This is a genomic window from Sporolactobacillus inulinus, from assembly GCF_006539285.1.
In the GTDB taxonomy this organism is placed as follows: domain Bacteria; phylum Bacillota; class Bacilli; order Bacillales; family Sporolactobacillaceae; genus Sporolactobacillus; species Sporolactobacillus inulinus.
Genome location: NZ_BJMS01000009.1, coordinates 1 through 57,671, shown reverse-complemented (window position 1 = coordinate 57,671; position 57,671 = coordinate 1). Strand labels below are relative to the sequence as shown.

Below are 57,671 nucleotides of genomic sequence, written 5' to 3'. Positions count from 1 at the left end.
CATCGTCACTATGGCACTTTATGGGATAGCAAGCCATATTCCAAAAGGAACACAGGCTTCTCTCCCGCCGTTAGTCCAGATCACTCTGAACTACCCTGGCTTATGACTTCGCCAGGCACGAACACTACGGTCATCACAGACCGTGCGAGCATGGACTTTCCTCTATATTCACAAGGAATACAGCGATTACCCGAACATAAATAATGTCACAAGTAGATATTATAATCTCATTTTACTAAAGAAGCAACCCATATTTAACATATTTTTTTATTCACCAAGGCGATTCCCGAAAACATGTTTTTCGAGATTAGACAACCGCTTCAGAATATCATAATTCGTGAGGCCTTGGTTTTCCAATGGTTTCGAAGCTCTTTGTTCCTCCCCTTCCGTGACTTGATTTTTTAATCGTTTATTTTCTTCGCGCAAACGCTTAATTTCTGCATTGAATACGTCGTAATCGCTAATGATGATGTCAAGGAATTGGTCAACTTCATCTTGTTGGTAGCCATGAAACCCTGATTTGAATTCTTTGTGAAGAATATCGTTTTTGGTTAATCGAATCGTTTTTTGCTCCGCCATGCTGGTCCACTCCAAACTAATGATCTCTCGTCTTATTTTTTCAAATTTAATCTATGGTGTCAATGTTCGATTCAGTACTGTTTTCCTGTCAGCTCGGTATTTACGTGCGTTTGAGTGTTTGGGTTTCAAAGGATCGTGATGCATGCAAAGGTTTGTCACTGCGTCCAGTAATTCGGGTTTTGCTGCTGCAGATCCTCGGCAGCAAAGTCCAGATCGTAACGATTAATGATTTGGATGGGATAATCATGATTTCGCTTCTTACTTTTGGCCGCAGCTAAATAATACCTAGGTGTGCCTGGGGCTTCCTCATCATAAACAATCAGCATCGCTTCGGTCTTAGCGACAAGAAAATCATTTTTTAGGCGGAGCTGTGCGGGATTCTCGTAGGGGCGGTTGCTGATCACCCCTGTATAATCCGCCTGAGCAAGCACTTCGGCGTAAAGCTCTTGCTGCCACTCCTTATAATGCTCGTCTTGATTTAAAAAGGGCACAAGAACGGCTAAGTGCACATTCAGCTTCTCTTCGTCTCTTAATTCGATACAGACGCTTCCAGCCCACAGTTCAACACCCGTTTGTCCACTGATGACAAACCATTGGACACCTTGATCAGCAAATTCGCGCATGCTTTTCTTTAATGCGTAACGAATAACGGAGATCCCTTGATGATCTGCTGAGTATATACCGAGTTCATGTGCTTTGTAGCCGGTGACAAGGATCGCTTTTCCCTCTTCAGTCAAATCATTTCCCCCCTGTTTTTTAGATAACGCGAGAAAGTAGGCAAATTGTCGAATTGGTGCTGATTGATTAGGCAGAACATGACGAGTTATGGCGATTCCAGGCAATATCTGCGCTTGCCCGGGCAATAGTTGTATTTCTTCAAGAAAATTTCTTCGTTCTTTTCAGCTTTAATCGATTGAGCCGTTTCAAGTAGGCCGCCTCTTTAAGTGGGTACATCTTTTCGTCATTCCGCTGATGACCGAGCTGAGTCATCGCCGACATTGTATACTGAATTGCCCGTGAATAATCATGAAAGCGATGTTCCAATAGTTTGGCTGCCTCAATGGAAACCAATCCGCTCTCATCCCCTCCTGCAGCAATAACCGATTCAAAAAGCTTCAGAGACTGCTGATAGTCCCCCTTTCGCTTTAAACATGCTGCAAGCCGCGCCTTTGCTGGTAGCTGGAAAGCTGAATCCTTTCGAATGAGTGCTTCCCAAATGGTCTGGGCATGCGTGTGATCGCCAATCTGTTCAAACCAACGTGCTATTTCATAGTTTTCTTCTAGGTCAGTCTCTGCCTTACCAAGTATTTTATTTGAGAGGTGGATGTAAAGACTGACCAAAGTGAGCACATCTTCCCGATTATGCTCAATGATTCCCTTAACTAAGCCCGCCTCAGGATGCTTAAGAAACTGGAAGTAAAGAAAGGGAGCCAATTTCCCCGGCACATCTTTTTCTCTGCCCATGGATAAGAGGTTCGACTCGATGGATTGAAGCCGTACCGACTCCAAGCGATTCTTCCAAAGACGGCGGGACGCATGCAGAAGATCAAAATGACCAAATGCCGGCAGTTTCGGCACTTGATCGCGAACAAATTGATGGCGTGTTTTTACTCTTGGCCAGTCAAACGCCTTGCCGTTAAACGTCACCAAATGCTTTAAAGATGTGCAGTCCTTTAAAAAGGAATCATAGAATGCGGCCTCGTGACCTGGTCCTGGTAAAAAATATTGTTTTAATTCAAGAAAGCGATCCGTCAATCGGGCGAGACCGATTAAAAAAATCATTTGCCCGGAGCCTGAACCTAATCCAGTGGTTTCGGTATCAAAAAAAAGCAGATCTTCTGCATGTAATCCTTTAGCTGATAATGGATGTGCCGCGCCAAACGTTTGCCACGAAGCAACGGTTTGCCATAGGTCGTCTAATGCGTACGGGCCGATTCGTGTTGCTAAGGGCAAGCGTTCGGAATGAACAAGGACGTATTGATCCTCAAAAGTTCGTAAATCAGCGTCAAGTGCTACAGCCGCACGTCGGATCGCTTGGTTTTGTCGCTTGTCATCGAGTGTCTGATCCAGTTGTTGCGGATTCGGCGATGATTCCTTGGCTCCTCGGTTCTGCTCATGCAGCTGTTTCCGATAGAGTTTTAATTTTTGTGCGAGTGACACGTTGATCGTTCCTTTAGCAATCGGATTAATGCTTGTTTTGCCGCTCTGCCCTCATTAACAAAACCGATGCAAGAAGGACAACCGGATTCACAAGGGCAGTTTTGCGCCATATCGCTTGCTTTCTCAAGCAGTCTTGGCATTAGCTGATACAGATTTTCACTTAATCCGACACCGCCGGGGTATTTATCATAGATAAATACAGAGGGTTTCTCATTATGCGGTGCTTTAATCTTCGGTACAACCGAGAGATCATTTTGGTCACATAACACGAAAAGCGGTGCCGCATGGCGAAGCAAATGGCTCAGACCGACCAAAGCCCCTTGAAACACATTCTTGCCGAATTGATCCAAATAGATCGGATCAAAACTAATCCATGCAGCATTGGTGTGCATTTCCAGCTCCGGAAGATGTATCTTTCCCCATCCGATATTTTCATAGGTTTCAAAACGAATTTTTTTAAAAATAGTTGGCAAGGCACGTACGGAGACATCGCCATAGCCCTTTTCAATGTGTGCATTGTCAAAGACTGCATGTTTGTCCATCGCCAATACATCGAGCTGGACGGCAAGATCCGAATCCGTATAGTAGTTGACATTCACTTTTCGCACGTAGGCCTTCCGTTCAATCAAATCCAGGTCATCCACGTGATACTGAGCGCCTTGATGGATGTAAATTGCGTCTTCATAAAGCATGGTCATGGCACCGAAGCGGTCTTCTTCACCAATCACTTTCGCATGGCCTTGATCGGTGATGTCAATAATAGCAAACGAATCTTGAGCAGCTGATCTTAAGTTGACATTATTTGCCGGGAACCCGTCGCTCATCCAATACCACTTGCCACGTTGGTAATGCAGCAAATCTTCATCGGTTAAGTAGTCACAAAGCTCATCCACGTGTTCGCTTCCGAACCGTTCGCCCTTTTTGAAAGGAAGCTCATAAGCGGCACACTTAATATGTTCCATCAGAATCATAATGTTATCCGGATTAATTCGCACGCTCTCTGGTTTTCGTGAGAAGAAATAGTCTGTATGATTTGCCATGTACTGGTCAAGCGGATTCGATGAGGTAACCATGATAATTACCGCGTCTTCCGATCTTCTGCCGGCTCTTCCTGCTTGTTGCCAAACACTTGCCATATTTCCAGGATATCCGGTGAGAATACAAACTTGAAGCTGACCGATATCAACACCAAGTTCCAATGCATTGGTAGTAACCACGCCCATAATCTCACCTTGACGCAGTCCTTTTTCAATGGCCCTGCGTTCAAGAGGCAAATAGCCGCCTCGATATGCTCGGATTGGCGCACGATCTTGTCTGCCACTGTTTATTTTTTGGAGGTGACTGACAAGAAGTTCAACCTTTAATCGGCTTTTTGCAAAGACAATCGTCTGTATTTTATTCTTTAAAAAGTCACCTGCAAGACGAACCACGGAATGTGTTTCATCCTCGCGCACATTAAGCTGCTTATTGGTAACCGGAGGATTGTAGATTAAGAAGTGTTTCTTTACGCTTGGTGCCCCATTGCGGTCAATAAGAAACATTTTGCGTCCGGTCAGCGCTTCGGCATGTTCTCTCGGGTTTGCAATCGTCGCAGACGTACAAATAAATTGAGGATTGCTGCCGTAATAGCGGCAAATACGCTTCAGTCTGCGTATGACATTGGCTACATGACTGCCAAATACACCGCGATACGTGTGAAGCTCATCAATCACAACAAAGCGCAGGTTTTCAAATAAAGAGACCCATTTTGTGTGATGCGGTAAAATAGAGGCATGCAGCATATCCGGGTTGGTCATCACAATTTGACCGGCTTGGCGGATCTTTTGCCGGATCGATCCGGCAGTATCGCCATCATAAGTATGACTCTTGATTGGCAGTCCGACCGCATCAATGAGGTCAGCCATCTCATTCTTTTGATCCTGAGCCAATGCTTTTGTCGGAAAGAAATAAAGCGCTCGGCTCTCCGGATGCGCAATCATGGTCTGGAGAACCGGAAGATTATAGCACAAGGTCTTTCCAGAGGCGGTCGGCGTGACAAGGACGAGATCTGAACCCATCATTGCAGAGTTATAGGCTTCCGCTTGATGGGTATAGAGCGAATTGATCCCGCGCCGACGCAAAGCATCTTTAAGATGCTCGTCCAAAGAGTCTGGAAACGGTGCGGTATGTGCTTCTCGCCCCGGTATCGTTTGCCAATGCGCCGTATTCTGATCGTTTTTCAATCGATGAAGAAGTTCCTCTATGGTTTGTTTTCCGATCAATTGGGTCACCTCTAAATCTTAATGATGCTTTGACGTTCTTTTGTTCACTATTATAGCATAACGAATAAATGTTCGCTATTTTTGATTCACTGTCCTCGATGCCGGTTTGTTTATGAAATATGCGCTTAAAAATGAAAACGTTCCGCACTGCTTCGTCTCGGTGCGGAACGATACTCACTGGATCGTGTTCGATTTGTTAAACCCGTACATAGTCTCATGGAAGCGGTCGATGACTGGACAAAGCAGATTTTACGCATTTTACTTCCGGTGCCCAGATCCTGTCACTCAACTTCTTTCAGCATAGCGATAAATTGCTCGACTTTTGTCCAATAGAAGTCTGGTTTCGCCGGAAATTCACTAGACTGTGCCATTTCCAGCCATTGTACGGCAGCGGTATGAATGCCTGCGGCTTTACCGGCCAATGTATCACCGTTCGCATCGCCAATATAGATGGATTCTTCCGGCTGCGCGTCAAATTTTTTGAGCGTCCGGTTGATGCCTTCAGGGTCCGGCTTGGGAACAGCGACGTCGTCTCCGGTAATAATGCTGTCGAACTTACCGCCAAAACCGAGTTTCTTCTCGGAAATGAGATAAGACCTTCTTGCTTTTCCTGTAATTAAACCAATTTTGATGTTGCGTTCCCGCAACAGATGCAACAGTTTGAAAATTTCCGGATTCTTTTCCACATAAGCGTCATGTTGCTTCTCGTAGATAACGAAGTAGAATTCAACGGCTTCGGCAACGTCTGCCTGGTTGGTGAGATTCATCGAAATCATCTTTTCTTCCGGCGGGCCAAACATCGCAATGACTTCGTCTGTCGTTACAGTTCTGCTGTCAAATCTTTTGAAAACTTTTTTCATTGCATGGACGGTAAGCGGAAGTGTATTTGCCAGCGTTCCGTCAAAATCAAAAAGTACATTGTGCAGTCGCATGAAATCATGCCTCCAAGTTCAAGTTTGCAAAACATCTAACTAAGACTAGTATCCTATCAAACAGAAACATTTGTCAAAGTGTTTTGAAGTCGGCTGCCAAATAAGTCAACGATTAACAAAGGACTGAACGTCACGTGACAAATGCGCTAATGCATCACGATCAATTGAAAAGCCTATGCCGGGACGATCCTTTGGAACGGAAATGACGCCATGATCGACTGTAATTGTTGGCGAAATAAGATCGCACTTCCAGTAGTGATCCGAGCCATAAAAATCGCCGGGTAATGTAAAACCGGGGAGTGTTGCAAGTGCCAGATTATGCGCTTTTGCAATGCCAAACTCAATCATTCCGCCGCACCAAAGCGGAATCGAATGTTGGAGGCAAAGCTTATGAATACGCGCAGCCTGAGCCCATCCGCCAACGCGGCCCATTTTTAAAGCAACAACTTTTGCGCTTTGGAGCATAACGGCGCTTGCAGCCGCAGCGTAGGAGCTAATGCTCTCATCTAGACAGATCGGTGTTGCCAGTTTTTTTTGCAGTACTGCGTGTTCCGAGAGATCATTATAGGCTAGGGGTTGTTCGATCATCATTAGTCGGTAGCGATCCAGTTCGCGAAGATGGTCTTTATCCCGGATTGTGTAGGCTGAATTTGCATCAGCCATGATGGGAAGATCAGGAAATGCTGCACGGATTCCTTCTAACAACGGTCGGTCATTTTTCCGTGATATCTTTATTTTATAACGCTTATAGCCTTTTTTCAGCAACTGCTCGATTTGACGGACCGCCTGTTCCGGTGTGGCTGCGGTAATGACTGCGCCAGCGTCTACCTCTGCTTTGCCCCCGCCAAATAGTTCCCCAAGATAAGTATTCGTTTGTTTTGCATAGAGATCCCAAACCGCTTGGCCGAGCCCTGATTTAGCCATCCGGTTGCCGCGCACTCCAGACCATATTTGCTCTAATTCTTCTGGATGTTTTATCGGAACATGGAGCAGAATTGGGATTAGGAACTCTCGCAACACGTAGCGGCAGGTTTGAATCGTTTCTTCAGAATACCAGGGGGATGAAAAAGGATCGGCTTCGCCGTAGCCGATCCGGCCGTCAGTGTCCATGACCTCCAAAATCAATGCTTCACGCGTCGACACCTGTTGCAAATGCGTGGTGAAGGGCATCTTCAGCGGCGAAGCGATGAGGCGCATCGTTACCGAACGAAGCTTCATGCTCTTCCCTCCTCGGCCGATGCAGAAAATCGGTGAATAAACGAAACCAATGCGCTTTTAAACGGTTCCGGTTTCTCTAAATGAACCGCATGTCCGGCATTCGGGACCACGCACCATTCTGCAAGCGGCAATGCCTGCTCCATTTCAGAAGCAATGGTACAAAATTTGCGATCACGGGCTCCGGTGATCAAAAGAGTCGGTACATGCAATGTTGCCAACTGAGTCCACCAAGACGGCTGAGCTCCGGTTCCCATACCAATTAAACTGCCGGCCAGTCCATGTTCGCTATTGGCCAATCTCTGATCGCGTAACGATGATCGCACGGTCTTAGGCAAATCTTTTTGCGAGGCGAACAACGGAATGTTTTCCCAATCGTTAACAAAAGACAAAAGGCCATAATTTCTGATCCGCGCTGCAAGATGAGCATCTCGATCACGTCTTCTCTGTCGCTCCGTCTCCGTTTTCAAACCTGGCGAGGCGCTCTCAAGGGTCAATGTTCGGACACGTTCTGCAAACATACATGAAAAACTAAGCGCAAGCCTTCCACCCATTGAATAGCCGACGAGATGTATCGCATCAAGCTTCAGAACGTCAAGCAGCGCCGCAAGATCTTTTGCTGCTTCGGTGATCGCGTATCTGTTTGGACGTTCAGGGCATTCGGTCAACCCATGCCCGATAATATCGACGGCGATCAGCCGGATCTTTTGCTCTGCTGCCTCTTTTTCAAGAAAACGCCATGTCGTTGAACTTCCTGTAAACCCATGAAGCAAAAGTACCGGTGTTCCGAAGCCGGTTTGTTCATAATGATAGTCAACGCCGCGCAATTTAATCTTCAACGGAATTTACCTCCTTAAAGCGTTTAACTAGGCGTGACCGCAGTTCTTGGTGTTTCCGCACATTATCGCGACGCTTTGTCGGCACCTCGATGATTGTTATTCCCTCTTCTTTTATCGCTTTACTAAATGCTGCGTCAAACATCGGCCAATCAACGACCTTTGTATAGCGAGCACCATAAAGCATTGCTGCATGAGAAAAGTCGAGACCGTGGGGCGTTCCGAACAGTGATTCAAAATAAGTTTCTTCGGATGCTTGCGGTAAAAATGAGAAAATGCCGCCGCCGTCATTATTAACCAATACAATGGTTAGGTTGGCCTGGTTCTGTTTTGCCGCGAGTAATCCATTCATACTATGGAAAAAGCTAAGATCGCCAAGTGCAAGAATCGCTCTCCCTTTTGACAAAGCGACACCGACTGCCGTTGACACGACCCCGTCGATCCCGTTCGCTCCTCGATTCGCAAACACATGAGCCGCTTTTGAACTAGTGAACATAAAAGTATCAAGTTCGCGAATCGGCATGCTATTTCCGACAACGAGATCGGCTTGTTCCGGTAACTGTTCGCACAGTTTCAAAAACAGCTTTTCTTCACTAAGCATGGAATCATCACGAATCGATTGCAAGGTTGATCGAGTCAACGCGTTAATCTTCTGCCACGACGCTGCCCAGGCAGCATTTACATTTTGATTGATTTGAGACAGCATGTGCTCACAAAAGTACTGCTCATCACAATAAACCATATGTGTTGCTTTGCAGGCAGGATCTCTCCAGTCCGCTCCTGCATCAATAACCAGATTGGCACATTCCTGCTCTTCCATCCACTGTTTAACGCTTTTACTTACTGGCGGTGCGCCAAAACGGATGATTAAATCCGGCTTCAAGCATGAAACAATTTCGTGACAGCGCAAAAACAAATCATAATTCTCAATGACTAATTTTTGCTCATGCGTACCGCGGCGAAGCTGTGATAACGGATCCGCGAGAATGGGAAAGCCAGAGTGACGGGCTAATGCAAGGATACTCGAACGCCCCTCCCCTGCCAACGCGCCGCAAATAATGATCCCGCGCTGGGCAGCGTTAATCCGGGCGGCAAGTTCTTGAAGCTGGTTTACAGTTAGAGACAGCTTGCCTTGAGTAACCGATGGTGCGGCCGTGACGCCATGCGCATTATTATTGACTTGATGAAGCAATAGATTAGGGACAAGCGGTTCGCGAAGCGGAACATTAATATGTACCGGTCCTTGTGGCGTGCGAATTGCACATGCAACAGCACGACTGGCCATGGCTTGGTTGTAATGGAGCAGACTTAAATCATGTTCCGAAAACTCAAGCTGAAAGAATTGCTTAACATGTCTGCCGTACATGTCCGTTTGATCTATCGTTTGAGGCGCAGCAACTTGCTGCAATTCATAGGGACGATCCGCAGTGATTACAACTAACGGTACACGGGCCAAAGAAGCTTCAATAATTGCCGGATAATAATTTGCGGCTGCAGTTCCGGAGGTGCAGACTAAGGCAGTAGGTTTACCGGAGGCCTTAGCAAGACCAAGTGCCAAAAATGCAGCGGAACGCTCATCGATATCCAAATGAGTAGTAAAATCCGGATGCGCTTCAAAAAGCATGGAAAGCGGTGTTGAACGTGAACCTGGGCTGATGACAACGTGACGCACCTTGTGTTCATAAAGAGTCTGAATGAATGATGACAAATAATTTGTGAGCAAGTCTTGATGATTCATAGTGTCCCCCTAATCAATGCATGCTGCATCGGTTGAAACTTAACGTCCGTTTCTTGATATTCCTGAATTGGATCTGAATCGGTCAGAACGCCGCATCCGGCAAACAATACAGCTTCATTGCCGCGAAGCAGCGCAGCACGTATACCGACATCAAATTCACCGTGATCGCCAGCATCAACCCAACCGATCGGAGAAGCGTAAAAACCGCGGTCCATTGCTTCATGCGTACGAATCCAAGCCATAGCATCTTTTTTTGGCAATCCGCCAAGGGCTGGAGTTGGATGCAGTCGAGCGACCAGATCAATCAACGATGTTGCTGATTTGCATCGTCCTTTAACCGGTGTATACAAATGTTGGATATTCTTGTTTTTCATTAGGACCGGTTGCTTGGGGATGGACAAGCTTGTACACAACGTATTTAAAGCGGCACGTACCGATTCAACCACATACTGATGCTCCTTAAAATTTTTGCCGTCATTTAACAGCCACTTACCCAGCAGATCGTCCTCGTGTTGCGTTTTTCCACGTGCAGCTGAGCCGGCCAGACAAGCCGATTCAATCGAACGCCCGTTTTTTTTGATCAGTCGTTCCGGCGTTGCCCCGATAAATGCTGCCGAACCCTTTTCCAGGCAAAAAATACAGGTTCCCTTCTGCTCCTCGCTCAAGACACGCAACAATGCATGACTAGAAAGCTGCCTTTGAAAGATTAAGCTTCGTGCGCGTGCCAATACTATTTTTTTCATCGGTGTCTCTTGCATCGTTTGCACCGCCTTAGCAACCAACCGACACCATGTATCTTGATCGAGATCCTTCTGATCCAGAAGCTGCTGATCGTGCGTGTCCGTCGCTGCATGGAACCCATTATCAAATAGTTCATTAGGCTGAGCCTCCAAAGCGCCCACCCGTTCAGCAGCGTCATCATTCGGTCTGCACAAAATGGTGTGTGTGAAATAGCAGTGACCGCGGTGAACGGTCAACAAAAACTCTGGAAGGATAAAATAAGCAGAGCCGAATTCCTGCCACATCGCTGAGCGTTCCTTCTTTGAATCAAAAGCAAATCCGCCTAAAAAAACCGCTCCTGTACCCGCAACATGCTGCGCCCCCACCGTATAGGCGTTACGAAAAAGGCGCGCTTGTGCTTGTCTAACCTGCACAGCGGCATCTTCACTTTGGGTCGCGATCATGGCGGTGATCCCGGCGCCAACCAGCTGCAATTCTCCCGATGAGTCGCTCCAGTAACAACGCTGACCGCTATATGATCTTCCCGTACGTTGATAGAAATCAAGCGGTAGAATCCGATTCAGTTCTTCTATTTTACTAACCACACAAGACTGATGCGATCGACGTGCATGATCAATCGCTGCATGGACTGTTTCTGATAAAGATGTAACATTTCCAATCAAATAAATCACCTGTTATCGTTTACAATGTGAACATATTATGTCTTTTTAAAGATAACTCTTCTCATTTAGATCTGTCAATTTGCAGGTTTTCGGTGACTGCTTAATCCTAAATCTTGTCCTTAATTAATATAATCCATGAGACGGTGATCATGGAAAGGATTAAGAGGCTATGTTCTACAGAAGAAGGCACGCGCCACATCCAATCGTATACTGCACTGCACTCTATATTCTCATCAGCCTGCTTTTATTTATAATCACAAAACGCAGCGTCCATCTTGTCGTTCTTTGGAACGTATTTTTGGCCAATCTCCCTTTGCTTCTTGTTTTCTTTATGTGTCTTGAAGACCAGCGGCGCGACACCTTTCGGACCGGATTGCTCGGCGTTCTCTGGCTGATTTTTTTCCCGAATGCACCCTATTTGATCACTGATTTTATTCATTTACAGCACATTACTTTTTACACAAACGAAACGCCAAACCTCTATACGACCAATTTTTGGTCATGGTTGGGACTGTTTCAAATTGGCGCTGCGGTTTTTATCGGTCTCTTTTCCGGTATGCTGTCGCTTTGGATCATTCATCACCGTTTTCTAAAACGACTCATTTCGCCAATTGCTGAATTCGCGTTGCTCATGATCTTTATCTCAAGCGGTGCTGCCGTCTATATTGGACGCTTCTTGAGGCTTAACTCTTGGGATCTCTTTTACCCGGCACATTTTATCACACAAATTACCGGACATATCAACTCATTTTCGATTGCCTTTTCGTTGATGTCTGCTGCTGCTGTTGGTATTGAATATTGCTTTTTCTCAGTACTGCTCATGACAGCGGCAAAAATCAGCCGTCTGCATCGATAAAGTATTGCCACGATTGGCAAGCGTTCAGTGAATTGATCAGTAAAATCAAATTAACGGACGAAACATTTATGGAATTGTATTTACGCGCGATTCGATGGCAACATTCCTTAAAAGAATAAAAGGATCTCGTTGACAACTTACGAAGCGAATTGATCTCGGTACATTGTGAAATAACGCCCTTTTTTCTCAAAAAGCTGTTAAGGATACGTTAGGTTCCTATTTAGAAACGCTTGAGCAAATCGAAGAGCGCGATTCCTGACCCCTTCCTTCGCGTTAACGCTCGGGTGTTTTACATGCTTGACTACCGTATGTGCGGGTCCGCGCTTGCCGTGATGCACACAGCCCATTTTTCATTTATTGATCCGTACTATAGGATTCGATGAGCGGATAGCCAAGCATAGCCATTTCCAAACAATGTCGCCGCTGCGGTTGAAAATAATCTTCGCCAAGAATATCACTGATTTTCTCCAATCGATTGTATAAGGTTTGTCGATGAATGAACAGGCGCTTGGCCGTCTCCCCTTTTGAACCCATACATTTGAAATACATTGCTAACGTGTCAATAAGATGGAGATGATGTTTGTTTTCATAAGCAATCAGATCACCCAGCTGATCCTGAACGAAATCGCTGAGGATCGGATAGGGTACCGCATGGAGCAGTTGATACACGCCGATACTCGCATAGTAATGATTCTGTTTCATTGCCGGAACCGTTTGTGAAAGTTCGATCACTTGAAACGCTTCTTTAAAACTGATCCATGCATCAAGAAGCATTGTTCTAGATTTGCCAAAGCCAATATGAAAATGGAAATGAGGCCATGCTTGATTGATGTATTTATTCAAACCGTCGATTAATCCCTGGATTTTCTGGTACAGACTCGATTCCGAATCTTTTCCAATTCGTGCTTTGGCACACAGTAAATAGATTTGATTGTTTTTCATCATCAATACATGATGCATTCGATCCCGTTTTAAAAGCGAACGAATCAGTACTAAAATATCTTGATTACGCGATTCCATGCGCTCGGGCCCCGCTTCAATAACATTATGTTCAAATTCAATGATTCCGCCAACAAAAATATACTTTTCACCATTTGGCGACGGCAGTCCCATACGCATTTGCGCCTGTTCCTCACTGTCAATGCTGCGATTGAGAATATCCTGAATCAACTCATTCTGATTGCTGAGAATTTTCTCTTCAAGAAACTGTGTGCGAAGCAAAACCGTCGCGACAGCCTTAGATGTATAGTCCACTAATAATTTCATATATTCCGTAGGATGTGCTTGGTGCAAAAGCATGCCGACATAGGAAAACACCTGACCGAAACAAACGACCGGCTGAATGAGAACGTAGCGATGCTCATCCATTTTCCACAGTTCCGTTTCCTGGATCTGATCAAAGTGCTTCATCTGTTGATCACAAAATGTATTGATCTCTTCACGCGTCTCCTCGGGCAAAGGCGGAAAATATGTGTTGGCTTCTAAGCGGGACAAATACAAAATCTGATGTTCGGAATAGCTTTGCAGCAAACGCAGAATGGCTGGGATATCTGTACTCTGCAAGATGAGCTGCTGCTGCTGCTGAGAGAATTGCTCTATTTTTTTCAGCAGTCCGAAATGTTGGTTAATGATGTGTGCATGAATGTCTTGGGTGATTTCTTCAAAACGAACCGGCTGGCGGAACAGAATCAACGGAAAATCATACGAATCGCACAGATCAATAATTTGATCAGGTATTTCATCCACGGTCGTACCGAATTCAATGCATAATCCTGCAGTTTGGTGCTCAATGATCTGTCGCATGTACTCGATCCCCGATTTTGCGGATCGCTTCAACCAAAGTCCGGTTGTCAGAATTAGGTCATGTTTGCTGACATAAGGAGCCGCATGAATGATTTCTAGAATATGTACCCAGCGTACCTCACGATAAATCCCTTGTGCACCGGCAAGTACAATGGCACGTTGAAAAAGTGGACGGTTAAGTACATCACGAACACAAAACGGTATTTCATCCATGTATGAATACCTCCTAAAAGTGCCTATAAGCGGCTGCGTGCTGTCATATTATCTAACACGTACATCAAATGTCAAGTAAATTGCCAAAACTGTAGACAAAACGTACGATGAAAAACTGTTTCATTGTTTGTAAGATTCTAATTAAAGGATAACACATACTGAATCGATTCAAGCAGACGAAAAGCAAGAAATCGACGTATCTGTTATTCAATGATTCTATCAAAAAATAACTGGGAGGGCTCTAATCAATGATTATCGGTATTCCAAAAGAATTGAAGAACAACGAACGTCGTGTGGCGATCACCCCTGCAGGAACCTATCACTTGGTGCAAGAAGGCAATAATGTCTATGTAGAAACAAATGCAGGCGCAGGTGCAGGATTTTCCGATCAACAGTATGAAGAAGCGGGTGCAGTGATTACCTCGGCTGAAAAAGCATGGTCTGCCGATATGGTGATTAAGGTTAAGGAACCGGAACCGGAAGAATACCACTTCTTCCATGAAGGACTGATTCTGTTCACCTACCTGCATCTTGCCCCAGCTGTTGGCGCTGAGCTGACTAAGGCACTCGTCTCAAGCAAAGTCGTTTCAATCGCTTATGAAACGGTTCAGCGTGCAGACCGAGTACTCCCGTTACTTCAGCCGATGAGTGAAGTGGCCGGAAGAATGGCAGTTCAGATTGGTGCACAATATCTTGAAAAGTTCAGTGACGAAGCAGGAAAAGGAATTCTTCTTGGCGGCGTCCCAGGTGTCTCTCGCGGTAAAGTGGCAGTAATTGGCGGCGGTATTGTCGGGACAAACGCTGCGAAAATCGCAGTGGGTCTCGGTGCCGATGTGACCATCCTTGATATCAGTGCAGACCGTTTGCGTGAACTTGACGACATCTTCGGCAATTCGTTGAATACCTTGATGTCAAATCCATACAACATTGCAGAAGCGGTTAAAGAAGCGGATCTTGTTGTCGGATGTGTTCTGATTCCGGGCGCGAAAGCACCGAAACTAGTGACAGAAGAAATGGTTGCAACGATGAAAGAAAACTCGGTAATTGTCGATGTTGCAATCGACCAAGGCGGTGTTGTTGAGACATCGGATCACAGTACAACCCATGATGATCCGACCTATGTAAAACACGGTGTCATTCATTACGCGGTTGCCAATATGCCGGGCGCCGTGCCGAATACATCAACCTTAGCTCTGACGAACGTAACGATTCCTTATGCAGCAAAAATCGCGAGCAAAGGTTATATCCAAGCGTGTCTTGAAGATGAAGCCTTACTAAAAGGTTTGAACACGTTGGACGGCTACGTCACCTTCAAAGCGGTCGCTGATGCACATGGATTTGAGTACAAGTGTGCGAAAGATCTGCTGCAGGCAGCTAAGGTGTGATCGTCCAAGTAAGAATGATGTCATTTAATTAACTAGGAAACAGCGGCTCTTCATATTCATATCAACACCCTGCTCGTAATGAAGCAGGGTGCTTTTTTTCTGTAAATGAATTGCGGCATGAATTTTTTTATCGCACGAGAAACCCGGATTCATCCTCACGGAAATATGTTCTTACGTTTAGTTTACATAATCTTTTTTATGTTATAATTGTGGAGAAGCGTATTTTTTCAACCAACCCCTCTTATTGTTCTCGAACGTCGAGGTTCTTTTTTCCAGCCAATGCCCTCTTCAACAATAAGATGGCCATTGGGACATCTTATTCATCAATGAATGATTCATCAATGAATGATTAAACAAAAAAATGTACCGGCAATCCATTTACCGGTACACAGACGATCCTTATTCTTCTATTTAATATGCATTTGGCACTTACTTGCCGGTAACTACCTTGTCAATGCAAATTGTGACTCATAGAGCCGGCTATAGACGCCGCCACTCTTGATCAGTTGTTCATGAGTCCCCTGCTCGCTAATTCCATTTTCGGTCACAACGACAATTCGATCTGCATGCTTTATCGTGGCTAGACGATGGGCGATGATCAGCGTTGTACGCCCTTGCGATAATTCCTCAAGTGCTTGTTGGATTGCCGCCTCAGTCTCTGTGTCAAGTGCCGATGTTGCTTCATCCAGAATGAGAATCGACGGATCTTTCAAGAACATTCGTGCAATGGATAAACGCTGTTTCTGTCCCCCGGACAGCTTGACACCACGTTCGCCGACTACTGTATCCAATCCATCCGGCATGTTTGCGACGGTTTCTTCAAGTCGAGCGAGACGTATGACATGCCAAATGTCTTCGTCGCTCGCATCCAGTTTTCCATAAGCAACATTCTCGCGAAGTGTCCCTGAGAAGAGAAAAACATCTTGCTGCACCAAGCCAATATGATGACGCAATGAAGAAAGTTTGAAGTCACGGATATCGATCCCATCAATTAAGATCCGACCTTCATTAACCTCATAAAAGCGTGGCAGCAAACTGCACAACGTCGTTTTTCCCGCTCCGGTTGGTCCGACAAAAGCAACGGTCTCTCCTGGCTTTATCTGTAAATTGATATGGTTTAGCACCTGTTTTTTCCCTTCGTAACCAAAGCTGACATCCTGGTAATCAATCCGGCCTTGAATGGTTGCTACAGTAACCGCATTCGGTTTGTCAACAATCTCCGGAGCCTGATCTTTTAATGCCAAGAATCGTTTAAACCCAGCGATCCCTTTAGGATAAAGCTCAATAATTGCATTAAACTTTTCAATGGGTTGAACAAAAATATTCGCCAAGAGTAAGAATGCGACAAACTGTCCGCTGCTTAATTCGCCATGGAGCACAAACCAGGAACCGCTGACTAAAGTAAACAGAGTGATCAAGCGCATAAAGAAATAGTTCGTCGTCACACTTGTCGCCATAATTTTGTACGAGAACAACTTTGCCTTTCGGTACAATTTGTTGTTTTCTTTAAAAAGCTTTTTTTCATGGTTTTCGTTTGAAAAGGCTTGAACAACTCGGATACCGCCAACCGCATTTTCAACGTTGGCATTGAAAACAGCGATATCTTGATAAATTTTATCGGTTGCATGCGTCATTTTCACATTAAACAGAGTAATAAAAACACCAAGGATCGGGACGAGCAGAAAGGTAATCCAGGCCAGTTTCCAATTGATCGAAAGCATCAACGTGAAGGAACCGATTAGCGACATGAATGCAATGAAAAGATCCTCCGGACCATGATGGGCGGTTTCACCAATATCAAATAGATCGGTGGTCAGCCGTGACATCATGTGTCCGGTTTTATGATTATCAAAGAAATGAAAGGACTGACGCTGTATATGTTCAAACAGTTCTTGGCGGATATCGGTTTCAATACTGATTCCAAGCATATGGCCCCAATACGTTACAATATAATGCAAAATGGTATTTAGAACATAAAAAACGAGCAATCCTGCTGATGCGAGCACGATAATCGACCAATCACGTCCGGGCAGCAGCCGATCAATCATTTGATTAACCGCCACCGGGAAGACCAGCTCCAGCAGTGCAAGCAAAATGGCACAGGAAAAATCAAGAAAAAATAATTTCTTGTATGGTTTGTAATACGAGAAAAAGCGTTTTATCATGTGCACGCCTCGCCTTCCTATTAAATTAGATTTCCGTCATCCAGATCGAGCGGCTGGCATCCGAAGGCATCCGCCAGTCGCCGCGCGGAGACAGACTGACCGTGCCCACTTTAGGTCCGTCAGGAATGGCGGAACGTTTAAACTGCATCGCGAAGAAGCGGCGAATGAAAATCTGCAGCCATTTACGAATCGTCTCTTCATCATAGCAATCGGCAAATGCCTTCTTAGCGAGATAAAAAATTTTAACAGGCGGATAAGCAGCGCGTACAAAATAATAGAGGAAGAAATCATGAAGCTCGTAAGGTCCAACAATATCTTCCGTTTTCTGCGCAATTTTTCCTCTAACATCTTTCGGAAGCAATTCTGGCGTTACTGGTGTGTCGAGTACATCAAGCAGTATAGAGCGGATCTCAGCTCCCGTCTCTTCTTCAGCAACATAGTTGACAAGATAGCGAACCAACGTCTTCGGAACAGAGCAATTGACTGCATACATGGACATGTGATCGCCATTATAGGTGCTCCATCCCAGTGCCATTTCCGACAAGTCGCCGGTCCCGATCACAAGGCCCCCTTCCTTGTTGGCAATGTCCATTAGAATCTGTGTCCGTTCTCGCGCTTGTACATTCTCATAGGTCACATCATGAACATCCGGATCATGTCCAATATCTTTGAAATGTTGCAAACACGCGGCCACGATATTAACTTCGCGAAAATCCGTTTCAAGTTTTTTACAAAGTGAAATCGCATTTTGATAGGTACGGTCTGTTGTTCCGAATCCGGGTAATGTGATAGTAATGATGTCTTTTCGTGAATAGCCAAGCAATGCAAATGTTTTCGTGATCACGAGCAATGCAAGCGTCGAATCAAGCCCCCCGGAAATACCAATGACCGCTTTTCTTAGGCCTGTATGCTGCATTCGTTTTGCAAGCGCCGTTGCTTGTATATTAAAAATTTCGCTGCATCGCTGCTCGCGTTGTTTTGCATCTTCGGGAACAAATGGATGCTTGTCAATAAAACGATCAAAAATACCAAAATTGTTATTCTTAAATGAAAAGGACACGGTTCTGGCAGTCCAAGGTAAGGTCGTTGCCGCTTCACGGAAGCTGATGTTTTTGATGCGCTGCAAGTTCAGCCGGTCAAGGTCGATCAACGAGCTGACAACCTGATTGTCTCTTTGAAACCGTTTGTTTTTTTGCAGCATATTTCCGTTTTCAGCAATCAGCAACTCACCGCCGAATACAACATCAGTGGTCGATTCGCCGGTACCGGCTCCGGCATATACATAGGATGCCATGCACTTTGCACTTTGTGCCGATACAAGCGACTGGCGATAATCCGACTTACTGACCACTTCATTTGAAGCAGACAGGTTGCCAATAATCTGAGCACCTTGTAAGCTGAGAAAACTGCTCGGAGGGACAACGCTCCACAAATCTTCGCAAATCTCGAATCCAAATTGAACCGCACCGCTTTCAAAGCACAAATCAACGCCAAATGGGATCTCTTTTTGAAACGGCAAATTAATTGTCCGATTTCGAATGTCTTTACCTGAGGTGAACCAGCGTTGTTCGTAAAACTCTTCATAATTGGGTATGTAGCTTTTCGGCACAATCCCCAGTACCCTTCCGTCGAACAGAAGATACGCGCAGTTATAGACAGATGTTTGCGTATTAAGCGGTGCACCAACAGCAATCAGTATGTCCTTGCCCTTGCTGTAGGTGAGCAGCGCTTCAATCCCGCGTTCTGACTCATCAAGCAGCTGTTTCTGCAAAAACAAATCGGAACAGGTATAAGCAGTAACACATAATTCTGGAAAAACGACAAGTTTTGCTTGCTGATCTAGCGCTTCAGCAATACATTTTTTTATGTTTTCTATATTAACAGGAATATCTGCGACTCGTGTCACCGGACATGCGGACGCAACACGGATAAAGTTCATTGACTCCATTGCATTTACTACCTCCGAATTTCAATTCTTCACGATTCTATCATACCCTGAATGCCTAAACTGTACAAAGAGCCCCTCATTTTTCAGAGAGGCTGATCATTAGTCCATTCACACAATTAATATTATTTTATAGTGACTTCCAAAGTTTGTCAATAAAAGCAATAGGGTTCATTCAAGCGACCCAGCTTGAGCCTGCGCGACATTGATCAGGTAGTTCTGCACACGCAAGCCGATAATTTGTATGGCAGATAAAGCTTCTTGGCGGTTTTCCAAGCCGCTTGTCATGACCGTAACCGCCATTGAATGCTGTTTATAAACAAAAAAACCGGCATCATGATCAATTGCTTCCATCTCGCCCGTCTTATTATAGACGGCAACCGGTTGATCTTTCTCATCGAATAACCCGGGCAATTTATATCTGAATTGTTGTTTTAACAGCCATGATTGTGCTTCTTTTGGCAGAGCACCGCTTCCAATAAATAGTTGCTGAATCATTTTATTTGCATCGCGCGCACTGATCCAATTCGTCCGCCCTTCTTTTTGGGCGGCCTCATCCATCAATTTGCGTTCAATCTTGGTTTCAAGAAATCCTTGATCCTTCACCCATTTCTTCAGATTACTCAGCCCCAAAAAGTCGATCATTAAATTCGTCGCCGTATTATCGGATACATTGATCATTAGCGCCAAAAGGTCGCTCACTTTCCATTCCCTTGATGAGAGCACTTGAAGGACACCGGAACCGCCGACAATCTGCTGGTCATCAAAGCGAACCAACTGGTCAAGCAGCCGCTTATTTTGTTCACTTTTTTTAAATGCATAGAGCAAGATCGGCAATTTGATCAGACTTGCGGACAACATCGGTACTTCGGCTTGATAAGTAAACGAAAATCCATCGGAACCCTTGGCGGCAATTGAAATTTGATCATCGTACGGGCGCACAATTTTCATTAGATCCTTATGTAATTGATCGTTCAATACAACCAATGGCATGTCCCCTTTCAGTGCTTATGGATGCAAACTTGATTTACCCAGTCCAATATCTGCGAACGGCACATAATTCCCGTTCATATTTCGTTCCTTTTAATTCCGTAATGCTGACGATTGTGCCAGGTGTTGGCGAATGGATCATTCTTCCGTTGCCATAATAGATGCCCACGTGATGAACAGCACCCTTGCCATTCTCATAGGCAAAAAAAAGCAGGTCCCCGGGCAAGGCGGCTTCAATCGGTATAGCGGTTCCGCAAAGGGCTTGATCATCGGCATCACGCGGAATAAGGTAACCGCCCGCACGCAAAAGTGTATAGCTGAAGCCCGAGCAATCAAATCCATAAGCACTCATTCCTGCCCATAGATAGGGAAGTTCCAGAAAACGAACAGCATTATTGACGATCTCTTCCCCGCTTTGCCGATGTTGCTGATCCGGCATGAGCACATCCTGCTTCTTTAACAGCCCAGGTCCAATCGGGCTATCCACTTTAACAAAAGACTGCGCGTCTTCGATTAGCGGCAAACAAACAGAAAAACTCAAATCAAACCGTTTTCTTTGTGTCAGAGTATAAAAAGATGCGTACTTGCTTTGAACCATAATCTTCTTTTTATTTTCTGTTATCTCCGAACTCACAGACTGATTGAGCGGCATCCAGCCAGGGTATCCACGTGGATCCTTAAATGTGGCTTGACTTGGGAGACACACTTTCGCCCATGCCCCCTTCACTGAGTCAATGATGATCTCTTCACCAAATAGGACTTGAGTCTGAATTCTCTTTTCACGGCAAAGCGCAATCGTCTCATCGCGACTCATTTGATCCAACCATTCCGTCATATCAGGATGTTCCCGGAATGCTGCTTGATCAATCGATCGGATGGATTCAGGAGCAGACCAAATGGTTGCGACCGGAACCGCTGTTCTTCGCTTTTTCATGCAACTTCCTCCGTCAATTGGTTTTAACACTGCTGATTCCGAGTCCGGGATGATCCGGAAGCGAAATACAATTTTGCTTATATTCAGCGCCACCGGCAACTGGATTTTCAGCGAACATAAGCGGGGTATCCAAATCGCAGCGCGTAACGTTTGCCTTTGCAGCTGCAAAATGGCATGCTGCAGAAATCGCAACATTGGATTCCACCATGCAGCCGATCATACATTCGACTCCATAAGCTTCGGCAAGTGTGTTAATTTTCTCTGCTCCGCTGATGCCGCTTGCCTTCATTAACTTAATATTAACAATGTCGCAGCCGTGCATCGCCAATAAGCGTGCACAATCGGCGGGACTGAAGATACTTTCGTCAGCCATGATCAATGTATCCACATGCTCCGTAACGAACTTCATTCCTTCAAAATCAGCGGCGGGTACGGGCTGTTCCACCAATTCAATGGCTAAGCCCATATTTTCCATGCGGTGAATGGCGGCTACCGCTTCTTTTGCATTCCAAGCTTGATTCGCATCGAGTCTTAATTTTATTTGGTCACCGACCGCTTGTCGCAAAGCTTTGACACGTTCAAGATCCTCTTCAATTGTCCCGTTACCAACTTTGATTTTTAGTGTTTTAAACCCTTTTTCTACATAACCTCGGGCATCCTGTACCATCTCATCAACAGGGTTCACACTGACTGTAAAATCCGTTTCGAGCCGGTTGCTGTCGCCGCCTAATAACTGGTAAAGTGGAAGGCCCGCTCTTTTAGCGAGACAATCGTAGACGGCAATATCGAGCGCTGCTTTGGCACTGGTGTTGTGCATCATCGCTCGGTTAATCACGCGGTTGATTCTTTCTTTTTGTTCAATCGACATGCCGATAATAAGCGGACCTATCACACGCTTTACTGCATAATCGATACTTGCCAAACTATCGCCGCTGATCACATGTGTCGGCGGTGCTTCGCCAAATCCCACAGTCCCATCGTCACAGAAAACCATTACGATAATGCTTTCTGCTGTACTCACTGTACGCAGTGCTGTTTTAAAAGGTTTAATAAGCGGGATTGACAATTTCTTCGTCTGTATATCAATGATTTTCAACGTCTTCATCCTTTCACCTGACACTTCCAACCGTTTCCGTTCGTTCTTACATAACACCAGGCTGAATCCACAATTGCTTTCTGTCCGCATCGAGAAGCGCATCAACACCGAGCGGTACGGAAAAATTCGGCGCGCAGTGACCGATTAAAAAACCACTGACAGCCGGTTTTCCTAATCCGCCTAAGTAGGTTTGAAAAACCTCCTGGTAGGTCAGGCTGTCCGGATCATCTGAATTTTTTTGATGAAAATCGCCGATAACGAAACCGGTCGCCTGGTTTAATTTTCCGGACAAACGGAGCTGATTCAGCATACTGTCTACCCGATAAGGCGCTTCGCCAATATCCTCGATGAGCAATAAATTGCCCTTAGTATCAATTTCAAAAGGGGTTCCTAGTGAACTAACGAGCAGCGACAAGTTTCCGCCGACCAGTTTTCCTTCACTGCTGCCTGAACTGATACACTCCAGTGGAGACAAATGCTCATCGTAGCGAAGCGACATGGGCTGAAAAAGCTGGGAAAATAACTGTTTTGAAAGCAAAGGCGCATCAGGGTCGCCTAAGTCAGAAGCGAGCATTGGACCATGAAATGTAACTAAACCTGTCTTTTGTCGAATGGCTGTATGTAGGTAAGTAATATCGCTGTATCCCCAAAACACCTTTGGATGGCTGCGCACCAATTCATAGTCGATACGCTCGGCAAAACGCGCGCAACCATATCCCCCTCGGGAACAGATAATTGCCCGAACCGAATCATCTGCAAACATCGTGTGAAAATCGTCAAGCCGCTCATCATCAGAACCCGCCAGATAGCCATATTTTTTCGTGCTTCCGGCACCTAGACGTACATGAAATCCGAGTTGCTTAAGCCATTCAATTCCTATGGTCAAACGTTCCCTATTTGGTGATCCGGCTGGACTGATTACACCAATTGTATCTCCTTCAAATAAACGACTCGGAATGATCATGTGTGCACCCCTTTCAAAACATAGAGATAAAAGACAAAATCCAGTCCCACAAATTGGTGAACTGGATTTTGTCTAGGCTTATTTAGACAAAGCAACGTCGCTTTGATACTGTTTAAACTTCTTAAGCGCATCACCAAAAGCAACGAGTAGCGCTTTTTGCGATGAACCAAAATAGCGTTTCTGAATCTCATTGAGCACATTCGGATCGTCCATGAAACGACCAACGAGCAAGGAGCGTACAAATCGTGACGTCAGTTTAATGGTCGCTGAACAATCCGCATCAATAATTCTTCCATTAGTCGGATCAACAACGAGTCCGATAAAGAATTGACTGTACTGAAAAGTAATCGGGTTCTTCTGGGATGATTTTGCATCCCCGATCAAATAAATCGTATCTCCAGGGTATGTCATAAAAAAATCCTTCCTCAATAGGATTCAGCTAATTGAAGTGGCCGACAAGCGGTTACTTTCGGATTCTTCAATTAAGAAAGCTTAAGGAACAACTCAAGTATATTCGTCAAAAGATACTTTGTCAATATTTAAAAAATTCAAGAATAGTTGTTTCCAATATCTGCAAGTGGTTGCAAGACGCTGCTCTGTCTGTATGAATCACCCACCCGGTGGAACACTAACTCCATCGAGGCATGCCTGTAAGAACGATTGGAGCTTAACGATGAAGAGAAGACAAGTTAACGCAAAATTAAACTTTTGGGGACAAACCGTAATCTTTCACAAACAACCTATTGTCATCGCATGGTGGTCCGCTGCGTTGCCTGGTTTGGGACATATGCTGCTTGATTTGCATCTGAAAGGCTTTATCCTTTTTTTATTTGAGATTATTATCAATTATCACGCCAATTTAAATTTGGCAATGGTTGATACGTTTATCGGTGAATTTGACAAAGCCAAACTCGATTTAAACGCACAATGGGCGCTTATTTATATTCCCTTCTATTTTTTTAGTATTTGGGACAGTTATCATTCTGCAATAAATATAAATGAACAAGAAGCCTTGGTGCAAAAAAGCGCTGTTCATGTACCTATGCTTACCATCCATACGTTCGGAATAAACTATTTGGATAAAAAAATGCCTTGGGTTGGTGCCGCCTGGTCTGCAGTGTTTCCGGGTGCCGGTCAGTTTTATCTACGCCGCATCATTCCTGCACTAGTGTTATTTATATGGTCGGTTATCATTTATGTTAACTGTCACGAGTTAGACAGCTTGCAATTGCTTATCAACGGACATTCCATCGATTCAATGAAAGTGCTTGATCCTGAGTGGCTGCTCTTCTTACCCTCTATCATTTTTGGATCTGCTTATGATGCCTATTCCAAAGCTATTGAAATTAATCAACTTTTTGAAAAGGAACAGCGTACTTACTTAAAAAATGAATGGGAGTCCGACGCAAACTTTTTATTTCAAAGGGAGGGCCCACACGAATGGCGACAGTAATAGGTATATTCCGTTCGGGTTTGTACGTTGAGCTCTCGCTTCAAGCGCTTCAGCGAGAAGGCTTAACAAGAGAGTCCATCCATTGTTTTTTTCTTGACCCGCCGAAGTCTATACGCATTCAGCATTCTCCTAAACCCGACGGCCGTACGAATCAAGTAGATCTTGGCTTTATTTTTGCAACCATTTTTGGGGTCACCGGAGCCAGTATCGGGTTTAGGATTATTTTGGGACCAATTTTCTGGGGAATTGTGTCCAGCTTGATCGGTTTTTTATTCGGTTTACTGATCAATTTTTGTTATACACGAACGTTCAAGGAACAAACGACAGCTTTTGTAATCATTGCCGTGAACTGCCCTTCTCGATTGCAACAAACCATTGAACAAGTATTTACAGTCAATCACGCGCTTGGTCTTAAGGTCGACTCATAACTTTGTTTCTCGCCATTTTCTTTTGACATTCCTTGCAATAACCATAGATTTCGAATTTATGACCGGTCACTTGGAATTCAGGATCGATTTGCGATAAATCCTGCATCGGACAGACATCGACCGTTCGCGTTTTTCCACAGTTCAAGCAAATCAGGTGATGATGGTGGTGTTCCGTACAATGAAACTGATAGATCTTTTCACCATCCAGCTCTGTTTCTTCAAGGATCATTATTTCACGAAAGAGCGACAGATTACGATAGACGGTATCAAAACTGATACCTGGATAACGATCCTTCAAAGCAAGCTGAACTTCTTTTGCCGAGAGGTATCCGCCTTTCTGTTCAAATAGATCAAGGATATCTTCACGTTTATCCGTATGTTTATAGCCCTTATTTTTCAATAAATCCATGGCTTCTGTTTTGTTCACTGAGAATCACCTCTTTTTCAGCAAATCAACTTATTCTAAGCTTCAGCATAACATTTTTCGATTAAAAAGCATAACCTTGCAAATTCAGTGAACAGGAACACGGGCATAGAGGAGCGGTTGCTCTCCTATTGTGAACGCTCCGATTGCTCGCTTGCCGCGGGCGCACCGCGAGCCTCCGCTTTGATTCTCGGTCTAGACATTGGCCTATTGGTTTGAATACATGGCAATTTTTATATCCTTTCTTTTCCTGCAAAAAAAAGCTTCTCTCTTGGAGAAACTTTTTACAGATCGCTTTACCCTCACCAGAGAAAACCGAGAGCCAGTATTGCTGCAATGGATGCAAGTGCGACCGGGAAACCCCAGCCATATCCTCCCCAGAGAAACAATCCTGGATTTGAAGTGAAATTCGCGTCCGGCATTTGCAGATAAGCATTCGTTCGGTCAACATGTGTGAGAATTCCCCGATGGATGGATCCATCATAACAACGAATTTCAACGGGTTGATTAAGCATGCGGCAGCATTGAGAATAAGCGGATGATTTTGACATTCATTATCGCCTCAATTCATTGGATATTCTCTAGTACTATATGTCCCGTCGGCCGCTGCCGAATCGGCTTTTGCCATCAGTCACTTGCCCGTTCTATTCTTTAACGAGATATGATCTTATCTCTTACTGCTTTTAGCCCATGCTTCAACATTCAAGGTTTTTGTAATCCATTGTTCATAAAAACTTGGTTCATGGCTGACAACCACAACCGTACCTTCATAATCATTGAGCGCTTTACTCAGCGCTGCTTTGGCGTCAACATCCAAGTGATTGGTCGGTTCGTCAAATATAAGTACATTGCTCTTTTGCAGCATTAAGCGCCCGATTCTCACTTTTGTCTCTTCGCCTCCACTTAGTGTGTCCATAGGTTGACGCATGTGCTCTGCATAGACGCCGCATTGCGCTAAATGCTGGCGAAGCACTTGTTCTGAAAGATCTGGGAACTGGTCCTTCAACCATTCAATTGGTGTCAAATGAAGCGGTGCCGATAGCTGAGAAAAATAACCAGGCAGAACACGATCACCAGATACAACGCTGCCGGACAAGGGTTTTCGTTCACCGAGCAAGGTTCGAATCAACGTCGTTTTTCCAATACCGTTATGGCCAATGAGCGCAACTTTCTCGCCTCGCTCGATGGTTAAATTAATGGGCGGGAACAACGGACAATCATAGCCGACATAAAGGTTATCCGCAGAGAAAACGACACGAACCGGCTGAGCTGCAACCGTGAATTGGAAGAGCGGTTTTCGCTGCTGCGCCGGAGGATCCAATCGATCAATTTTGTCCAATTGCTTCTCTCTACTTTTGGCTTGCTTTGCAGTTGAAGCACGAACCTTATTCTTTTGTATATAGGTCTCCAGCTTCTTAATCTCGCGCTGCTGCTGGCGAAAGGCAATTTCCTGTTGCTCCAGTCGAGCTTCATGTTGCTTTACAAACATTTGATAGTTGCCCACATAGCGAATGAGACGCTGATTTTCCAAATGATAGACAAATTGCGCAATTTGGTCCAAGAATTCCGTATCGTGAGAAATCACAATAAACGCATGAGAATACGTGTTCAGATAGTTTGTCAACCAACGAATATGCCCAACATCTAGGTAGTTCGTTGGTTCATCCAATAGCAATATATCCGGATTCTCCAATAGCAGTTTGGCCAAACACAATTTAGTCAACTGACCACCGCTCAATTGGTCTATTTTCTTTTCTAAGCCGATTGCCGACAGCCCTAAACCATCTGCCATCTCCTTTATTCGCGCATCAATCGTGTAAAAATCATTGGCAATAAGTTGTTCCTGAAGTTCTCCATACTGGTTGATCCATTCCGGATCTGCGTCTTGCTCTTGCATTTTCATTGCTAATGCATTCATCTTTCGTTCCGCATCGAACAAATCGCCGAATGCATCCTGCAAGACTTCATAAATGCTCTTCTCTTTTTCAAAATGTAAATGCTGCTCGATCACACCGATATTTAAATTGTGTCGCTTTTTGATTGATCCACTGTCTGGAAGAAGTTGGCCTAGCAAAAGCTTTAGGAACGTTGACTTCCCAGCACCATTATGACCAACAAGCGCAATATGTTCACCTTCCATAAGTCTGAAGTTCATATCTTGATAAATTTGCTTATCTCCATATGAGAAAAATACGTCATTTGCTTCGATTAGCAACATAAATGCTCACTCCCCTTTTTATTAGGTCAAACGGATCGGGGAACAGATATAAGATTTTCTAAATCCATGCAAAAAGAGCGAAGCAGGACGCTTCGCTCTTTGAGTTACCTTCCACCCGTTAGAAACAGAAACATCTCCAGTCCATTGTCACACAGTCAATTGGCCTAAAGTCTTTCGTGAAGAAGATATACTTCACCTATCTCAAGCCAATTTGAGTTGCAGACAATCAGACAAAAACATTGATGTTTCTCCTCCTTCTTTGAATACTTACTTCATTTTAATCCCCTGAAACTCGAAAAGCAACTCTTATTCGAATTAAAGATTTCCTATAACCGGAAAATCATTTTAAGAATAAGCTGTTTCATGTACATCTGCCCATTCCTTTTGTTGAATCATCGCATAACCTGAAATTAGGCTTTTGTTTAGCCACAGCAACGATTGATTAGGAGGTACATTCATGTCAAATCAGCAGTATTGGGAAAATCTGCTCCATCAACCTGTCGAGATTGAATGCAGTGATGGGTCCGTTCATGTGGGAATTATCGAGTCCTTCGACCAAAATAGCGTTTATCTTAAACCTTTGAGCAATAATCAAACCCTAGATGAAAATGAATCTAGAGGCGATGATCGATTTTTTGGTGGTGCATTCGGCCCTCAAGCATTCTTAGGCGGCTTTGCAGGCAGTCTGCTTGGCGTTGGACTAAGTACGATTATTGGCGTACGTCCATGCCCTTTCTGCCCACCTAGGCCCGGATATTGGGGCGGCTATGGCCCGCGTCCACCCTATGGCGGGGGCGGCGGATTTTATGGCCCAGGACCAAACGATGGCTCCTACTATTACTAAACCTTATTAAGTGATGCATAAGGGTTTCTGATAGGGATATCATTTAAGCTCGCTAAGAGGAGGCAGTCAAGTCCGTCCTTTTTCTATATTGTGATGAGCATTGCCATTAATAGAAAAGGTGCCTCAAGTAGAGACACCTTTTTTATCGTTTAACAATTTTATTTGAGATTGAGAACGGTGACGCGTTCGCGAGACATCGACAGAATGCTGTGATGAATTCCTTGAACGCCCATTCCGGAAGCTTTGACACCGAGGAATGGGAAATGGTCTGGACCACGTTCGGTACGACCATTGATTTGAACGGTACCCGCTTCAACCTGTCGCGCAACATCAAGTGCACGATCAATGTCTTGAGAGAAGACGCTTGCTTGCAATCCAAATTCAGACCTGTTCGCAAGTTCGATGGCTTCTTCATCCGATTTCACGCGAATGATCGGCAGAACCGGACCAAATGGTTCAATCCATGCGACATCCATATCCTCAGTTACATGGTCAAGCAGTGTCGGATAGATCAAATTATCTTGGCGTTTGTTGCCGGTTACCAAGGTCGCTTTCTTGTTCAGTGCATCATCAATCAAGCTTTGAACAAAGTCTGCAGACTTGTCATCAATCAAAGGAACGATGGTACTGTCTTCTTCAGGAGAGCCGACCGTTAATTTTTCAATTTCAGACTTCAGTCGGTCAACAAGTTCGTCAGCTACTTTTTCATTAACCAGTACACGTTTAATTGCTGTGCAACGTTGACCTGAGTAAGAGAATGCGCCATTCATGATGCTCTTTACAGCCACATCCATATCTGCATCTTCTGCAACAAGCGCAGGATCTTTACCGCCAAGTTCAAGTACGAGCGGAATCATTGCCGTCTGTTTTGACAAGTGGCGTCCTGTGCCTGAACCTCCGGTAAAGCTGATCATATCGATTCCCTTGTGCTCAACAAGATAATCACCGATAACCGAACCGCGTCCGGTGGTCAAGCTGAGCACCCCTTTCGGAAGACCGGTTTTATCGAGCGCTTGAATCATTTTAATCCCGCTGATTGAGCCCTGAGTGGCCGGTTTAAAGATGACACCGTTCCCCGCCATCAATGCAGGAGCAACTTTCGAAGCGGCAAGGTTGACTGGATAATTAAATGGTGAAATTGCGAGAACAACACCTAATGGTGCACGTTCAACGATACCGATCTTTTTCTGATCGCCACCCGGGAAACCTTCGCCTCTCAAGCTTTCTCCATGCATGTGCAGTGCTTCTTGAACTGTGTAGCGAATGAGATCCGCTGTACGGACGACTTCCTTCTTAGCGTCTTTAAAGCCTTTGCCGACTTCCTGCATAATTGCAGTGGCAATATCTTCGCTGTTATTGACGAGTTCATCCGCCCATTTATCCAAATAAGCGCCTCGTTCACTTAAAGACAATTCAGCCCATGACTTCTGAGCCTTATGTGCTGCTTTGATTGCTTCATCCACTTCATCCTGTGTGACCGCTTGAACATAACCGATCGCTTTTCTAAGATAAGGGGATTGAATGGCAATGGTCTCGTCAGATGAACTCTTCTTCCATTCACCTTGGAGGTACGCCTTGTAGGTAGTCAATTCTGATACATTTGATGCCATACCTGTACCTTCTCCTTTTTTCTTTTTTTGCCAACTGTTTGCTGTAAAATAGAATAAACCTTAAATCATATTTCAGACTTAATGAACAAGCGCTGACAATTACTTTCACTCGCTCCGTGCAGAAAATCATAAGGATTTTCACTAGGAACTATTTAATGAATAGTTTTATTTTCCCACGAAAAACAGTTGTTTACCAATTTTCTGCTCAAAGCAAGAAATAGCCCATAGCATTAATTTCAATAGTCATACCAATTCTAACCGTTTATTATTATTTTTTAAAGCAAATTTATCTATTTGTCAAGAAAATAAATTTAATTTCGATTCATTGATCACGATCTTTGCTTTCAGTTTGCAGCGAAGAACGGCGGCAAATCTTTTGATTTGAAGGCGTTTCTCCTAAGGGCTTGTCCCTATTGTGAATTCGCCAAATCCAATGCCAAAATGAGTAAAAAGTTGCATGGGGAAAACCCAGAGAAACAAGGTGCAGATGAAAAGGCTCCCCCCATTCAGGAGCCTTAATTCAAAAATCCGTTTCCTGCAGTCGATAGTGATTGGCAATTGGTGCAGCAAGCAAGGAAAGTATAACAACAGGCAGCCAAACTACTGCAGCAAGAAGAATCAACGCGAAATATTTCATCGTCAATCTGCGTCCCATCGGAAAAAAGCCAATCATTGATCCCATAATCAGTCCGACCAATCCATAGCAAAGCCAAATTTGCAGACTTGATACGATCATTTTTATCAACTCCGTCACTCTTTTTAACAGTTTATGCGCCGGAGTCGAAGTGGTGCAGATCGCGATTTAATGCAGATTCATAACAGACTTATTTCGTTCGTATACATGAAATTCATGCGGATAGATGTTTTTTCGATCGAGCTTCCCCGATCTTTGACTGACGAGCTGCCAATCTTTTTCCCGGAACCCTTTAAAGTAGGTGTCTCCTTCAAATTCAGCGTCAATATTCGTAATATAAAGGCGGTCAGCATATGGAAGAAACAGATCGAAAATTTTCGCACCACCGATGACAAAGCATTCGTTTCCATAAGCTTTGCCTGCATGTAGAAACTCTTCTGCCGAATGATAACAGGTCACCCCAGGAGCTGAAAAATCAAGGTTTTGCGTCAATACACTATTTTCTCTTCCAGGCAAAGCCTTTCCAATTGATTCAAATGTTTTTCTGCCCATAATAACCGGATGACCCCAAGTTGTTTCTTTAAAATAGCGCAGATCATCTGGAAGATGCCACGGAAGCTTATTGCCTCGTCCAATCAAACCGTTGCGATCCATGGCGAGTAGGAACGAAATCATACCGACACCTCGCCCTTGATCGTTGGGTAAGGGTTATAGCCTTGAAACACAAAATCGTCATAATCAAAATCAAAAATAGAGGAAACAGACCGTCTAATCTCTAACTCTGGAAGCGGTCTTGGCGTACGATCCAACTGCGTCTTTACTTGTTCCAGGTGATTCAAATAAATATGTGCATCCCCGAGCGTATGTACAAAATCGCCAACCTCAAGTCCAGTAACACGAGCAATCATATGCGTTAATAATGCATACGAAGCAATATTAAAGGGAACGCCGAGAAATACATCTGCACTGCGCTGATACAATTGGCAGCTCAGTTTGCCATCATTGACATAAAATTGGAACAAACAATGACAAGGCGGCAGGGCCATGTCCGGAATATCCATAGGATTCCAAGCAGTGACGATCAAGCGTCGTGAATTCGGATTCTTTTTTATTTCATCCACAACATGAGCAATTTGATCGATGGTCCCGCCGCTCTTGCCCGGCCATGACCGCCACTGATGCCCGTAAACGGGACCAAGATCACCATGCTCATCTGCCCACTCATTCCAGATGCGGACACCGTGTTCCTGCAAATACTTGATATTAGTATCTCCTTTTAAGAACCAAAGCAATTCATAAATGATCGATTTGTAGTGTAATTTCTTCGTCGTCATGAGCGGAAACCCATCCTGCAAATTAAAACGCATTTGATATCCGAAAGTACTGATCGTGCCGGTGCCAGTACGGTCTCCCTTTTTGTGGCCTTCTGAGAGAACCTTACGGCAAAGATCAAGATACTGTTTCATACTGATCACTCCACTCTTCTTTGCTGAATCTTAGTTTACCATTTTTAATGCTCTTGTTCTACACTCGCCTCATCAAGAAAACGGCCCTGCTGATAAACGATCGTGAATAATCCGATGTTCCCATCAATAAATATCCTACAAGATTGAATTGATTGGAGGGGTCCACAATGAGCGCTGATCATCCGTTAAATCAAATGAGACAAGAACAGCCGGGGATGCTCATCAACGAATGGGATCGCATCAATAAAGATAATCCTGAACACGCTTTGGCAATCATCAACGATCCAGATCTAGACTTTCCCGTCCTCTACATGCTCCGAGATCAATTAGATACGCGAAGCGAAGCGTTAGAATCGCGCCCACGCATTGCGCTATCACAAATAAGAAATATTCTTCATGGTGCAGATCTTGGTATGGATCAGATGGCGTCATTTGCAAATCAGCACCACCAGGTTGTTGAAGCCATGCATTGGATGCTCAGCACAGGCTGGAAAAACATAATGTCTACGGATTATACGCAGGTCATTGACCAAACAGCGATTAACTTTCTGCATACCTATCATGAAAATTGGCTGAAGGAAATGGTAGATCTGGTATTTTACCGTTATAAGAATAAAAGTCAGCGCCATTACTTAATTAGTGCCATGTGGGAAACAGCCAATCCGCTTTGCCTCGTTTATGTAGCCAATTACCTCCTCTCCGACCAATTGGTAGAAAGCAACTATGCGCGGCGCATGCTGCATTTCATACCCGAGGTAAAGCACGCGAATGACAATGCATCAGCATTTCTCGCTTTTGAAACGTGGTACGAAGAGAATGCACATTATCTGGTTTATACAGGTGAAACCAACGATGCAGTCCCCGGTGGACGACCCTACCGGATTCATTACAGTGCAAAATACCTTGGAAAATACGTTTCGCCGCGAAAAGGAGAACCGCTCCAAGCCTTAATGTCCAATGAAAAAGAAAATTATTATGGATTGGTTCGTTTGCCGATGCGTCAGCAAATCAATTTGTCGACCTATTCTTGCCGATTACGAAAAGAGCAACCGAAAATTTGGCGTTCATGGATTGGTCTAAATTTGAACGAACAATTGCAATCGATCCGTATGCCTGTGCACGGGAGGTATGAACGATGATTATTGCTGCAAACGAGCAGCTTCTCAGTGAGGATTTCAGCAGTTATTCGAGTATTGGCCGATTTGCCGCAACGATTTACAGAGCAATGGCCGACTCTCATGAATGGTTCGCATTCCCAACGAAAGCCGAGCTTAATTTTGAAATCAAGCTGAGAAACGAGACTATCGAGGCCTCGTACGCTCTTTTGGAAAGCGGTGCATCTTTTGCAACGTTCTACTATTCGGAGTGTAACGATTATTACTGGACGCTTACCGGAGACGGTGGTTTTGAATTAAAGCCTGGCGTCCCTGCTACTCAAGCAGTCAATGATATTTTTGTGAATGGAGAGGCTTACGCGTTTGAATGCGCAACAGCAATGATGATCATTTTTTATAAAGCGCTGATCAACACCATTCCTAACGAACGCTTTAACGAAGTGTTTCAGCATCTTTATCTCTGGGATTGGCAGAACCACCCGTTCTTTCCATTAAGAAATGTGCCAGGAGTCGGTGCGGGAATTCCTGGGGATGTACGCTATTTTAAAAATCCGGATGTCAGTCCGCAAACGCCGCAATGGCAAGGAGAAAACGTCGTTGACTTAGCGGATGATCGCTATTATGGGCATGGGATCGGCATTTTGGCGGCGAACCAGATCATTACTGAATTAAATAAATTTCGGCGCCCGGGTGCAATGACCTCAGCCTTTTTGATGCGAAATGCGACGCGACCCAATTATCTCTCGCTGTCCGCGCTTTCTGACGGCACGCAAACCGACGGCATTCGCATTGCAGCAGGTACCTCTTTTTATTCGTTTTGAACTGAATCAGCATGTTTTGGAAGTAGCAGTGCGACTACGACTGCTGCAGCAGCAAGAACAAAGAACAAGATAAATACGTGATGAATACTGGTAAAAAGAAGTTCACGAAGCAAGTTCCGCACGGATGATGCGAGTTGTTCGTGCCCTTCCGGATGGACGAGCTGATTTAATTGATTGGCCGACACCGTGGCTGCCCCTTGTTCACGAATGCTCTGGCCGACTTGCGTATTAAAATACATGCCGAAAACAGCTGCACCAACCGCTTGTCCGACACTGCGAAAAAATTGATTGGAAGCCGTTGCTGCTCCGCGCATTGCTCGATCCGTAGCAGATTGTGCGGCAATTGTCGTCAACGTCAGCGTAATGCCAAAACCGATTCCGACAATTGCTGTGATGAAATAATACGATAATGGATGACTATCCATCCGCAGCATCATCACCAAAAAAGTGCCGATCATCAGAATAAGCGTACCGACTGCTTCGCCGATTTTCAAACCGAATTTTGTCAACAGATGTCCGGACAGAAAGGAACCGACCATCCAAGTAAGCGACATGGGGGTTAAAACGAATCCAGATGCCATCGCACTATACCCAAGCAGTCCTTGCAGCCACATCGGCATATAAATATCATTGCCTATCAAGATAATACTTGCAAGAAAAGCCAGTATATTGGTCATAAGAACGACCGGGTTTTGTAAAATCGTAAGCGGCATCAACGGCTCCTTTACTCGGCTTTCTATAAAAACAAACGCCGCCACCAGACAAAAAGAGCTTATCAATAATCCACTATTCAAGAGATTATGCCAACCGTATTCCCCAATCCTTTGAAGGACAAAAAGAAACAGCCCCATCGCAGCTGAAAAAACAACCATCCCCGCATAGTCGATTGTCTTCTGTTCGTGGCTTATTTTCTCCATAAGCCCGATCGAGATGAGCAAAACGGTGACAATGCCAAATGGAAGATTGATAAAAAAGATCCAATGCCAAGATAATACATCGACAAAAAAACCGCCCACGAGCGGTCCAAGTATCCCGGCGATTCCCCAAATCATGCCCATCATCCCGAACATTTTCGCCCGTTTTTCTACTGGAAAAATATCGCCAATAATCGTCGTGCTCAATGTCATTACGGCTCCGGCGCCTATCCCCTGAATGCCGCGAAAAACGATCAGGGCAGCCATCGACCACGCAAGGCCGCAAAGTACAGATCCGGATAAAAAGATTAACGTTCCGATCGTAAATACTTTCTTCCTGCCGAAAAGGTCGGCAAGTTTTCCGAAAAGCGGAACGGTGATCGCTGAAGTAAGCATAAAAATAGAAAAAACCCAATCCATAACTTCGATGCCTTGTAAATCGCCGACAATTTTAGGCATGGCTGTGCTGACAATTGTTCCTTCGATCGCCGTTAAAAACGTACCGATCATCAGGCCAATCAGCACGGTTGTTTTATTTGTTTTCTGTCTCTTCATCGTTGCCTCCGAAATAAAACGTTCAATCTTTTTATTTTACTTGAACGCATAGAAGTACGTCAAATGATTCATGGTAATTCAATTCTTTAAAGAATAAGAAAAACCAAGCTGTGCTTGGTCCTTACTTCCGCCTCCCATTCGGGCTTTGATTCATCACCCTGTGCACAAACGACACTCCAGCTGCTCGCTGGCAAGCATCAACAAGGCGCGATCCCGCAGGTGCCAGAGTACCCCCGCTTTAATTCTAGACCAAGACACCGGTCTATTGGTTTGAAGAAGGGGCAAAATCGTATACGTTCTTATCCTGCAAAAAAGGCAGCTCATGGTATAGAACTTGAGCTGTCTTCAACGATAACATGATTTGCTAATGAGCAATTATCGATTTAATTTATCAATGAGACGATTTATTTTTTCGTTGAGTTGCTGGTATTCATTTGAGTTTTTTAAACGATCCGTCACTTCATTTAATTCCTGTTTGATAAGGTCAATGTCTTGTTTCAAAGATTCTTTAACGGAAGTTTCTTTTTTCTCTGACGATGCCTCATCACTAGTCCTATTGACATGGACACGGATTTTGGACAAATCCTTCAAACTTTTCTTGACTTTCTTGAGCTGTTTGTTCAAACGATCCTGAACTGAAAAAGAATTGCCGCTTTCATCGATGTTCAGTTCTTCTTTCAGTGCATCTTGCAAAATTCGTGAATAGTTCAATCCGGCTTCCTTTGCCGCATCATCGAGCCACTTAGGAATCGTCAGTGTTTTTTTTACGGCTTGATGTTCCATTTTCTTGCGAAAAGCAGGCATCCATGTATCAATGAGCGTAACAAATTGATCCGAGTCCTCTTTTTTAAACGCAGATAACTCTGAAGGCGCAGGCGGGTTCTCCTTTCTTTCTTCATAGTCAAAGAGAACATGTGCCAGCGCTTCTTTTGCTTGTGCAAATCCGTCTTCAATCGTCTTTGCTTTAACTTGAGTATCCGGGAAATCAAGAAAAGTGATGGTGAACTGGTCATTGGCTTTCGCAATCACAGCAGGGTAAATATATTGATCTTTAAACACTGTTCCTCACCTCCCTTTGATTATAGCACGTATTCAATACGTGCAACACGTGTATCATACATATTGTTTGAGAAAAAGAACATTGAAATAGAAAAAGATCGGAACGAGTCCGACCTTTTTCCTTGCTTGCTTATGAAACGGTTTGTTTCTCCGCTGCTTGAGCGACTTCCGCATTATATCGATTTCTCGGATGATGACGGCACGTGTCGCTGCATGAACGGTGGTGTTGTTTCTCACACGCTTCACAACAGATAAACTGTACATTGCATTCCGGATTTGCACAATTAACGATGCGGTCGCACGACTTTCCACAATGGTGGCAGTGACCAACGACCACGTCTTCGTCCGTTCGATTGACCGGTACCGAAATGCGCTGATCAAAAACATAGCACTTTCCATCATAGTATTTGCCCTTTACTTGCGGATCCTTGCCATACTCAACAATCCCTCCATCAAGCTGGCTGACATCCTTAAACCCGGCGCGAAGCAAATAGCCGCTAAACTTCTCACAGCGAATACCACCGGTGCAATAGGTGAGTACTTTTTTATCTTTTTGATCAGCGAGATGCGTCTCGATCCATTTTGGCAGATCGCGAAAGTTACGAATATTCGGCAGAATTGCCTTTTGAAAATGACCGATTTGTGTTTCATAATCATTGCGGGCATCAATGACAAGGACGTCGTCGCGCTGCAGTTCTTTATAAAATTCCTTAGGTTTCAAATGTTTTCCGGTGAGTTGTTTCGGATCAATATCTTCATTTAATTTCAACGCAACAATCTCTTTGCGCGGTCGTACATGCATCTTCTTAAAGACATGACCATCCGCCTCATCTATTTTAAACGGCATCGTTTTAAATCGGGGATCACGGTGCAGTGCGTCCATGTATCTCTGGGTTTGCTCCGTAGTACCGGAAACAGTACCGTTTAATCCTTCACGGCCAACTAAAATACGTCCTTTCAGTCCCAGTTCCTTGCAAAATCGTAAATGTTCTTCAGCAAACTGCTTCGGATCATCGATCATTACATAATGATAGTACAACAGTACTCGATAGGGTTTTCCTTCTGTCAATCCAATCACCTCATATAGAAATCCGCCACTGACGGCATCGCTGCAAATTGTTCTGTGTCTATCCTATCAAAATTCACCGTCTGTGACAATTATCACACCAGAAAACAGCCATCGCTTGATGAAAAGGATCATGAAATCTGTTAAGGTTACGATAGTAAATGAACAAAGTGAGGAAAAGTCATGAACTATGATGTGATTGTGATTGGTGGCGGTCCTGCCGGGTTAATGGCAGCCATCGCCGCGGCTGAACAGCATGCGCGTGTGCTGCTGCTCGACAAAGGAGACAAGCTCGGGAGAAAATTAGCCATTTCAGGCGGCGGACGCTGTAACGTGACCAACGCTATGCCTATTGATGAATTGATTAAGCATATCCCCGGCAACGGCCGCTTCCTATACAGCGCTCTATCATCCTTTGATAATCAGGATATTGTTTCCTTCTTCAAACGGCTTGATGTTGACTTAAAAGAAGAGGACCACGGTCGTATGTTCCCGAAGAGTAATGATGCAAAATCTGTAGTTCAAGCTTTGCTTAGAAGGATGCGCGAACTAAATGTTACACTTAAAACAAATACACCCGTGCAGGCAGTCCTTTATTCAGATCGTGTATCCGGAGTCAAGACGGTGAACGGAAGGATCTATTCAGCGCATTCTGTTATTGTCGCAGTTGGCGGAAAAAGCGTTCCAAGTACCGGAAGTACAGGAGATGGGTATGCGTGGGCCAAGATGGCCGGTCATACAATTACTGAACTCTATCCGACCGAAGTTCCGCTCACCTCAAACGAATCCTTCATCAAAGAAAAAGTACTTCAAGGGCTTTCCTTGTCTGATGTCGCCATAACACTGATCAATCCGAAAGGCAAACCGATTCAGACACATCGCTGGGATATAATCTTCACCCACTTCGGTTTGTCTGGACCGGCAATCCTTCGACTCAGCCAATTTGTTGTCAAAGCCTTAAAGAAGTTTAAAACAAATGAGGTCACTGTTTTGATTGATGCCAAACCTGACTTAAGCGAACATGAAATTTACGAGCAGCTGCACCGGCTCACCGAATCCGATCCGAAAAAAGCAATCAAGAACGCGTGGAAAGGCATTGTTCCTGAGCGCTATCTGAATTTTCTTCTCGACTTCATCGCTCTATCGCCTGATCGTCAATTTCATGAGCTCTCAAAAGAAGCGGTTCGAAAAATGGCGCATGCGTTGAAAGCATTTCCTGTTCGTGTCTCCGGTACGCTTTCGATTGAAAAGGCATTTATTACAGGAGGCGGCGTTTCACTGAAAGAGATAAATCCTAAGTCCATGGAATCTAAGCTCATGCCCGGGCTTTATTTCTGTGGCGAGATCTTGGATATCCATGGCTATACAGGCGGTTATAATATAACAAGTGCTTTTACGACCGGACACGCTGCCGGAACTGCAGCTGCGCAATTTGTCAGGCTATAAAAGTAATGTGAAACGGCACCATTGCATTTCTAGCTGCATTAATTCCTATGCGTAAAATCAGACCCGCTTATCCGCCATGCTCATCCTGATTTTACGCGCTTGACTCCCTATAAAAGTAAAAAGCGTCTCAGAGTCATAAAACGGACTTTGAGACGCTTTCTTAACGGATGCATTCGGTCATAATCGATCAGAACAAACCGAGTACTCTTCCCTCTTGATCAACATCCATATCTAACGCTGCAGGGTGTTTTGGCAAGCCTGGCATCGTAAGCACATTGCCGGTCATAACAACGATAAATCCCGCACCTAAAGATACCTTTAATTCACGTACATGAATCGTAAAGTCTTTTGGTCTGCCAATCAATTTTGGATTATCGGAAAGTGAATATTGCGTTTTCGCTACACATACCGGTAATTCATCCCAGCCATTTTCTTTGAACGTCTTTAACTGTTTGCGTGCTTTCGTTGAGAATTCAACATTTTTTCCACCGTACACCTGGGTAACAATGGTTTGAATTTTTTCTTGAATGGACTCATTCAAATCATAGAGCGGTTTAAAGTGGTTCTCGTTTTTTTCCACAGTATCGACAACGAGCTGCGCAAGCTCCTTGCCTCCTTCACCGCCTTGTTCCCAAACCTTCGCCAAAGCAACCGGGTGTTTTTCAGCGGTGCACCAGTCTTTAACAAGAGTGACTTCCTGTTCTGTATCGTAGATAAAGTGATTAATCGCAACAATGTAGGGCAAACCAAATGATTTGATTGTATCAATATGACGGGCCAAGTTGTCCAAGCCTAGTTTTAATGCATTCAGATCTTCATGCTTTAATTGATCTTTTGTCAGTCCGCCATGCATTTTAAGCGCACGAATTGTTGCAACGATCACTACCGCGCTTGGCGTGAAATGTCCGGCACGCGTCGTGATGTCCAGAAACTTCTCCGCACCTAAGTCTGCGCCGAATCCAGCTTCTGTAATTAGATAATCGCCGAGTTTTGCTCCTAATTTTGTTGCAAGCACACTGTTGCAGCCGTGAGCGATATTGGCAAATGGGCCTCCATGCACAAAAGCTGGGGTATTTTCCAAAGTTTGAACAAGATTTGGGTGAATGGCTTCCTTTAAAAGAAGTGTCAACGCCCCTTCAACATGCAAATCACGTACAAAAACAGGCTTTCGATCATAAGTATAGGCAATCAGCATGTTGCTGAGCCTTCTTTTCAGGTCATCGATGTTTTCCGCAAGACAGAGGATTGCCATAATTTCGGAAGCGACGGTAATGTCAAATCCGTCTTCGCGCGGAACCCCGTTTGCGTGACCGCCAAGCCCGACAACAACGTGCCTAAGCGCGCGATCATTTAAGTCAAGGACTCGTTTCCAAACAATGCGCCTAGGATCAATATTGAGCGCGTTTCCTTGGTGAATATGATTGTCCAATAAAGCGGCCAATGCATTATGGGCGGTTGTGATCGCATGGAAATCACCGGTGAAATGAAGATTAATGTCTTCCATCGGGACAACTTGAGCGAAGCCTCCCCCAGCTGCCCCGCCTTTAAGACCCATTGTCGGACCAAGTGATGGCTCGCGTAAAGCGATGACCGCCTTTTTACCAATCTTATTCAAAGCTTGTCCCAGCCCCACGGTAACTGTAGACTTTCCTTCTCCGGCAGGTGTCGGATTAATGGAAGTGACTAAAATAATGTTGCCATCTGGTTTTTCAGTCAATTTGTTTAATGTGTTTGCGGATACTTTCGCTTTGTATCGGCCATAAGGTTCCCAATCCTTTACTTCGAGCCCGAGCTGTTCTGCAATAGATCCAATTGGTTTGAGAACCGCATTTTGAGCGATTTCAATATCGGACTTTACTGTTTTTGACATTGTCTTTTACTCACCCATTCGAAAATAAAATTATTCCAGCCAATTTACTTTTATTATGATAACATAATGTGTGTAACGTAACATCGCATCGATGGGATGAAGCATGAACTTTTTTATACAATACTTGGGAGGTAATCCTTAAATTGATCGAGGTTTCATTCGATGGTGCCGCTCTTAGCAATCCCGGTCTTGCCGGAGGAGGAATTTACATAAAAGACGGAAAAGGTCATGAGATGAGATGCGCCCTTCCTTTTGGTATCCTGTCCAGCAATCATGAAGCAGAATTTGCCGCTTGCGTTGCCGCACTTCGCATTGCTTTAGAAAACAATTACCGTACCGTTTCATTTCGCACAGATTCCCAACTAGTGAATCAAGCACTGGAAAAGAGATACGTCAAAAATAGCCTTTATGAAGCTTACTTAAAAGATGCCTTACATTACATCGATCAGTTTGACTTATTTTTTTGCAAATGGATTCCGGATAAACAAAATAAAAATGCGGATGCTCTCGCAAGATCAGCCATTAAACAACAAAATGAAAAATAAAGACAGGGGCCTACAGCTAATGAATCGAAAACGTGTGCTTATCGCTGATTCCGCTCTGCTCGGTATCACTTTTGTATGGGGAACAACGTTCATTGTTGTTCAAAATATTCTCGATAAATTAACGCCGCTTACCTTTAATGCTTGGCGTTTTCTTATTGCTGCCCTCTTTTTGCTTTTTTGGCAATACATGCGCCGCAAAAAAAGTACGCATATACTGAAAAGCATCAACTGGTCATTAATAGGGTCTGGAGCTTTGTTAGGCGGATTGCTATTCGCCGGTTATATTTGTCAAACGATCGCTCTTCTTTACACTTCAGCGTCAAACGCAGCATTTATCACCGGCTTGAGTGTCGTGCTTGTGCCCATTTTTTCAGCATTCTTGTTACATCAAATGCCGCGCCGGACAGCACTCCTTAGTGTACCTTTGGCTGCAGTGGGCTTGTTTTTCCTCACCACACATGGTTCGTTTATCTTAAATAAAGGTGACTTAATTGTTCTTGTCAGCTCCGTTACTTTTGCATTACATATTGTTTTCACAGCAAAAGTTACGGAGCGTTATGATAGTTATGCGTTGACCATTGTTCAACTATTTACAGTTTCCTGCCTCGCCTTTGCATTCAGTCTTTTTTTGGAAGGCGGCAATGCCATTGCGGTTCAACAAATCGTACAATTGGATGTACTGGTCGTCATTCTTTTTATGGCACTGTTTGCAACTGCACTCGCCTTTTTGCTACAGACTGCTCTTCAGAAAGATACACCGGCCACTCACGTCGGCATTATCTACATTATGGAGCCTGTTTTTGCCGCATGGACATCGATTCTCTTCCAAAACGCACAATTTGGTACACATGAAGTCGCCGGATCTTTACTTATTTTGATCGGGATGCTGCTTGCTGAATGGCCGGAAAACCTGCGAAAGCCGAAGCAATCGCAAGAATACAGAACCTGAATGGAAATGAAATGTAAATACACAAAAAAAGAAGCAGAGATGCGCATCTCTGCTTCTTTTTTTGTGTACCTATAAAGGTTTAAGAACAAATGGATCATACAAACACAAGTATCCGTTCATTCTCTTTTATAGAGCTCGCTTTACTAACGAGTTAATGCCGCGTATTCTGCAGTGAGTTTCATAAAGAGTGCTTTGTTCCTTGAATCCAAACTTGCATCAATCTGTTTGCGAAGGTATTTTGCTTTTTGATTGAATTCCATTTCATCAAGGATCATTTGGGCATACATTTCAACAACCGAGACTTTAGCTTGTTTCTCTTTGTAGACAACAAGCGCGTTCGTATTCTCCTGAGTAGAGTGATCATTGTTCATTTTTATTGCCCCCTTTGCACTTTTTACTATCTTACACTACTTTTCTGAAAGTTACAACCATTCCACCTCACCTCTTATTAATATTTCTAAATTTTATGATATAATTGGATGCGATTAACAGTTTAGCCATTATTTTACGCTCATCGTTCACTGTTCATGATGATTTCCCGCGAAACTTTTGCCGTGCAGTCTGAGGGGCTTGCTTCCGATCCCTTTAGGCTCTTTCCTTTTTAAAACGCTACACCTGCATAAGAAAAGACCGGGCAAAAAGCGCCCGGTCCTTAATCTCCAACCATGTATGATGGACTCGTGTCTTTTCGGTGCTGAATCGCCGCTTCGGTTACTCGCTTGCCGCGGGCGCACATGCCGTGAACGAATTAAATCACTGACCTCGCAAATGTTTGGGCTGGAAGACTCCTTTTGAGATCTTTTATAATCAGGCGTTGCACTTAGTTTGACAATTCAAGCCCGTAAAAAAAAGCAACCCGAAGGCTGCCTTTTGAAAACGTGTTGCATTAATAATGCTGTGACTTTTGTTTGCTTCTTCCTCGATAATTGTTGTTTCGACGATCACGATCGTGTGAGCGATAATTGTTGCGTCCTCTTCCGCCGCCTCGTTGCTGCCGATTTGATCGTTTGACCATGAGCGGTTGTTCACGGGTTAAGCGTACCGGGGTTGTATCCGGCTCTTTAGTAATCAGCTTAAGGGCTGCAGCGAGTACGTCTGTTGCATCAAATTCATCAAGCAGATCTTGAGCCTTTGCCGCATAGCTGCGGTATTTTCCAGATTCAATCATTTCTTTTAAATTGTCAATAGCAATTTTCTGCTGTCCCGCTAATGCTTCTTCATAGCTTGGTGCATTGAGTTGTTTCATTGGCTGTTTCGTCAAACGTTCAATCGATCTCAGATGCGGGAATTCACTCGGCGTAATAAAAGTGAGTGCCATTCCGGTTTTCCCAGCGCGTCCTGTACGGCCGATCCGGTGTACATAGCTTTCCGGATCTTGCGGAAGATCAAAATTGTAGACATGCGTCACGTTACTAATATCAAGTCCACGTGCCGCTACATCCGTAGCAACCAGCAGTTTCACTTCATTCTGTTTAAAACGTCGCAGAACAAGATCACGTTTTGACTGAGTCAGATCGCCGTGAATTCCTTCGGCCTCATAGCCTCTTTTTTGCAACGCACGCATCAGTTCGTCGACGCGTCGTTTTGTCCGACCAAAGACAATTGCACGTTCAGGCGATTGAATATCAAGAAAACGTGTCAGAGCATCAAATTTTTCAAGCTCACGAACCTTAACATAGCTTTGATCAATTAATGACGTCGTTAGGGTCTTTGCTTTGATCTGAATTTTTTTAGGTTCATGCATAAATTTCTCAGCCAGCACTTGAATCGGTCTCGGCATCGTTGCTGAGAATAGCAAGGTTTGACGATTCTCCGGTGTAGCTTCCAAAATCGCATGAATATCTTCGATAAAGCCCATGTTCAACATTTCATCTGCTTCATCAAGCACAACTACCTTGATCTGATCCAAGCGAATTGTTCTTCTCTTGATGTGGTCGAGCAATCGTCCAGGAGTTGCCGAAATTATACTTGGACGTCTTTTTAAATCACGAATTTGCCGCTGAATATCTTGACCACCATAAATCGCAACCGTTCTAACCTTTTTATAAAAGCCGAGTGCGTTAAGCTCTTGAGCATTCTGAATCGCAAGTTCACGCGTTGGTGTAATGACAACTCCTTGAATATCCGAGTTGTGGGGATCGGCTGCTTCGATCATCGGGATACCAAATGCAGTTGTTTTTCCTGTACCTGTTTGTGCTTGACCGATCAGGTCAACACCTGTTTCCGCAACCGGGATTGCTTGTTCTTGAATCGGAGTCATATCGGTAAACCCCATTCGATCGGTTGCTTTCTTCACTTCTTGACTAATTTCGAGTTCTGAAAATTTCATTAAGTTATACTATCTCCTTTTTCATGTTTAGTACGATCAATTAAATGATTAGGCATTCCCCGCGCCGGACGGAAAATGCCTACTAAACATTGAACGAGATCTCATCGTTGTTTTCAAAAGTAAACCTCTTCCATCCCTATGATTACCTAAACACATAGGATCACCTTACCATGTACAGCGATGAAATGCAACGAAGGCGAATGAACGTATTGGTTGAATCCAACTATTTTCGTCAATAATAATGGTCAATGTTCACATTGATTTCAAACGAAAAGCGAATAAAGTGTAGCACATTCAATAAAAAGTGTGATAACATTCAAGTATAATGAACGAGGAACGAGGGAATGAACAGATGATCGAATCGTCAAAAGAGCCGGTATTAATCTTTCTTTTCGGGGCAACAGGAGATCTCGCTCGTAGGAAATTATATTCCGCTCTTTATCGACTGTATAAACGGGATCAAGAATTTGCTGTAATTGGTCTTGCACGTCGCGCGCACACGGACGAAACTTATCGCGATTTAATTAATGACTCACTACCTTCCGAGGTAGGTCAGCGTCAGCACTTTTTGGAACGCTTTTATTATCGCCGCTTAGACATTACGCGTCCTGAAAATTTTGCTACCCTAAAAGAATTCAGTGACGAACTTAATGAACGTTATCAGTTAAAGGGTAATCGAATTTTTTATCTCTCCTTGGCTCCGGCATATTTTGCTGAGGCTGCGAAAAATTTGAAAAAATCCGGACTAGCAACCACTTCAGGTTGGAAACGGTTAGTTATCGAGAAGCCGTTTGGGCACGATCTGAAATCCTCAAAAGAATTAAACGAAAGCTTGCTCCATGCCTTCTCTGAAGAAGAGATTTATCGCATTGACCATTATCTAGGCAAAGAAATGGTACAAAATATAGAGGTTCTGCGCTTTGCAAATCCGATTTTCGAAGCGATTTGGAACCGCCGTTACATTTCAAACGTGCAAATCACGCTCAGTGAAACCCTTGGCGTCGGTGACCGGGCGAACTATTATGATCAAACCGGTGCGCTTTTGGACATGGTACAGAATCATATTATGCAGCTGCTGACCTTGATAGCGATGGAACCGCCGACACAACTCGAAACCGATGATTTGCGTTACGAAAAGGTCAAAGTACTTAAAGCAATTCGACCAATGAACATTCATAATATCGCTGAAGAAATTGTTCGCGGTCAATATACGCGTGGTATCTCACCGAATCGTGAAAAAATGTGTGCTTATCTAAATGAGAACAATGTTCGGAGTGATTCAGATACTGAAACTTTTGTGGCTTCACGATTTCAAATTGATAATTACCGCTGGCAAGGCGTTCCCTTTTACGTACGTACAGGAAAACGAATGGCTGAAAAGGCAACACAGATTGTGATTCAATTTAGAAAGCTGCCAAAAAATCCATATTTCCATAACGTCAACCATGTCGGTCCGAACTTGCTCGTCATTTATATATCACCTGACGAAGGACTTTCTTTGAAATTAAATGTAAAAGCAAATGGTGAGGCAGGCAGCAACACCGTTCCTATATCCCTAAAGTTCCGCAATAATGAATTAGCGATGGAAAACATGCAAGATGCCTATGAGCGCCTAATCGCCGATTGCATTAAAGGTGATTCAACGAATTTTACGCGATGGGATGAGGTTTTGTATTCCTGGGGGATCATTGACTCAATTGTTGATTCCTGTAAAAAGCGGCATGTGCCGATTGACTATTATGAAGCCTGCTCAATGGGTCCATCTACAGCAGACGAACTACTCGAAAAACACGGCCATCATTGGTGGCCAATCATGCATATGGAATAATAATTCTACAAAAATAAAGCGTCTCGCATTAAGCGAGGCGCTTTATTTTTTTGGGAAATGATTTATGAAACCGGTTGAGTTCGAATCCGTTCTACTTCCGCATCAAATGCGGCAATCAGCTTTTTCGAAAGGGCACCGGGTTCTCCGCCGTTGATCCGTTGATCGTCAATTTGAAGTACCGGTTTTACCTCATTACTTGTACTCGTAATAAATACTTCGTCTGCATGTAACAGTTCTTTCAGCGAGAATTCTCGCTCAGAAACCGGAATATCAAGTCGTTTTGCCAGATCGAAAACAAACAAGCGTGTGATCCCATTAAGAATCCGATGATCAGCCGGATGCGTTACGAGTTCACCCGCTTTGACAATGAATACATTACTTGATGATCCTTCTGTGACGGTTTCACCGCGATGCAGAATCGCTTCTCCAGCGTTTACGTTGTGCGCCTTTTGTTTCGCAAGGACGTTTCCCAGCAAATTCAGCGTTTTTATGTCGCACCGTAGCCAGCGAATATCCTCTGCAAGCACCGCTTTAATTCCTTTCGGTCGTTTTGACAGATCACGAACCTTGGACGAAACAGTACCGGTGATTACAGGCGGCGTGTGTTCCGGAAAAAAGTGCTGCCGCGGAGCTGCTCCCCTTGTAATTTGAAAATAGACAACGCCGTCCTCTAATTGATTCAGTTCGATCAACTTTTTAATGTTATCTGCGAGGTGATCAATGCTGTAAGGCAACGTTAAACTAAGCTCACGTGCACTGCGTTCCAAGCGTTTCAGATGCGGCTCAAGTAAAAAAATTCTTCCGCTGTATACCATCATTGCTTCATAAATGCCATCCCCGAATTGATAGCCTCGGTCTTCAATGTCCACTTTTGCTTGCTTGCGATCGATAAATTGATCCTGATACAATATCGTTGCCAACGCCGCAACCCCCTCCAACAATCGATAACCTGATTATATGCTCCATTTGCCGACACGACAATCCCATACTATTCGGATTTACTACTCATAAGCCATCCTTTATTTATTTGATTGCTTTTTTACAATTTCTTCAATCAGTCGCTTAGCCATTTTATTATAGCCTTCACGATTTGGGTGAAAGTGATCTTTAGAGAGCAGCTGTTTCGTCTTGTTTCGAAACAAGTCGCTCGTCGGAATAAATGAGATTGGCTGATAATTTTCACTAATCTGCTTGCTGTTGGCGTTCCACTTATCCAAAATCGGTACAAAATCTTCATTTGCTTCGCCAAGATAGTCTTCAAAAGGATTATAAAGTCCAAAATAATAGACAGAGGCATCGGGGTTTAGTTGGCGGATTTCCTTCAATACTTGCTTCAATTTAATCGAAAAGCTCGTTTGTTCTTTTTTAAAATCACCGGCATGTAGATCGAGGAAATTCTGTCTAAATACACGAACGATATCATTGCCGCCTATGGTAAGAAAAATGGTATTGGATGCTTTTATCGCTTTACTATAGTTTGGCTGCTTGATCTTCTTTAACAAATCAGCGGAGGTATCTCCACGATGACCAAGATCGCTTACTGAAACACTTTTTACATTTTTTTCTTTTTTGAGCAGTTCAGCTGCTGCTCCGACATAGCCCTGATTTTCAAGATCTCCGACGCCTTCAGTCAGCGAATCGCCTAAAGCTGTTATTTTGTAATGGATCGGATTCGGCTTTTTGGGAGCAGGGCTCGGCCGCAGCGCGATATACCCCAAAATAACTGCTGTAGCCATTAATAAAATTAAAAGACAAATGATTGCTTTCTTTTTGATTTCCTTCGACCCCTCTTACTTTTTCTTTATGCGTCGTACCACCACTGCAAGGCACGCTGCTCAATGTGTCTGCACAGTTCATTTTTTCCCACCTGGTAACTCTCACGATCATCTGAAAATTGTTCGGCAAGCTTAATCTTGATCTGACTGTAGCATGCAGCATCATCATCATGCATTCTTAAATAGTCGCGAAAGGCAAGATGACGTACAACATCTTCTGATTCAGCTTCAAAGACATGCAAATGCACGAGGTGACCGCCCGAAGAATCTTTCTTTTCAAAATAACGGCGCCGCCGGATCCCATATTCTCCAAGTGCTTCATAACCGGCTTGAGACAATTTGCCAGTAAACGCATCTACACCTGACAAATCATGTACCTCGGCAAGAATATCGATGGTAGGCTTAGCCGCCATGCCTTCAATGGACGTACTTCCAATATGGTGAATAGCAGTCAGCAGCGGTTCAAGGATACGTGCCACATGTGCGGCTTCACGCTTATAGTTGACCTCCCATTTTGGATCATAAGGAACAACGTAAAGCTTATTCTGAGCCATTCAAATCACCTCTCATCCCAAAGACTTGTGATCATTCTAACATAGGCGATTGTTCACGTCAGAGAAAAATGCTAAAAAAAATGCAAGTTTCAAAACCGGATCGTCCCGCGAAAAAGATTTTTCGAGAGACAACTCTGCCCTCTTCGCTTTTCTTTATATTAATCTGTTGCGCCGCACTCACTTTTCGTGCCACCGTTTATCAAGATTCGCGCATTTTTCTTTTATTTCAGCACTCTGCTACAATAAGTAGGATAAATTAAAATGGGAGGGTTTTCCATGGAAGAACCTATCGTGACTACTCTAGAAAAAAATAGAGATCGTTACTTAAAACAAATGATTGAATTTCTGTCCATTCCCAGTATCAGCTCTGATTCAACGCACAAAGCAGATGTACGCCGCGCTGCTGAATGGTTGGCGAACGATTTAAAAAACGGCGGTCTACGCCATGTGCAGATTCTTGAAACGGCCGGTCATCCTGTTGTTTATGCTGATTATTTAACTGATGAAAACAAACCGACCGTTCTCTGTTATGGGCACTATGACGTGCAACCGGTCGATCCGGTCGATCAATGGCAAACGGATCCTTTTAAACCTGAGATCAGAGACGATATCATTTACGGACGCGGGACAAGCGATGACAAAGGTCAAGTCTTCATGCTGGTTAAGATGGCTGAAACAATTCTTGAAGCGACCGGAACACTTCCGGTCAACCTTAAATTCTGTTTTGAAGGTGAAGAAGAAATTGGAAGTGCTCATCTCGATGGTTTTGTTGATGCGCATCTTGATCTGCTTAAAGCGGATGTTCTGCTTGTTTCCGATACAACCATGCTTGGCATGGATCAGCCGGCTGTCAGCTACGGGCTCCGCGGAATTTGCGGCCTAGAAGTACGTTTGCGCGGGCCCAAAGGAGACCTTCACTCCGGTGTCTACGGCGGCGCTGTACAAAATACACTGCATGCAATGGTTGACTTGTTAGCAAGTCTTCATGATCATCATGGTCGTGTAACGGTTGACGGCTTCTACGACCAGGTAAAGCCTTTAACAAATGAGGAACGAAAGGTTTGTGAAACACTTTCCGATGATGACGCGCTGAAAAAAGAGCTTGATGTTGATACGTTATATGGTGAAGAAGGTTATCCGACGGTCGCACGCATCTGGTCACGCCCGACATTGGAATTGAATGGTGTCTATGGCGGTTTTCAAGGAGAAGGTTTAAAAACCGTCATTCCTTCCACCGCTACCGCCAAAATAACATGCCGGCTAGTTCCTGATCAGGATCCGGCGCTTATCGGAGCGCTTTTGAAAAAGCATCTTAAAGATCATCTGCCTGCCGGTGTCAAATTGGAAGTAGAATTAATGGACCATGCCGATCCATTCATTATGCCTGTTGACCATCCTGCTTTACAAGCTGCCCACAATGCCCTTGAAAAAGCATTCCATACAAAGGCCATTCTGTCACGTCAAGGCGGATCGGTGCCTATTGTTAATACATTCCATGACAAACTCGGCCTTGCACCGATACTCATGGGTTTCGGATTGGACAGTGAGAACTTCCATGCGCCCAATGAACATTTTCATCTTAAGAATTTTGATCGCGGATTGCGCGCTTTAACTGAGTTTTTATTCGAGCTATCCAAACAAATGAACTAAGCCTTTGAAGAGGAAGTCTTCGTTGCGCTGGTACTATTTTCTTGGAATTCTCGTATAAGAAAAGAGGCTGCCATTATCGGCAGCCTCTTTTTCATTGAAGAAGTTCTATGAAGTTTGTTCATGCATAGCGAATCTTTTCTTGAGTCTCTTTAAAAAAAGATTTTAGTGATAACCCTAGGATCAAACGTTAACCATCCCAACGGAACTCACTCCCTCGAAAATCATCCGTATGTCTGAAGGAACTTTCATAATCTCCTTCGCTCATTATCATGGCTATTTGTGGGAGAAATATACGTCACGGTTTAATTTTTCAAAAGTTTTTTGCGTAAAACCGTTTGCAGGATTCCTCCATTACGGTAATAGTCCATTTCAACTTCGCTGTCAAAGCGGACAATGACGGAGAATTTCATCGATTTTCCGTTTGATGCGACCGCTTCAGCCTGAACACGTGCACCTGGCACAATCGTTTCGTCAACCGATACGGAAATTGCCTCTTCTCCTGTTAGTCCAAGGGTGTCAGCACTCTGACCGCTCTCAAATTGAAGCGGGAGAACCCCCATCATGACTAAGTTGCTTCGATGAATACGTTCATAACTCTCGGCGATCACTGCTTTAATTCCAAGCAGCCTCGTCCCTTTTGCGGCCCAATCGCGTGAACTGCCCATGCCGTAATCCTTACCTGCAAGAACGATTAAACGGGTTCCGTCTTGTTTATACTTCATCGCAGCATCATAAATCGGCATCACTTCTCGAGTCGGCCAATACGTCGTATAACCGCCTTCTGTGCCTGGGGCAATTTGATTTCGAATGCGAACATTTGCGAACGTACCGCGCATCATGACCTCATGGTTTCCTCGTCTTGATCCGTACGAGTTGAAATCGATTCGTTTGACCCCTTTATCCATTAAATAGCGCCCCGCCGGGCTGTTACCCGCAATTGATCCCGCCGGCGAAATATGGTCGGTTGTGACCGAATCGGCAAATTTTCCGATAACACGCATTGCCCGTAATGGTTCAATCGTTTTTAATTCTGCCGAAAGACTCTCGAAAAATGGCGGGTTTTGAATATAAGTCGACGCTTTATCCCAATCATACAATTCGCCCGCACTCGTCTCAATGGCATTCCATCGCTGGTTTTCCGTAAAGACACGCGCATATTCTTTTTTAAAGCTTTCCGGTACAACTGCACGATTCATGACCGCTTCAATCTCAGAACGAGACGGCCAGAGATCCTTAAAATAAACCTCATTTCCATCTTGGTCTTTCCCGAACGAATCATGGAGCAAATCAAAATTAACCGATCCGGCAAGTGCATACGCAACAACCAGAGGCGGCGACGCTAAATAGTTGGCGCGAATGAGCGGATGAATACGCCCCTCAAAATTTCGATTCCCTGAAAGTACGGCAGCCACAGTCAAATCTTGATCAACGATCGCTTGCTCAACAGCTTCCGGTAATGGTCCGGAGTTGCCGATACAAGTGGTACATCCATAGCCAACAACATTAAACCCTAATGCTTCCAAATCGGGTAATAAGCCGGCCTTTTCAAGGTAATCTGTAACAACCTTTGATCCGGGAGCAAGACTGGTCTTCACGTAATCAGGAACAGTCAATCCCTTTTCCACGGCTTTTTTAGCGACGAGCCCGGCACCAATCATGACACTTGGATTGCTTGTGTTCGTGCAGCTTGTGATTGCTGCAATGACCACAGCACCGGTATCGAGACGCTCATGGTTGCCGTTATTCTCACTGACCAGTGCTGATTTTTTCAGTTCATCTTTTCCCAAACCAAATCCTTGATTTCCAGATGGCCGGGTGAGCGACGCTTCAAATTCATGCTTCATATCCCGAAGCGAGATACGATCTTGAGGTCTTTTCGGACCAGCCAGTGATGGCGTTACATCACTTAAATTCAGTTCCAAAACTTTTGTAAAATGTGGATCTTTTGCACCGGCAGTATAGAATAAACCATTTGCCTTGCAATAATCTTCAACCAGCTGTACCTGTTCCTCCGTACGTCCACTTAAACGAAGATAGTCCAAAGTAACTTGATCTACCGGAAAATAAGTAGCGGTTGCACCATTTTCCGGAGACATGTTTGCTATAGTCGCACGATCCGCAAGTGCCATATGAGACAGGCTCGGTCCGAAAAATTCAACAAATTTTCCGACCACACCTTCCGCTCTAAGAAGCTGCGTGACGCTTAAGGCCAAATCGGTAGCCGTCGCTCCCTCTGACAAACTTCCAACGATCCGTACGCCAACGACGTCCGGAACCGGAAAATAGGAGGGCTGCCCTAGCATTCCTGCTTCAGCCTCAATGCCGCCAACGCCCCATCCGAGCACGCCTAAACCGTTAATCATTGTTGTATGGGAGTCTGTGCCAACCAGGGTATCCGGGAAAGCAAACAACGCACCGTTACGCTCAATCTTGTGGACAACCGATGCCAAATATTCCAAATTAACTTGATGGACAATTCCTGTGGCGGGAGGAACCGCACGAAAATTTTCAAACGATGATTGTGCCCATTTTAAGAATGTATACCGTTCTTTGTTCCGTTCAAATTCACGTTCCATATTAAATTTAAGCGCCTGATTCGTGCCAAATCGATCGACTTGAACGGAGTGATCGACAACAAGATCGACAGGCTTCTCAGGATTGATCTGCTCAGGATCACCGCCCATATCTGCCATAGCTTTGCGCATCGATGCCAAATCAACGACGGCTGGAACACCGGTGAAATCCTGAAGAATAATGCGCGATGGATTAAATGGAACATCAATCGCTTTATCTAATTGTTCCGTTCCCCACTTGGCTAAATTAATTACGTGTTCCTTTTTAATCGTTCTGCCATCACATTGACGAAGAACGGCCTCAAGCAGTACTTTGATCGAGTATGGAAGACGCTCAATTTCCCCGTACTCCGATAAAGCGCTTAATTGATAATAGTGAATAGGCTGACCAAGACTAGTAAACGTTTTGATCGCATGAAATGCATCTGTAACTTTCGTGTCCTTCGTTCCAACTGCTCCAGACATGTTTTCCCTCCTGTCCGATCTTGAACAATTCTATATTTTCATCATAATCGAACTCAACCATTAAGTAAATTTTATTTATTTAATCAGATTGTATAAGTTTTACTTATCTAAAGAAAAAATATAATAAAACGCTGTGGTAATCTTGAGACGTCAAATGGTTGCGGAGCTCATCGGCCGTTGATTGCTCAGGCGCCGAGCACTGTCGCTTTTATACTGCGTTAGAACGCTGCTTTACTGTTTTGACGCGCGAATTTTATTCTTTCTTTTCATGCAAAAAGAAGATAAGCAACCACGTTGCTTATCTTCTCGGTAAATCAATTTTAAATTTATAGCGATCAGCGCGAAATAAGGATTTTGTCTGTTCAATCGGCTGACCATTGCTTAGATAGGCACAGCGATTGATGAGCAGAATCGGCGAACCTTTGGCAACATCCAAAATTTTTGCTTCTTCAGATGTCACAATCGCTGCTTCAATGGACTGTTCCGCATGGTTAATCGTCATACCGGTTTCTCGTTCAATGTAATCGTACAGAGAAGGACTGACTTGCTGCTCCGTCAAATGCGGCAGAATGCGTACCGGAATATAGGAAGTCTCAATTGCCATTGGCTCTTCATCGGCAAGACGGACCCGCTTCAACTCGTAGGCTTCTTCCTCAGCCTGCAACTTAAGCTGTTTGATCATTTTGGCTGATGGTCTTATTCGAGAGAAGTGTAGCAACCTGCTTCCAGGCTTCAAGCCGCGACTGATCATGTCTTCGGAAAAACCATTAAAACCAAGCAACTTCTTCTCAATCTTTTCTTGAGCAGCAACAAATGTCCCTTTTCCTTTGATTCGAATTAAGATACCCGAATGAACCAAATTCATAATGGCTTGACGTACAGTCATACGCGATACATGAAATTGATCCGTAAATTCGCGTTCAGAAGGAATTTGATCGCCAATCGTCAACTGCTTCTGGTTAATTAGGTCTTCGATATACCGTTCAATCTGATAATACATAGGCATCGGAGATTTGGGGTCAATCATTTCATCAATCCTTGCTGACTTTTGTTTGAGAAAGTGCCGCTTCATCAGCAATAATGATGACGTTCTTATGCTGCGTGAGCGCTGATGCTGGAAAACGGCTGTCTGCTCGATTTGCAAGCACCAGCTTGCCTAGTGCATCTGCTTTCTCTTCACCTGAAGCGATTAACAGAATCTTCCTGCTCTTTAAGATCGTACCGATGCCCATGGTAACGGCTTCAGTTGGTACATCCTCTATGCTTCCAAAATAGCGAGCATTAGCGTGTCGTGTCGATTCTGTTAACTTCACAACATGCGTGCCCAGCGTCAGGGAAGACCCTGGCTCATTAAAACCGATATGCCCATTACGTCCGATTCCGAGCAATTGGAGGTCTACCCCTCCGAGACTGTCAATTAAGGCATCATAACGCATGCAAGCCTCTTTTGACGTATCTAAACCATTGGGTAAAAAGTATTGTCCGTCAGGCAAATCCACATGATCAAAAAAGTGTTGTTTCATGTACGCGTAGTAGCTGTTCGGGTCCTTCGGATCGATGCCCGCATATTCATCAAGATTAACTGTACGGATCGATCGATAGCTGGTCCCGTTTTCTTGGTGATCCTTGACCAATTGTTGATAGGTACCTTCAGGAGTTCCTCCAGTAGCAAGACCGAGCACAGCATCTGGCTTTCTCAATACGAGTTCCCGGATGATTTCAGCAGCTTTCTTGCTCATTTCTTGATTATCTGTAACCGAAACAATCTTCAATTCAATCCACCTCTTCTTTTTGATAGGCAATCGCACCGCGGCACACAGTAAGCACAAGTTCATTCTTTTCATTTAACACAATGAAATCGGCATCTTTTCCAGCTTCAAGCGATCCTTTTCGATCGAAAACACCGCATTGCAATGCCGGATTGATTGCTCCCATTTGCACAACATCAGCCAAAGTTGCATCAGTAAATGCGAGTATATTACGTAGAGAATCCTTCATTTTCAGCACGCTGCCAGCAATCGTCCCATCCTTTAACACAGCCATCCCTTTATCCACAAAAACATCTTGACCACCGAGGTCGTACACACCTTTTTTTAGGCATTTTGCGCGCATTGAGTCGGTAATTAAAATCATCCGGTCACTGCCCTTAAGCTTATAGGCAAGGTTAACCATTCCTTGACACACGTGATGGCCGTCACAAATCAGTTCGGTATAGAGGTCATGATGCAGCAATGCACCACCGAGAATACCCGGTTCACGATGGTGCATCCCGCGCATTCCGTTATAAAGGTGTGTGACTTGAGTCGCTCCGGCATCTATCGCACGAATGACATCCTCATCAATTCCATTCGTATGACCAATTGAAGCAACGACATGTTGCTCCTTTAAATGCCGAATGAAATCAAGACCACCATCTAATTCTGGTGCCATAGTCACTTCTTTGATATGATTTCCTGAGATGCTCTGCCAATGGTCAAATAATGAGCTATCGGGATCAATGATAAAGCGTTCTGGCTGGGCGCCTGCCTTTTCTTTATTAATGAAAGGGCCTTCCAGATGAATCCCAATGATTTCTGCTTCTCCCGATTTCTGATGACCGATGACCGTTCCTGCGTTTTCAACAGCCTTTTCGATCGCAGGAACCGATTGGGTAATCGTCGTTGCTAGAAATGAGGTTGTCCCTTCTTTAGCCAATGCGGAAGCAATTTTACTCAGTGCCTCCGGTGTTGCATCCATTGTGTCTGCACCATCGGCACCATGGATGTGCATGTCGATCATTCCCGGCAAACACTTGTAGGTCGAAGGAAAATGCAGGGTCTGATCTGTCGATTGAGACGAATGAGCGTTGATGCTCGCGATTGTTTCTCCTTCAATAGTCAGGCTCCCGTTTTCAATCCATTCATTCTGACTGTAAATGGAACAACCATCAATTTTAGTCGCCATAAAATCGCTTCCTTTTTTCTTTTATTGTAGCATTTTGCAGCTCATCCTGTCTAGACATCTATACTTTGTCTGTTTTATGATTCCATTAAAGCCACAATACATCCCGTGACTTTTCTTACCCGGACTTCAAATGATATGTGAAAATCCGAAACTCTTGCTGAATCGACTCTGTTCCGGCAAGCAGCCATCGCACATTGGTTGGTGGCTGCCATTTATCAAAACAAAAAAAACACCATCCTCTGTCGATGGTGTTTTTTTGAATGATTAACCTATTTTACGGCTCTTTTTTCGTGATAAATCTTCCTTATTTCACTTGATTGTTGATTGCTTTCATCATCTGATTGATCTTTTTCTGCGATGGGTGCTGGCCCATTTGTGTCATCATCACGCGTAACATGTTTTCGTTAATCGGCGGGTTCTTCTTCAAATAACTCATCATATATTTACGGGCGATCAAGAAACCGAGAATCAATCCGACCGCCAGACAGATCACGCCTATTAATATGTATAACCAGAGCATGGTGTGCGTCCTCCTCGTATCAAATTTCCATAGTTCAGTTTACACTATCTCGCGAATCATGGTCAACTCTGTTACAGAGCGAAAAGGGCTTTATTCTCAAACAGCGTAAGAAAAACCGGTCAAAAAACGCGCGGTCCTTACT

The 57,671-nt window shown here is 44.3% G+C and carries 50 protein-coding genes, 1 other RNA gene and 1 pseudogene (1 of these 52 running past the window's edge); 13 read left to right on the top strand and 39 right to left on the bottom strand.

The genetic code is table 11. The features are described 5' to 3' along the window. The 10 genes from rnpB to SIN01_RS01925 form a co-directional block, all read right to left on the bottom strand. Positions 1-198, bottom strand: an RNA gene (gene rnpB / locus SIN01_RS01970) — RNase P RNA component class B; it reaches 191 nt to the left of the window's first position. 69 nt (positions 199-267) lie between these two features. Then, a complete protein-coding gene (gpsB, locus tag SIN01_RS01965) occupies positions 268-579 on the bottom strand; it encodes a cell division regulator GpsB (RefSeq protein WP_010024145.1) in 312 nt (103 codons plus the stop codon). Between the two features lie 155 nt (positions 580-734). Next, positions 735-1,316, bottom strand: a complete 582-nt coding sequence (locus SIN01_RS01960) for an SLOG family protein (RefSeq protein ID WP_010024143.1) — start codon at positions 1,314-1,316, stop codon at positions 735-737. A 139-nt stretch (positions 1,317-1,455) separates the two neighbouring features. Then, positions 1,456-2,739 (bottom strand): ribonuclease H-like domain-containing protein, encoded by a 1,284-nt coding sequence (locus SIN01_RS01955; protein ID WP_010024142.1) that lies wholly within the window; start codon positions 2,737-2,739, stop codon positions 1,456-1,458. After that, positions 2,718-5,000 carry a DEAD/DEAH box helicase gene (locus tag SIN01_RS01950; RefSeq protein ID WP_010024140.1) on the bottom strand — a complete coding sequence of 761 codons (2,283 nt, stop codon included), beginning with the start codon at positions 4,998-5,000 and terminating at the stop codon, positions 2,718-2,720. Before SIN01_RS01950 ends, SIN01_RS01955 begins: the two co-directional genes overlap by 22 nt. 281 nt (positions 5,001-5,281) lie before the next feature. Next, complete coding sequence (locus SIN01_RS01945; protein WP_010024139.1) at positions 5,282-5,932, bottom strand: HAD family hydrolase; 651 nt, start codon at positions 5,930-5,932, stop codon at positions 5,282-5,284. 105 nt (positions 5,933-6,037) lie between these two features. Then, positions 6,038-7,150: an o-succinylbenzoate synthase gene (gene menC / locus SIN01_RS01940; protein WP_010024138.1), complete on the bottom strand. Its 1,113-nt coding sequence runs from the start codon at positions 7,148-7,150 to the stop codon at positions 6,038-6,040. Continuing rightward, a complete protein-coding gene (menH, locus tag SIN01_RS01935; protein WP_010024137.1) occupies positions 7,147-7,986 on the bottom strand; it encodes a 2-succinyl-6-hydroxy-2,4-cyclohexadiene-1-carboxylate synthase in 840 nt (279 codons plus the stop codon). The genes menC and menH overlap by 4 nt, the downstream gene beginning before the upstream one ends. Then, on the bottom strand, positions 7,976-9,721 hold the full coding sequence (menD, locus tag SIN01_RS01930; protein WP_010024136.1) for a 2-succinyl-5-enolpyruvyl-6-hydroxy-3-cyclohexene-1-carboxylic-acid synthase: 1,746 nt from the start codon (positions 9,719-9,721) through the stop codon (positions 7,976-7,978). The genes menH and menD overlap by 11 nt, the downstream gene beginning before the upstream one ends. Continuing rightward, complete coding sequence (locus SIN01_RS01925; protein WP_010024135.1) at positions 9,718-11,124, bottom strand: isochorismate synthase; 1,407 nt, start codon at positions 11,122-11,124, stop codon at positions 9,718-9,720. Before SIN01_RS01925 ends, menD begins: the two co-directional genes overlap by 4 nt. 169 nt (positions 11,125-11,293) lie before the next feature. On the opposite strand from SIN01_RS01925, the gene SIN01_RS01920 reads away from it, so the two are divergent. Further along, positions 11,294-11,980 carry a DUF1361 domain-containing protein gene (locus SIN01_RS01920; RefSeq protein WP_010024133.1) on the top strand — a complete coding sequence of 229 codons (687 nt, stop codon included), beginning with the start codon at positions 11,294-11,296 and terminating at the stop codon, positions 11,978-11,980. Between the two features lie 354 nt (positions 11,981-12,334). On the opposite strand, the gene SIN01_RS01915 is transcribed toward SIN01_RS01920, so the two are convergent. Next, positions 12,335-13,996 carry a PucR family transcriptional regulator gene (locus tag SIN01_RS01915; protein ID WP_010024132.1) on the bottom strand — a complete coding sequence of 554 codons (1,662 nt, stop codon included), beginning with the start codon at positions 13,994-13,996 and terminating at the stop codon, positions 12,335-12,337. 248 nt (positions 13,997-14,244) lie between these two features. On the opposite strand from SIN01_RS01915, the gene ald reads away from it, so the two are divergent. Beyond that, complete coding sequence (gene ald, locus SIN01_RS01910; protein WP_010024130.1) at positions 14,245-15,381, top strand: alanine dehydrogenase; 1,137 nt, start codon at positions 14,245-14,247, stop codon at positions 15,379-15,381. Positions 15,382-15,824: 443 nt separating this feature from the next. Here ald and SIN01_RS01905 read toward each other — a convergent pair whose 3' ends face one another. From SIN01_RS01905 to SIN01_RS01875, 7 genes are all read right to left on the bottom strand, one after another. Beyond that, on the bottom strand, positions 15,825-17,546 hold the full coding sequence (locus SIN01_RS01905) for an ABC transporter ATP-binding protein (RefSeq protein WP_010024129.1): 1,722 nt from the start codon (positions 17,544-17,546) through the stop codon (positions 15,825-15,827). 25 nt (positions 17,547-17,571) lie between these two features. Next, the gene (locus SIN01_RS01900; protein ID WP_010024128.1) at positions 17,572-19,494 is read right to left on the bottom strand and encodes an NAD(+) synthase; all 1,923 of its coding nucleotides are present in this window, start codon (positions 19,492-19,494) and stop codon (positions 17,572-17,574) included. A 168-nt stretch (positions 19,495-19,662) separates the two neighbouring features. Further along, positions 19,663-20,484, bottom strand: a complete 822-nt coding sequence (locus tag SIN01_RS01895) for a serine hydrolase (protein WP_010024127.1) — start codon at positions 20,482-20,484, stop codon at positions 19,663-19,665. A 34-nt stretch (positions 20,485-20,518) separates the two neighbouring features. Further along, a complete protein-coding gene (locus SIN01_RS01890) occupies positions 20,519-21,415 on the bottom strand; it encodes a C40 family peptidase (protein WP_010024125.1) in 897 nt (298 codons plus the stop codon). Between the two features lie 13 nt (positions 21,416-21,428). Continuing rightward, positions 21,429-22,511, bottom strand: a complete 1,083-nt coding sequence (locus tag SIN01_RS01885) for a mandelate racemase/muconate lactonizing enzyme family protein (RefSeq protein WP_029548119.1) — start codon at positions 22,509-22,511, stop codon at positions 21,429-21,431. 46 nt (positions 22,512-22,557) lie between these two features. Further along, positions 22,558-23,475: a S66 peptidase family protein gene (locus tag SIN01_RS01880; RefSeq protein ID WP_010024121.1), complete on the bottom strand. Its 918-nt coding sequence runs from the start codon at positions 23,473-23,475 to the stop codon at positions 22,558-22,560. 78 nt (positions 23,476-23,553) lie between these two features. Next, complete coding sequence (locus tag SIN01_RS01875) at positions 23,554-23,886, bottom strand: DUF3870 domain-containing protein (protein ID WP_010024120.1); 333 nt, start codon at positions 23,884-23,886, stop codon at positions 23,554-23,556. Between the two features lie 262 nt (positions 23,887-24,148). On the opposite strand from SIN01_RS01875, the gene SIN01_RS01870 reads away from it, so the two are divergent. Together SIN01_RS01870 and SIN01_RS01865 are read left to right on the top strand one after the other, a co-directional pair. Beyond that, positions 24,149-24,928 carry a hypothetical protein gene (locus SIN01_RS01870; RefSeq protein WP_010024119.1) on the top strand — a complete coding sequence of 260 codons (780 nt, stop codon included), beginning with the start codon at positions 24,149-24,151 and terminating at the stop codon, positions 24,926-24,928. Continuing rightward, the gene (locus SIN01_RS01865; RefSeq protein ID WP_010024118.1) at positions 24,916-25,356 is read left to right on the top strand and encodes a hypothetical protein; all 441 of its coding nucleotides are present in this window, start codon (positions 24,916-24,918) and stop codon (positions 25,354-25,356) included. Before SIN01_RS01870 ends, SIN01_RS01865 begins: the two co-directional genes overlap by 13 nt. Here the strand turns inward: SIN01_RS01865 and SIN01_RS01860 are convergent. From SIN01_RS01860 to SIN01_RS01850, 3 genes are all read right to left on the bottom strand, one after another. After that, entirely contained in the window at positions 25,340-25,783 is a 444-nt protein-coding gene (locus tag SIN01_RS01860) for a Fur family transcriptional regulator (RefSeq protein ID WP_010024117.1), read from the bottom strand. The two genes, SIN01_RS01865 and SIN01_RS01860, sit on opposite strands and share 17 nt — an antisense overlap. Before the next feature lie 299 nt (positions 25,784-26,082). Beyond that, on the bottom strand, positions 26,083-26,331 hold the full coding sequence (locus SIN01_RS01855; protein ID WP_010024111.1) for a hypothetical protein: 249 nt from the start codon (positions 26,329-26,331) through the stop codon (positions 26,083-26,085). Between the two features lie 116 nt (positions 26,332-26,447). Then, on the bottom strand, positions 26,448-27,998 hold the full coding sequence (locus SIN01_RS01850) for an ABC-F family ATP-binding cassette domain-containing protein (RefSeq protein WP_010024110.1): 1,551 nt from the start codon (positions 27,996-27,998) through the stop codon (positions 26,448-26,450). 457 nt (positions 27,999-28,455) lie between these two features. Between SIN01_RS01850 and SIN01_RS01845 the strand changes: the two genes are divergently transcribed. Next, the gene (locus SIN01_RS01845; RefSeq protein ID WP_010024109.1) at positions 28,456-28,842 is read left to right on the top strand and encodes a hypothetical protein; all 387 of its coding nucleotides are present in this window, start codon (positions 28,456-28,458) and stop codon (positions 28,840-28,842) included. Between the two features lie 158 nt (positions 28,843-29,000). Here the strand turns inward: SIN01_RS01845 and SIN01_RS01840 are convergent, their stop codons facing one another. From SIN01_RS01840 to SIN01_RS01825, 4 genes are all read right to left on the bottom strand, one after another. Further along, positions 29,001-30,452 (bottom strand): NADP-dependent glyceraldehyde-3-phosphate dehydrogenase, encoded by a 1,452-nt coding sequence (locus SIN01_RS01840; protein ID WP_029548118.1) that lies wholly within the window; start codon positions 30,450-30,452, stop codon positions 29,001-29,003. A 520-nt stretch (positions 30,453-30,972) separates the two neighbouring features. Continuing rightward, positions 30,973-31,188: a hypothetical protein gene (locus SIN01_RS01835; protein ID WP_010025428.1), complete on the bottom strand. Its 216-nt coding sequence runs from the start codon at positions 31,186-31,188 to the stop codon at positions 30,973-30,975. A gap of 66 nt (positions 31,189-31,254) precedes the next feature. Further along, a complete protein-coding gene (locus tag SIN01_RS01830; RefSeq protein WP_010025427.1) occupies positions 31,255-31,761 on the bottom strand; it encodes a dihydrofolate reductase in 507 nt (168 codons plus the stop codon). Continuing rightward, complete coding sequence (locus SIN01_RS01825) at positions 31,758-32,552, bottom strand: thymidylate synthase (protein WP_010025426.1); 795 nt, start codon at positions 32,550-32,552, stop codon at positions 31,758-31,760. The genes SIN01_RS01830 and SIN01_RS01825 overlap by 4 nt, the downstream gene beginning before the upstream one ends. Positions 32,553-32,719: 167 nt before the next feature. Here SIN01_RS01825 and SIN01_RS01820 point away from each other — a divergent pair, with 167 nt between their 5' ends. Further along, positions 32,720-33,691 carry a hypothetical protein gene (locus SIN01_RS01820; protein WP_010025425.1) on the top strand — a complete coding sequence of 324 codons (972 nt, stop codon included), beginning with the start codon at positions 32,720-32,722 and terminating at the stop codon, positions 33,689-33,691. Next, a complete protein-coding gene (gene tgl, locus SIN01_RS01815) occupies positions 33,688-34,488 on the top strand; it encodes a spore coat transglutaminase TGL (RefSeq protein ID WP_010025423.1) in 801 nt (266 codons plus the stop codon). The genes SIN01_RS01820 and tgl overlap by 4 nt, the downstream gene beginning before the upstream one ends. Here the strand turns inward: tgl and SIN01_RS01810 are convergent. The 3 genes from SIN01_RS01810 to trhO form a co-directional block, all read right to left on the bottom strand. Beyond that, positions 34,476-35,957 (bottom strand): MDR family MFS transporter, encoded by a 1,482-nt coding sequence (locus SIN01_RS01810; protein WP_010025422.1) that lies wholly within the window; start codon positions 35,955-35,957, stop codon positions 34,476-34,478. The two genes, tgl and SIN01_RS01810, sit on opposite strands and share 13 nt — an antisense overlap. A 375-nt stretch (positions 35,958-36,332) precedes the next feature. Further along, the gene (locus SIN01_RS01805; protein ID WP_010026805.1) at positions 36,333-37,016 is read right to left on the bottom strand and encodes a type II toxin-antitoxin system HicB family antitoxin; all 684 of its coding nucleotides are present in this window, start codon (positions 37,014-37,016) and stop codon (positions 36,333-36,335) included. A gap of 130 nt (positions 37,017-37,146) precedes the next feature. Beyond that, positions 37,147-38,085, bottom strand: a complete 939-nt coding sequence (gene trhO, locus SIN01_RS01800) for an oxygen-dependent tRNA uridine(34) hydroxylase TrhO (protein ID WP_010026807.1) — start codon at positions 38,083-38,085, stop codon at positions 37,147-37,149. Positions 38,086-38,265: 180 nt separating this feature from the next. Here trhO and SIN01_RS01795 point away from each other — a divergent pair, with 180 nt between their 5' ends. Further along, positions 38,266-39,528, top strand: coding sequence for a BaiN/RdsA family NAD(P)/FAD-dependent oxidoreductase (locus SIN01_RS01795; RefSeq protein WP_010026808.1), 1,263 nt, complete (start codon positions 38,266-38,268; stop codon positions 39,526-39,528). A 187-nt stretch (positions 39,529-39,715) separates the two neighbouring features. On the opposite strand, the gene SIN01_RS01790 is transcribed toward SIN01_RS01795, so the two are convergent. Further along, positions 39,716-41,398: a formate--tetrahydrofolate ligase gene (locus SIN01_RS01790; protein ID WP_010026809.1), complete on the bottom strand. Its 1,683-nt coding sequence runs from the start codon at positions 41,396-41,398 to the stop codon at positions 39,716-39,718. Between the two features lie 143 nt (positions 41,399-41,541). Here SIN01_RS01790 and SIN01_RS01785 point away from each other — a divergent pair, with 143 nt between their 5' ends. Further along, complete coding sequence (locus SIN01_RS01785; protein ID WP_010026811.1) at positions 41,542-41,943, top strand: reverse transcriptase-like protein; 402 nt, start codon at positions 41,542-41,544, stop codon at positions 41,941-41,943. Positions 41,944-41,962: 19 nt separating this feature from the next. Next, positions 41,963-42,892, top strand: a complete 930-nt coding sequence (locus tag SIN01_RS01780) for a DMT family transporter (protein WP_010026812.1) — start codon at positions 41,963-41,965, stop codon at positions 42,890-42,892. Positions 42,893-43,035: 143 nt separating this feature from the next. Here SIN01_RS01780 and SIN01_RS01775 read toward each other — a convergent pair whose 3' ends face one another. After that, complete coding sequence (locus SIN01_RS01775; protein WP_010027219.1) at positions 43,036-43,263, bottom strand: IDEAL domain-containing protein; 228 nt, start codon at positions 43,261-43,263, stop codon at positions 43,036-43,038. Positions 43,264-43,613: 350 nt separating this feature from the next. Here SIN01_RS01775 and SIN01_RS15745 point away from each other — a divergent pair. Further along, positions 43,614-43,721, top strand: a pseudogene (locus SIN01_RS15745) (IS30 family transposase); the annotation flags it as partial. A 57-nt stretch (positions 43,722-43,778) separates the two neighbouring features. On the opposite strand, the gene cshA reads toward SIN01_RS15745, so the two are convergent. After that, positions 43,779-45,221: a degradosome RNA helicase CshA gene (gene cshA, locus SIN01_RS01770; RefSeq protein WP_010025821.1), complete on the bottom strand. Its 1,443-nt coding sequence runs from the start codon at positions 45,219-45,221 to the stop codon at positions 43,779-43,781. Positions 45,222-45,573: 352 nt separating this feature from the next. Between cshA and zwf the strand changes: the two genes are divergently transcribed. Further along, complete coding sequence (zwf, locus tag SIN01_RS01765) at positions 45,574-47,049, top strand: glucose-6-phosphate dehydrogenase (RefSeq protein WP_010025820.1); 1,476 nt, start codon at positions 45,574-45,576, stop codon at positions 47,047-47,049. A 62-nt stretch (positions 47,050-47,111) separates the two neighbouring features. Here the strand turns inward: zwf and dat are convergent, their stop codons facing one another. The 3 genes from dat to SIN01_RS01750 form a co-directional block, all read right to left on the bottom strand. Further along, a complete protein-coding gene (gene dat, locus SIN01_RS01760; protein ID WP_010025819.1) occupies positions 47,112-47,969 on the bottom strand; it encodes a D-amino-acid transaminase in 858 nt (285 codons plus the stop codon). Positions 47,970-48,068: 99 nt separating this feature from the next. Next, positions 48,069-48,767, bottom strand: a complete 699-nt coding sequence (locus tag SIN01_RS01755) for an SGNH/GDSL hydrolase family protein (protein WP_010025818.1) — start codon at positions 48,765-48,767, stop codon at positions 48,069-48,071. Between the two features lie 83 nt (positions 48,768-48,850). Continuing rightward, entirely contained in the window at positions 48,851-49,378 is a 528-nt protein-coding gene (locus SIN01_RS01750; protein ID WP_010025817.1) for a GrpB family protein, read from the bottom strand. Positions 49,379-49,654: 276 nt separating this feature from the next. Between SIN01_RS01750 and SIN01_RS01745 the strand changes: the two genes are divergently transcribed. Continuing rightward, complete coding sequence (locus SIN01_RS01745; protein ID WP_010025816.1) at positions 49,655-51,028, top strand: dipeptidase; 1,374 nt, start codon at positions 49,655-49,657, stop codon at positions 51,026-51,028. Positions 51,029-51,330: 302 nt separating this feature from the next. On the opposite strand, the gene acnA is transcribed toward SIN01_RS01745, so the two are convergent. The 5 genes from acnA to SIN01_RS01720 form a co-directional block, all read right to left on the bottom strand. Then, positions 51,331-54,066 (bottom strand): aconitate hydratase AcnA, encoded by a 2,736-nt coding sequence (gene acnA / locus SIN01_RS01740; RefSeq protein ID WP_010025815.1) that lies wholly within the window; start codon positions 54,064-54,066, stop codon positions 51,331-51,333. A 298-nt stretch (positions 54,067-54,364) separates the two neighbouring features. Beyond that, positions 54,365-55,093: a GntR family transcriptional regulator gene (locus SIN01_RS01735; RefSeq protein ID WP_010025814.1), complete on the bottom strand. Its 729-nt coding sequence runs from the start codon at positions 55,091-55,093 to the stop codon at positions 54,365-54,367. Positions 55,094-55,097: 4 nt separating this feature from the next. Further along, entirely contained in the window at positions 55,098-55,838 is a 741-nt protein-coding gene (gene nagB, locus SIN01_RS01730) for a glucosamine-6-phosphate deaminase (RefSeq protein WP_010025813.1), read from the bottom strand. 1 nt (position 55,839) lies between these two features. After that, complete coding sequence (gene nagA / locus SIN01_RS01725; RefSeq protein WP_010025812.1) at positions 55,840-57,009, bottom strand: N-acetylglucosamine-6-phosphate deacetylase; 1,170 nt, start codon at positions 57,007-57,009, stop codon at positions 55,840-55,842. 304 nt (positions 57,010-57,313) lie between these two features. Continuing rightward, positions 57,314-57,529, bottom strand: a complete 216-nt coding sequence (locus SIN01_RS01720) for a YneF family protein (RefSeq protein WP_010025811.1) — start codon at positions 57,527-57,529, stop codon at positions 57,314-57,316. Positions 57,530-57,671: the final 142 nt, after the last annotated feature.

Excerpts from the sequence above, each read along its gene's own strand:
- SIN01_RS01895 (WP_010024127.1), bottom strand. The coding sequence starts at position 20,484 with ATGCCATTGGTTGTATTGAACGATCAATTACATAAGGATCTAATGAAA.
- zwf (WP_010025820.1), top strand. The coding sequence starts at position 45,574 with ATGATCGAATCGTCAAAAGAGCCGGTATTAATCTTTCTTTTCGGGGCA.
- SIN01_RS01735 (WP_010025814.1), bottom strand. The coding sequence starts at position 55,093 with ATGATTGACCCCAAATCTCCGATGCCTATGTATTATCAGATTGAACGG.
- SIN01_RS01795 (WP_010026808.1), top strand. The coding sequence starts at position 38,266 with ATGAACTATGATGTGATTGTGATTGGTGGCGGTCCTGCCGGGTTAATG.
- SIN01_RS01835 (WP_010025428.1), bottom strand. The coding sequence starts at position 31,188 with ATGATCGTATCAAGTCTGCAAATTTGGCTTTGCTATGGATTGGTCGGA.
- SIN01_RS01900 (WP_010024128.1), bottom strand. The coding sequence starts at position 19,494 with ATGGAGTCAATGAACTTTATCCGTGTTGCGTCCGCATGTCCGGTGACA.
- ald (WP_010024130.1), top strand. The coding sequence starts at position 14,245 with ATGATTATCGGTATTCCAAAAGAATTGAAGAACAACGAACGTCGTGTG.
- SIN01_RS01850 (WP_010024110.1), bottom strand. The coding sequence starts at position 27,998 with ATGTTGCTAATCGAAGCAAATGACGTATTTTTCTCATATGGAGATAAG.
- SIN01_RS01890 (WP_010024125.1), bottom strand. The coding sequence starts at position 21,415 with ATGAAAAAGCGAAGAACAGCGGTTCCGGTCGCAACCATTTGGTCTGCT.
- SIN01_RS01945 (WP_010024139.1), bottom strand. The coding sequence starts at position 5,932 with ATGCGACTGCACAATGTACTTTTTGATTTTGACGGAACGCTGGCAAAT.
- nagA (WP_010025812.1), bottom strand. The coding sequence starts at position 57,009 with ATGGCGACTAAAATTGATGGTTGTTCCATTTACAGTCAGAATGAATGG.
- SIN01_RS01845 (WP_010024109.1), top strand. The coding sequence starts at position 28,456 with ATGTCAAATCAGCAGTATTGGGAAAATCTGCTCCATCAACCTGTCGAG.
- acnA (WP_010025815.1), bottom strand. The coding sequence starts at position 54,066 with ATGTCTGGAGCAGTTGGAACGAAGGACACGAAAGTTACAGATGCATTT.
- SIN01_RS01865 (WP_010024118.1), top strand. The coding sequence starts at position 24,916 with ATGGCGACAGTAATAGGTATATTCCGTTCGGGTTTGTACGTTGAGCTC.
- SIN01_RS01750 (WP_010025817.1), bottom strand. The coding sequence starts at position 49,378 with ATGGCTCAGAATAAGCTTTACGTTGTTCCTTATGATCCAAAATGGGAG.
- cshA (WP_010025821.1), bottom strand. The coding sequence starts at position 45,221 with ATGAAATTTTCAGAACTCGAAATTAGTCAAGAAGTGAAGAAAGCAACC.
- SIN01_RS01790 (WP_010026809.1), bottom strand. The coding sequence starts at position 41,398 with ATGTCAAAAACAGTAAAGTCCGATATTGAAATCGCTCAAAATGCGGTT.
- SIN01_RS01840 (WP_029548118.1), bottom strand. The coding sequence starts at position 30,452 with ATGGCATCAAATGTATCAGAATTGACTACCTACAAGGCGTACCTCCAA.
- SIN01_RS01870 (WP_010024119.1), top strand. The coding sequence starts at position 24,149 with ATGAAGAGAAGACAAGTTAACGCAAAATTAAACTTTTGGGGACAAACC.
- SIN01_RS01775 (WP_010027219.1), bottom strand. The coding sequence starts at position 43,263 with ATGAACAATGATCACTCTACTCAGGAGAATACGAACGCGCTTGTTGTC.
- menC (WP_010024138.1), bottom strand. The coding sequence starts at position 7,150 with ATGAAGCTTCGTTCGGTAACGATGCGCCTCATCGCTTCGCCGCTGAAG.
- SIN01_RS01780 (WP_010026812.1), top strand. The coding sequence starts at position 41,963 with ATGAATCGAAAACGTGTGCTTATCGCTGATTCCGCTCTGCTCGGTATC.
- SIN01_RS01810 (WP_010025422.1), bottom strand. The coding sequence starts at position 35,957 with ATGAAGAGACAGAAAACAAATAAAACAACCGTGCTGATTGGCCTGATG.
- tgl (WP_010025423.1), top strand. The coding sequence starts at position 33,688 with ATGATTATTGCTGCAAACGAGCAGCTTCTCAGTGAGGATTTCAGCAGT.
- SIN01_RS01820 (WP_010025425.1), top strand. The coding sequence starts at position 32,720 with ATGAGCGCTGATCATCCGTTAAATCAAATGAGACAAGAACAGCCGGGG.
- SIN01_RS01855 (WP_010024111.1), bottom strand. The coding sequence starts at position 26,331 with ATGTCAAAATCATCCGCTTATTCTCAATGCTGCCGCATGCTTAATCAA.
- SIN01_RS01905 (WP_010024129.1), bottom strand. The coding sequence starts at position 17,546 with ATGATAAAACGCTTTTTCTCGTATTACAAACCATACAAGAAATTATTT.
- gpsB (WP_010024145.1), bottom strand. The coding sequence starts at position 579 with ATGGCGGAGCAAAAAACGATTCGATTAACCAAAAACGATATTCTTCAC.
- SIN01_RS01915 (WP_010024132.1), bottom strand. The coding sequence starts at position 13,996 with ATGGATGAAATACCGTTTTGTGTTCGTGATGTACTTAACCGTCCACTT.
- SIN01_RS01825 (WP_010025426.1), bottom strand. The coding sequence starts at position 32,552 with ATGAAACAGTATCTTGATCTTTGCCGTAAGGTTCTCTCAGAAGGCCAC.
- SIN01_RS01745 (WP_010025816.1), top strand. The coding sequence starts at position 49,655 with ATGGAAGAACCTATCGTGACTACTCTAGAAAAAAATAGAGATCGTTAC.
- SIN01_RS01720 (WP_010025811.1), bottom strand. The coding sequence starts at position 57,529 with ATGCTCTGGTTATACATATTAATAGGCGTGATCTGTCTGGCGGTCGGA.
- SIN01_RS01920 (WP_010024133.1), top strand. The coding sequence starts at position 11,294 with ATGTTCTACAGAAGAAGGCACGCGCCACATCCAATCGTATACTGCACT.
- SIN01_RS01880 (WP_010024121.1), bottom strand. The coding sequence starts at position 23,475 with ATGATCATTCCGAGTCGTTTATTTGAAGGAGATACAATTGGTGTAATC.
- SIN01_RS01875 (WP_010024120.1), bottom strand. The coding sequence starts at position 23,886 with ATGACATACCCTGGAGATACGATTTATTTGATCGGGGATGCAAAATCA.
- menD (WP_010024136.1), bottom strand. The coding sequence starts at position 9,721 with ATGAATCATCAAGACTTGCTCACAAATTATTTGTCATCATTCATTCAG.
- SIN01_RS01830 (WP_010025427.1), bottom strand. The coding sequence starts at position 31,761 with ATGATTTCGTTCCTACTCGCCATGGATCGCAACGGTTTGATTGGACGA.